We start from the raw sequence: 57,507 nt of genomic DNA, 5'->3' as shown, positions 1-57,507 counted from the left end.
CAAGGGGACCAAACTGCGCCCGTCTATCGGTTCACCGAGCATTGACAGGTCGCCGCCGGCAAGTTCGATAAACGTTGGCAAAAGATCCACGAGCGAAACAGCATTACGCGCTGTCCCGACAGCAACGCCCGGCCCGGCCATGACCATGGGCACCCGGGCTGAATGTTCAAAGAAGTTCATCTTGTACCAGAGGCCACGCTCGCCCAGCATATCGCCGTGATCAGCAGTGACTATGACAATAGTGTTGTCCAGTTCTCCAATTTCCTCGAGGGTCTGAACAAGCTCACCTATCTTGCTGTCAAAATAGCTGACGTTGGCGAGATATGCCCGGCGGGCACGGCACACTTCCTCTTCCGTCAAGGGCACATACGAGGCTTCGATCCCGTCCAGCAAACGCCGAGAAAACGGATCTTGATCCTCAAGCTTTGGCACAAACGCCGGCATGTCGATGTTATCATCGGAGTAAAGGTTCCACCATTCGGGACGCGCCACATACGGATCGTGCGGATGGATGAAACTCGCCACCATAGCAAAAGGCGCATCCAGCCCGAGCGCCTTGTCCCTTGCGGCATTGATCAGCCAGCGTTTGGCGGCAAAAGCGACCTCGTCATCAAAATCGATCTGGAATGTCGCATGCGCCAGACCGCTTTCTTTAACGGTCTGCATGTTGTGATACCACTTATCGATCCGCTCGTCAGGAGCTTCCCAATCCGGGGTCCAGGCAAAGTCCGCGGGGTAGATATCGGTGGTCACGCGATCCTCAAACCCGTGCATCTGATCGGGACCGACAAAGTGCATCTTGCCGGACAGGCACGTGCGATAGCTGAGCGATTTCAGATAATGTGCAAAAGTGGGCACTGACGCTTTGAATTCAGACGCGTTGTCATATGCCGCAATCCGGCTGATGTTCTGCCCTGACATAAAGGCAAAGCGCGACGGGGCGCAGAGCGGCGAGTTGCAGTAAGCTGCATCAAAGCGCATCCCGCGCGCAGCCAACGCGTCCAAATGCGGAGTCTTGGCGATCTTATGTCCGTATGCCCCGGTGAAATGCGGCGCCAGTTGGTCCGCCATGATCACCAGAATATTCGGCCGCGTCACGCGGCACCTTTTTCGTAGGCGTCCAGAACAAGCCCGTGGAAATGGTGAACCGCGTGTTCCGATTTGCCCGAGCCATCGGGATCATGAACAATCCGCCCTTGCGTGAACGCCGGCGTATTCATCCCGCGCTGTACACTTTCCACGAGGTTGATGTCTTCGACCTGAAGCACTTCGTCCAAGTATCGGATCGCATCTAACTCCATCTCGTCAGGCTCAGGCGTTTCAAGGAAAAAGTCGTAGGTTTCCAGTGTCCGATCCGGGTCCACGGGAATGATGTTCAACACAATCATGCTGGAGCGTCCGGGATAACGCATCAGGCACGTTGTCGGGTAAAGCCACCAAACGGCATGAGTCTTAACTGTCGCATTGGAAACGTCATAGGCGCTATTCGCGTTTTGACCCGCGTCCGCCATATGGCTGGAATAAATACCGTGGGTCGTCACCTTATAGGTGTCCATATCCACCAGATCGCAGAAGTCCTTGTGCGCGGTCGGGCAGTGATAGCACTCAAGGAAATTGTCGACGACGTTTTTCCAGTTCGACTTGATATCATAGGTCAGCCGATGGCCGAATGTCAGCTGATCCACATCAGGTGCCCAATGGCGCACCTCCGTTTCAAGGTTCCCGGATTGTTCAGCGAGGGGTCGCGCATTCGGATCGAGGTTAACGAAAACAAAGCCACAGAATTCTTCGACCTGCACTTCATCAAGGCAAATTTCACCCGGGTTGAAATCAACAAGGCTCTCAGTATGCGGCGCGCGCGCCAACTGCCCGTCCAGCTTGTAGACCCAAGCATGATAGGGACACATGATCCGCGTCGTGTTGCCTTCTCCTGACAGAAGCTCATGCGCGCGGTGCTTGCAGACATTATAAAAGGCCCGCAGAATTCCTTCCTTGCCGCGTACAATCGCAATCGGATTGCCCGCGATTTCCACGGTGCAATAAGCGCCCGGCTCGCGGGTCTTCTCAACATGACAAACCCATTGCCAAGTCCGAGCGATTACCGATTTCAGATCCGCATCGAACCACGAGTGATCCGTATAGGCCTCTGCCTTCAGGGAGTAGGAACGGGCTGGATCGCTACTGTAACCGCCAGAGATTTCAGCATCGTCGTTCATAACGTCCTCCCTTGCTTTGCAGCAGTGTAGGCAATCCAGCTGAAACGGTTTAACTAAAACCGCCGCAAGTTTAACATTTTTAGGCTTCGCTCGCCTATATTGGTCCCTTCGACTTTTTGGTCGTGTTCGCCTAGTCAAACGTCATTATGTTGGCTGGGAAGGATGCTTCAGGTTATGCCCAACTCGAAATGCGCACCCGCAGAGAACGTTTGCTCTCCGGCCATATCAACCGATGCTGCGTCCACAACTAGCGTCGCCTTTAGTCTTGGTGCGTACCTTCGCTGAAGTTCGTACCAACTTCCGCTTTGCGAACAAACCAGCATAAATTACAAAAGGATATTTACACTTAGCAAAACTGTTTCATGCAATGCGTCTCAAGGATTGGTAGGGGCGATAACATAAAGAGCCTTCAATGCTTCGCTGGGCTCGATCCCTGGCAAAGCAATGCGAAAAATCTCTTCCATTGTGCCTTGAGCGTACATCTCTGACAAAATGCGATCTATTAGCAATCGAAAATCATAGTCTCCTTTCGGTATCGCCAATCCTTGCTTTTCTATGGTTAGTATTTCTTGGGACAACTTGAATTTGCCCTTTAGTCCGGCAGCAATGTAGTTGACCAACAAAATCGACTGATCCGCAAAATACGCATCGATTTCGCCGTCTCTTAGCGCCTTGATACCGTCTGGGTGTGAACCGAACCGCACCATATTTGCTTCGATACCCTCCGCTTCAAAGGAATTGAGAACGGATGCTTCTGTTGTCGTGCTGCTTCTCATACCAATCTTCTTCCCCGCCAGCGCACTCATAGTGCCCTCGGCTTCGATTGGTAATAATATGGACGTGCCATCGACATATATTGGAAGCGAGAAATCAACAGCTTCGCGACGGGAAAGTGTTATGGTCGCAGCCCCACAGAGCATATCTATTTCTCCCGAGGCAACTTTGTCGAAACGATCCTTGGAGTCGACCGGAATGAACTGGACGTTCAATTCATTCAATTCCAGTTTCTTCGCAAGACGCTGTGCGACCTGATCGCAAATTAAGGGTGACAAGCCAAACGGCCGACCTTGGTCGTTGACGTAAGATAGTGGCGCAGCATCTATTCGAAAACCAAAGCGGATTTCGTTATTTTTTGTTATCCGTTCGATTGTCTGAGCAACCGCTCCGGTTGTGAATAGAACCATCACAATAAGTACAGAAAGCAAGCGCATGGGTTTTATTTCTTTAATCATTGTCCGTCCCACAGGAGTACAAGGCATCTCATGTCGAGAATAATACACATTGAAGCTCAAAAAAGTCAGATTATTAACGACAAGAGTTTCTGGGCGAGGGAAGAAAACCGCATCTTGGCACCGTAAGTAGCTGACTCAGTTTAGACTAGGGCATAGATTATTGGGCTGGGCTTAAGTTCGATTGTCCAGTATGGAATACATCTATTGGATGTCGCGGCATCAAACTAACACCGAACTGACTTTTTTCATGACAAAAAGTTAAAACATTCCGCTTTGGGCTCAGTGCAGCAAACAGTCACCGTATGGCACTCTATGCGTTTTGTGTGACTTACCGAATTGGGTTCAGCTGATACCATCGCTGCCGCGTTTCTGAAGGTTAGGCCCGAGTAAATAGGGCTCAAAGCGGTTATTCGCTTCCCTCGGCATGAGCGGCTGCTTTGCGGACAAAGCTGCCATTAGCTAATAAGCAGCAATGGCAACGGTTCGCGAAAGGGGGACATTTCAGCTCCACACGTAGGTCCGGACGACGGCCTGGACTTTAATCAATCACAGATTGCCCTCCGCACGTTTACCTTTTAACGCAGTTACACTAACTCGAAACACGGCCTTCTGTGCCACCGATATGACAAACGGCAGCGTCGAGGCGACATCGTACTGATAAATTGTCTTGTCAGTTTGCCAAAGTGTACTCGGGTTTCTCTCCGCCACCACTAAACAGATTCGTATTTTTGACTTTGTTTGGTAAGCGCGTACAATTGTGCCAGCTTTAGGCGCAAAATCCGCAAGTTAGGCCACCTTCACAGCGACGAAGTGAGGAACGCGGGCGGCACGGGAGGGGGATATGAAGAGAACTTTTGGTTGGCTATTTGCCTTCGTGTTGCTTACCGGCTGCTGGGAGAAGGAAGAAGATGCGACCCAAACACTTATTCGACCTGTCAGAGCCATCGAGATTTCCGACCTCTCCAGTTTGCATGACCGATATTTTGTCGGAACAGCCAGGGCTGCGCGCGAAGTCTCTTTGGCCTTTCGCGTACCGGGCAATGTTGTTGGCGTCGATGTTCAGGTTGGGGACCTTGTAACGAAGGGCGCCATTATGGCAGCCTTGGATCCAGCTCCATACCAGGCTGAAGTAGACCGGCTTACCGCCGAACTAGCAAGCGCACAGGCAACGTTTGAGAACGCCAAGTTGCAAACAGATCGGCAACGATCGCTGGTCGAAAAGGACGTTGCTGCTCAGGCTACACTCGACCGATTTATCGCTGGCGAGACATCCGCTCAGGCGGCCATCAATTCTGTTCAAGGCGCTCTGGACAGAGCCACTCTGGATTTAACCTATACGAGTTTGGCGGCACCGTTCGATGGTCGTGTTGTCGGCAAATACATTGAAGATTTCGAAGAAGTCGCCGCTCAGACTCCGGTGCTGCGCATTTTGGATGCAGAACGCATCGAAGTGGTGATTGATATCCCCGAACGATACATCGCCCTGATCCCCCACATTGAAGACATCACCGTTACTTTTGACGCACTGGGGGATGTGGTTCTACCGGCGGAAATTAGCGAGATTGGATCAGAGGCTTCGGCGACGACCCGAACCTTCCCCGTCACTTTGATTATGGATCAACCGGAAGACGCACTTGTTCTTCCGGGTATGGCTGGGCGCGTCCGTGGCCAGCCAAAGGAGGGGCACGAACCATTTGATGCGATCATGGTTCCTGCCAGCGCGGTTTTCGTGCCTGAAGGGGAAACAGATCCGCATGTCTGGGTATTCGATGCCGGCTCAGAAACCGTAACGGCAAGGAAGGTTTCGCTTGGCACGCCCCGGTCGCAAGGGGTGGCCGTTAGTGAAGGTCTGGAATTTGGTGATGTGGTCGTCACTGCCGGAGCGAACTCTTTGCGAGAAGGCCAAAAGGTTTCACGACTTTCCGAGGATACAGAGTAATGGGTCTCGCGGCGTTCTCAATCCGCAACGCCAAATTCGTTTGGTTCACGGTTGTCATGCTCACGTTGGGCGGCATTTCGGCTTTCTTTAGTCTGGGGCAGCTAGAAGACCCCGAGTTCACTATCAAGACTGCGGTTGTGACCACCCTCTATCCTGGCGCCAGCCCTGAAGAAGTTGAGCAGGAGGTCACAGAACGGATCGAGCTGAAACTTCAGGAAATAAAGGAGATTGATTACATCTCGAGCGAAAGCAAGGCGGGTGTGTCGACGATTAAAGTCGAAATTCGCCCGAACTATTGGTCGGACCAGCTGCCACAAATCTGGGACACACTACGTCGGAAAGTCAGAGACGTGGAAACAGACCTGCCCCCTGGCGCGGGTCGTCCTGCCATCAACGATGATTTCGGTGATGTCTTCGGTCTACTGCTGGCGATGACGTCCGATGGGTTCTCCGCTCAGGAGCTTGATGGGTATGCCGAAGATTTCAAGCGAGAGCTCTCGTTAATCGACGGTGTCGGCCGCGTCGATCTTTGGGGCGAACGCGACAGGGTGATTTATCTGGAAACACGGGAAGAAGCCTTGGCCGCATTGGGAGTCTCGGCTCAGACAATTCTCAACACGTTACAGACCCAGAATGCGATCGTGGATGCAGGGCGGGTAAACGTCGGTGACTACCGCATGCGCATTGCGCCCAGCGGAACTTTCACAAGCCCAACTGACATCGCAGATCTAGTCGTCCGACCGAGTGGTCTGGATCAGGCTCAAAGCGGTCAACGTCGTGGGCCAGAGTTGCTAAGGCTGGGCGACATCGTTGAGGTTAAAGAAGGCTACATTGACCCACCGATAACTATGATGCGCTATAATGGCCTTTCATCTATTGGGTTGGCCATATCCTTCCAGTCTGGGGTCAACGTTGTCAGTGTTGGTGAGGCGGTAGATGCGAGAGTATCAGAACTGATCGCAAGCCTGCCGATGGGCATCGAGGTTGAACGGGTTCATTGGCAATCCGATGACGTAAACCTTGCGGTCAGCAGTTTTCTGGTGAGCCTTGCCCAAGCCGTCGCAATTGTCTTGGTCGTTTTAACTTTGGCGATGGGTGTTCGGATGGGGATCATCATCGGCAGCGGGCTGATTCTAACAATCCTTGCCACCTTCATACCCTTGGCAGCACTGGGCATAGATCTTCAGCGCATGTCCTTGGGTGCATTGATCATTGCGCTCGGCATGATGGTAGACAACTCGATCGTCGTAGCGGACGGCGCGATGGTACGGATGTCGCAAGGAATGGACCGAGCAAAGGCTGCGATTGAAGCCGCAACGCGTCCTGCCATGTCGTTGCTTGGGGCCACGTTTGTCGCGGTCATGGCTTTCTACCCGATCTTTGCATCTGTCGAGAGCGCAGGGGAGTACTGCCGAACACTCTTCTCAGTTGTCGGGATCGCGCTGCTGGTCAGTTGGTTGCTGTCGATGACGGTTACGCCACTGCAATGCGTTGCCATGCTACCGGAGCCAAAAGGTGGAGCAAGCGAGACCTTTGACACCGGTTTCTATGCGATTTACCGCCGCTTTCTGGCTGCGGCGATCCGCGTGCGTTATCTGACGATCGGGGTGGCTTTGGGTGCTTTGGTCATTGCCGGGGTTGGTTTTGGCTCTGTCACACAGCTGTTCTTCCCGACCTCGTCGATGACCAAATACATGATCGACTATTACGCTCCCGAGGGAACTCGGATTGAAGCCGTGTCAGAAGCGATCTCACGGATCGAAGAAAAGGTTGAAATGGACGATCGTGTGACCGGCATCGCCAGCTTTATCGGAGCTGGCCCGCCCCGTTTCTACCTGCCAGTCGACCCCGAGGGAACCAACCCGTCCTACGCGCAAGTCATTGTTAATGTCGAGGATTACCGCGACATTCCCGAGATGACCAAAGAGATATCGCTTTGGATATCAGCCAACATGCCCGAGGCGACCTCTTTCACACGTCAATTCGGTGTGGGACCCAGCAACACCTGGGCATTCGAGAACCGCATCATCGGCCCATCGGATGCTGATCCTGAGACTCTGCGCGAAATTGGTGACAGAGCAGTTGCGATACTGGATCAGCATCAATGGACGAAAGTGGCGCGCACCGATTGGCGCAACCGTGTCCTGAAAACTGTCCCAGACTATGACCAGGACCGAGCACGGTGGACCGGTATCACGTATGAAGATCTTGGAAACACGACAAAACGAGCATTTGACGGGCGTTCGGTCGGCCTCTACCGCGAAGGTGACGAGTTGCTGCCAATCATCGTTCGGCCTGGCGCAGAAGATGTGGCAGCCGTCGACAACTTTGAACTGTTGCAACTTCAGTCACCGTTTTCTGTTGAGCCTGTCCCATTGGCACAGGTTGTACGCGGCGTGAATATTCAGCCCGAAGATCCAACGATCAATCGTCGCGACCGGCGCCGTGTTCTGACTGTGCAAGCCAATCCAATCGATAGCGTAACTCTGCCAAGTTATCGCGCCGCAGTTCTTGCCGAATTCGAAGCTCTGGAGGCTGACTTGCCACCGGGCTACAGCATGGAATGGGGTGGAGAGCACGAGGACACAGTGTCTGCACAAGCGTCTTTGATTCCGGGTATGATCCCCGCGTTTTCGATCATGGCACTGATTGTCGTTGGGCTATTTAACTCATACCGCAGACCGTTGGTCATTTTCCTGACAGTACCTTTTGTGCTGATAGGTATTGTTCCGAGCCTGCTCCTTACAAACACACCGTTTGGATTCGTTGCATTGCTCGGGGGCATGAGCCTGGCGGGCATGATGATCAAAAACGCAATCGTTCTGATCGATCAGATCAACGATAACTTGGCCGAAGGTCAGCCGGGCTACGACGCCGTTTTGAATGCCGGAGCCTCAAGACTGCGCCCTGTCGTACTGGCCGCCGCCACTACAGTTTTGGGTGTGATACCGCTACTGCCAGACGTGTTTTGGGTGGGTCTTGCTGTAACGATCATGGGCGGTTTGACGGTGGGTACGATGCTCACAATGATCCTGGTACCGGTCTTGTTCGCCACGCTGAGCGGCATTCGACAGTCACCGAAAGCCGTTTGACGTCATCTATAGCGGTCTTTGGATCGTTTTTTTCGAGCATGTACTTGTTGAGTGTAAACAACTCATTTGGGGGTAAAGATGGACAATACAGTACTCTACTTTCTGGTCGGCATCTTCGTGGTTGGCCTAGTCTCACTGGGATATTTTGCCAAAGGTAGCGGAGCACTGCTTGTGATCGTGATATTGGTTGGTGTGTTGTTAGCGATGATCGCATTTTTTGGGGGTTACTTTGGCGAGACACCGAAGTGAGCTTGTAGTGGCATCATTGAAGACGCCTCGCGAGTTACAGGAAACGCCAGTTGATCCGAGAAGGAGGCTCATTGGATTTGACGCTTGGTGACTACTTTGTTCAGTGCCATCTATAGGCACCATTTTCTGCGAAAACAGAGATCAGGCGCGCTTTTCGCCGATTGTGGCCACGCCCAGAACCGACAGTACTTTGGCCTCGATCTGCTCGGCATTCATACCAGCTACCGCGTACATATCCGCCGGGCTGGCCTGATCGATGAAGATGTCAGGCAGCACCATCGAACGGTATTTTAGACCCGCATCAAACACGCCTTCATCCGCCAACAATTGCGCCACGTGGCTGCCAAAGCCGCCAATCGCCCCTTCTTCAATGGTGATCAGCGCCTCGTGATTGGCGGCCAGATCCAGAATCAGGTCGCGGTCCAGCGGTTTGGCAAAACGCGCATCGGCGATCGTCGGCGTGATGCCCTTGGCGGTAAGCGCCTCGGCGGCTTTTTGAACTTCGGCCAGACGTGTGCCGAAGGACAGCAGCGCAACCCGTGCGCCGGTTTGGATGATGCGACCTTTGCCAATTTCCAGAACTTCGCCGCGTTCGGGCAGGTCCACACCTACACCTTCACCCCGCGGATAGCGGAAGGCGATGGGGCCTGCGTCATGCGCAGCGGCGGTGGCGACCATGTGCATCAGCTCGGCCTCATCGGCGGCGGCCATCACCACCATGCCCGGCAGGTTGGACAGATAAGCGATGTCGAACGAGCCCGCATGCGTCGCGCCATCGGCCCCCACAAGCCCCGCGCGGTCGATGGCGAACCGGACCGGCAGGCGTTGAATGGCCACGTCATGCACAACCTGATCATAACCGCGCTGCAGGAAAGTCGAATACATCGCGCAGAACGGCTTCATCCCGCCCGCAGCCAGCGCGGCGGCAAAGGTCACGCCGTGTTGTTCAGCAATCGCCACGTCGAAACAGCGTGAAGGGTAGCGTTCTGCAAACAGGTTCAACCCAGTGCCATCTGGCATCGCCGCAGTCACAGCCACGATCTTGTCGTCACGCCCCGCTTCCGCCACCAGCGTCTTGCCAAAGACCGAAGTATAGGAGGGCGCGTTCGACGGTGCCTTGTGTTGTTTGCCGGTCACCACGTCGAATTTCGCGGTGGCATGGCCCTTGTCGCGGGCTTGCTCGGCGGGGGCATAGCCCTTGCCCTTTTTGGTCAGGACGTGGATCAGGATCGGCCCGGTCGCCCGCGCCTTGACCGTGCGCAACACCGGCAGCAACTGGTCCATGTCATGCCCGTCGATGGGGCCGATATAGGAAAAGCCCAGTTCTTCGAAAAACGTGCCGCCCATGGCCATGCCCTTGAGCATCTCTTTGGCGCGTTTCGCCCCTTCGCGGAAGGGTTCCGGCAGAAGGGACACCGCGCCTTTGGCGGCGGCTTTCAGATCGTGGAACGGGGCTTCGGTATAAATCCGCGACAGATAGCTGGACAGCGCACCAACCGGGGGCGCAATGCTCATCTCATTATCGTTCAGGATTACGATCAGGCGTTTTTTCAGGTGGCCCGCATTGTTCATCGCCTCGAACGCCATGCCTGCGGACATCGACCCATCGCCGATCACAGCAATCGCATCGCCCAACCCTTCGGGTGTGACACCGCCCAAATCGCGCGCGACGGAAAACCCAAGCGCAGCACTGATCGAGGTACTGGAATGTGCAGCCCCGAACGGGTCATAGGGGCTTTCGCTGCGCTTTGTGAACCCGCTCAGCCCGTCTTTCATGCGCAGTGTGCGGATCCGGTCGCGCCGTTCGGTCAGGATTTTATGAGGATAGCACTGGTGCCCCACATCCCAGATGATCTTGTCGCGCGGGGTGTCAAAGACGGCGTGCAGCGCGGTGGTCAGCTCGACGACACCCAAACCTGCGCCCAAATGCCCGCCGGTGACGGAAACGGCCGAGATGGTCTCAGCCCGCAATTCATCCGCGACCTGCCGCAGCTGCGAATCCGTGAACTGCTTGAGGTCCGCAGGGCGGCTCACGAGGTCCAGCAGGGGCGTATTCGGGCGGTCAGACATATGGCGCGTTCCTGGCTTAGCTGTCCCGGGCAATAACGAAGCGTGCGGCGTCCTTCAAGGTTTCAGCAGCAGTTCCATAGCCATCCAGCGCAGCGCAGGCCTGATCCACCAACTCTGCTGCGCGGGTTTTTGCGGCGTCTAGTCCCAGCAGCGAGACAAAGGTGGCCTTGCCCGCCTTTGCATCCTTTTGCAGGCGCTTTCCAGCCTTTTCGGCATCGCCCTCAACATCCAAGATGTCATCCGCGATCTGAAAGGCAAGGCCCAGCGCGCGGGCATATTGGCGCAGCGGGTCCGCATCCGCCTGCGCCAACCGCGCGCCCGCACAGGCCGACCATTCGATCAAAGCCCCGGTTTTGCCCGCCTGCAACCGCGTGATCTGTTCCAGCGCCAGCGGAGCCTCCGCCGTTTCGGCCGCGATGTCCAGCGCCTGCCCCAGCACCATACCTTGCGCACCGCTTGCTCTCGCCAGCGTTAGGGTCAAATCAGCGCGAATTGCGGCCTCGCCAACCTGCGCGTTCCCGCAAAGCTCAAACGCCAGCGTCTGCAACGCGTCTCCGGCCAGAACGGCCGTACCCTCATCCCATTTCACATGAACCGTGGGCCGCCCCCGGCGCAGATCATCATCATCCATGCAAGGCAGATCATCATGGACCAGCGAATACGCGTGCAGCGCTTCGATAGCCGTCGCGGGCCAAATGGCTCGTTCAGTCTCAACACCATGCAACCGCGCACTTTCCAATACCAAAAATCCGCGCAGCCTTTTGCCGCCTTTGGTGGCATAGGCCATCGCCTGGGTCACATCCAGATTGTCCAGCGCCCCCAGAACCTTATCAAAATGGTTCTGAATAAGCGCGGCATCCTGCGCCAGTCTGTCTCGAAACATTTACTGACCTTCGACAGGCGTAGTCCCGGTCGGCTGACCTTCGGCATCCAGCGTGATCGCAGCCACTTTTTCCTCGGCCCGCTTCAACTCATCCTCACAGCGCTTTTTCAACGCCGACCCGCGTTCGTACAGAGCAATGGATTGGTCCAATGCAACATCTCCACGCTCAAGCTGACCAACCACGGTCTCCAGCTCTTTCATGGCCTGTTCGAATGTCATCTGGTCAACGGGTGTCTCGGTCATTGGGCTGCCTTCATCAATTCTTCCACATGGGCACGGGTGGCCTCGGCCAAGGCTTTCAGATCATACCCGCCCTCCAGAGTCGAGACGATACGACCCTCACACACCTCTGCCGCGATCTGGCACAGCTCTGACGTGAGCCAGGCAAAATCCCCGGTGGACCAGTTCAATTCGGCCAGCGGATCATCCTGATGCGCATCGAACCCGGCCGAAATAATGATCAGCTCCGGCTCAAAGGCACGCAGACGCGGGAAGGCCAACCGTTCATAGGCTGCACGCATCTCGGCCCCACCCGTACCAGGTGCCAGAGGGATATTCAGTACAGTGTCATAAGCACCGGTTTCATCGGGGCGTCCAGATCCCGGCCACAAGGGCATCTGCTGGCTGGTAATGACCAACGCGCGCTTTTCGTCCCACAGCAGATCCTGCGTGCCATTGCCGTGATGCACGTCGAAATCCACAACGGCCACGCGGCTCAGCCCGTGGTGATCCAGCGCGTGTTTCGCCGCCAGCGCCGCATTACCGAACAAGCAAAATCCCATGGCGGTGTCCGTCTCGGCATGATGCCCCGGAGGCCGCACCGCGCAAAACGCATTCGGCGCCTCACCGCCCAGCACCAAATCCACGGCCCGAACAGCCGCCCCCGCCGCGCGATACCCCGCGCTCACCGACCCCGGCGACATGAACGTATCGCCGTCGATCTGCCGAAACCCTTCCACAGGTACGCTGCGCCGAATGTCTTCAATATAGCTGTCCGGGTGAATACGCCGCAGATCATCATCTGCTGCCAAAGGCGCAGTCTTGCGATCCAAATCCAGCGGCTCCAAGGCATGCAGAATATGTTCCAACCGCGCGACCCGCTCAGGGTGGCCGTCCGGCGTCACATGTCCAAGACAATCTGCATGAGTCAAAAGCGCAGTCTTCATCAGGATCCCATCTTCATCTGGCTAAAAATATCCTCGCCGAAGGCAAAAAGTCGCCGCGCAGCGGCCCTTAGTCCGGGGCCAACATGTACCCTGCACCGCGCACAGTTTGCAAATACCGCGGCTGCTTGGGGTCCTGTTCGATCTTGCGCCGCAAACGGGTGATCTGCACGTCCACCGCGCGCTCCTGCGCCTGACCTTTGTCGCGGCCCAAATCTTCAACCAGCTTCGACCGGCTGATCGGCTCACCCGGTTGGGCCGAGAAAATCTTCATCAACTGACTTTCCGTAGCCGTCAGACGCACAGGTTCTTCGCCCTGCCACATCTCGCCCTTCTCAACATCATAGCGGATGGGTCCGAGGTTCAGGATCTTGCTAACCGTCTCTTGCGCAGGTGTCTCGGGCATCCGACGCAGGATCGCGTTGATCCGTAGCAACAATTCCTTGGGTTCGAACGGCTTGGCCAAATAGTCATCGGCCCCAGCCTCAAGCCCCGCGATCCGATGCTCGGTCTCGCCGCGCGCGGTAAGCAACAGGATTGGCGTCGAATGGGTTTCGCGCAGCGCCTTCGTTAAGCTGACACCATCCTCGCCCGGCATCATCACATCCAGCACGATCATGTCGAAATCCAACCCCGACAACACCCGCCGCGCATGGGCTGCATCACGGGCCGACGTCACCAGAAACCCGTTCCGCATCAGAAACTTCTTGAGCAGATCCCGAATACGTTCGTCATCGTCAACGATCAGCAGATGCGCGTCCATATCGCTCATGAGGTGGTATCCCGCAATTTCCTGTATGCATGACGCATATCAGCATCCATCATCGCTTCAAGCACTTTACGAAACCCTGACACGGCCTCGGGGCCCGCTTCCTTGTACGCCGCCCGCATCCGAACGCGCTGCGCCTCGGACAAGGTGGTCTCCAATTCTCGGCCCCTCTCTGTCAGAAATAGGTGCCTTTCACGTTTGTCCACGGTTCCCACCCGACTTTCGACCAACCCGTCGTCAATCAAGGTTCGCAGCACCCGGTTCAGAGACTGTTTCGTCACGCCCAATATGGCCAGCAGATTGTTCACCGTCGTTCCCGGAGCCCGGTTGATGAAGTGAATGGCCCGGTGATGAGCGCGACCATAAGCCAGTTCGGACAGAATGCGATCAGGGTCCGCTGTAAACCCGCGATACGCGAAAAACATCGCCTCAATCCCTTGCCGCAACTGCTCATCCGTCAGAAACAGCAGGCTTTCTCCGCCAAAGACCTGGGCGGGACGGGTGTCGGACATCTTGTGCCTCATTCGTTACTTGGGTCGAGTTTATGTCAGCGTTATTGACATTCCAAGGGCAGACAGGTATTGAATCGCAGTTTTTGCGCAACATTATGTCCGCTTCGGACTTAATTAACGCAACAATCGGAAATTTCAGCCCGGTTCAGGAGGTTTCGCATGTCGGGATATGATGATCGTGATGGTGTCATCTGGTTGGATGGCAAACTGGTGCCCTGGCGCGAGGCCAATGTACACATCCTGACCCATGCAATGCACTATGCGTCTTCGGTCTTTGAGGGCGAACGCGCCTATGGCGGCAAAATCTTCAAAAGCCGCGAACATTCCGAGCGTCTGATCGCTTCGGCCGAGGCTCTGGACATGCCGATGCCGTATTCGGTGGACGATATCGAGGCCGCCAAGGAAGAAACCCTGAAAGCCAGCGGACTGCAGGACGCCTATGTGCGCGTTCTGGTCTGGCGCGGCTCGGGTGAGGATATGGGCGTCGCGTCGGCCAAGAACCCGGTGCGGATGGCCGTGGCTGTCTGGCCTTGGGGCGCTTACTACGGCGACGCCAAGATGCAGGGTGCGAAGCTGGATATCGCAGAATGGAAACGCCCCAGCCCCGAAACCATCCCGGTTCACGCCAAAGCGGCGGGTCTTTACATGATCTGCACCATCTCCAAGCACAAGGCCGAGGCCAAGGGATGCTCGGATGCCTTGTTCATGGACTACAATGGCTATGTGGCCGAGGCGACCGGCGCCAATGTCTTCTTCGTCAAAGATGGTGAGGTTCACACCCCGCTAGCCGATTGCTTTTTGAACGGCATCACCCGCCAGACCGTCATTCAGATGCTGAAAGACAAAGGCATCACCGTCCACGAACGCCGCATCAAGCCCGAGGAAATGGCCGATTTCGAACAATGCTGGCTGACCGGTACAGCGGCCGAGGTCACTCCGGTCGGACAAATTGGCGATTATACGTTCGAAGTGGGCGACCTCACCCGCGAGATCGCGTCGGACTATGAGGCGTTGGTCCGCGCCTGATCCCAAACAACCAATTCTAACGAACCCCCGCGGATCCGCGGGGGTTTTCTTTTGCCAAACGTGCGGGATTTATTGCAGATCGTTCGAACCCATGGACGTATGCGCATAATCGTTTAGGTTAAGCATATGTTAGACCTGCTCAGCGATATCCTCACACGCCTGTCCCTGAAAGGCACGTTCTACTTCCGCACATCGTTCACGCCGCCCTTTGGCGTCCAGGTGCCTGCCTTCGAAAACGTGGCCCGGTTTCACTTTGTCCAGCGGGGCGAGCTGAAGGTACATGTCTCGACCACCGGCGAAACACTGCGGCTACGGCAAGGCGACCTGATCCTGATCCCGCACGGGTCCGCGCATGCTCTGCTCTGCAATGAGGTTAAACCGCTGGACGCTTTGCCTTTGGAAGAGGTGCTGGAAAAATCCGGCTACCAAGGCGACGGCGTTCTGGTCTATGGCGGCGAGGACAAAAGCCGGGATACGCAGCTGATCTGCGGGCATTTCTCGTTCACCGGCCCGCCGGGGCGGCAGGGCACGGGACATATGCTAATCGACCGGCTGCCCCCCTATATCCTGATCGAGAACTACGGCGAAGAGGCCGGAGCCTGGATCGAATCGACCCTGCGCATGATCGGGTCCGAGGTCAGCGGCGCCCGCATTGGCGGCGATCTGATTGCGCTGAAACTATCCGAAGTGCTGTTTGCCCAAGCCATCCGCGCCCATCTGGAACATCAAAGCCCCAGCGAATCTGCCTTGGCTGGGTTTGCTGATCCCCGCGTGTCACGCGCGCTGACAGCTTTCCACCAGTCTCCGGCGCAGGACTGGAGCGTCGAGTTGCTGGCCCGCGAGGCCGGGATGTCACGCACGGCCTTTGCCCAATTATTCGCCGAAAAGATGGGCACGACTCCGATGCAATACCTGACCGACTGGCGCATGCAGATCGCCTGCCACGGTCTGACCGAAAGCCGCTGGAACGTCGCGGACGCAGCCGCCGAAGTGGGCTATGCGTCCGAGGCCGCATTCTCGCGCGTGTTTAAAAAACAGGTCGGTCTGTCCCCGGCAGCTTATCGAGCCATGCACTGAAGCGACGGAATTTTGGACGATCTGCAATATCACGAGAACGATCCGGACTGATGCGTTCGGGGTTACTGATTTATCTTGGACTCATACCAAGCTAAGGAAAGGAACCTTCCATGTCTGCCCGTTTCGTGACCCGCAACATTCACGCCTATCTGGATTACCCCGTTGCCATTGCGCTGATGACCTTGCCATTCATACTGGGTCTAGGCCAATCCAACCCGCTGGCGCTGTGGCTGTCGGTCGTGACCGGCGTCGCCGCATTTGTGCTGACCGTGCTGACAGATCACCATCTGGGGATTTGGCGTGTGCTGCCCTATAAACTGCACCTGACAGTCGATCTTCTGGTCGGGCTGACCTTCCTTGCTGCGCCCAGCCTGCTTGGATTTTCCGGCCTAGATGCGGTATTCTACTGGGTGAACGGTGCGGCAGTTGTTGTGGTGATCGCACTCAGCACGCCGGAACAGGACGTCACGGCCTAAGCACCTTGTCCACAAGTGTCACAATATCATCGTGATACTTTCAAAAAACTGAGCCGCTTGTTTTACAAACAGGCGGCTCACTGCCGCTCACCAATCGCGTGGTCCCTAAGGACCACCAGACAGGAGAGCCCAAATGACCCGAATCCTACGCCCCAATCGCCGCGCCTTTCTGGCTGGCAGCACCGCCTTCGCCGCATCACTGTCCATGCCAGCCATCAGCCGCGCATCCTCGCGCCCGGTTTTCACCCACGGCGTTCAGTCGGGTGATGTTGACACCACCTCGGGTATGATCTGGACTCGCACCGATCGACCGGCTCGCGTGATGATGGAGGTCTCGACCACCGAGAGCTTTACCGATGCGCGCAAACTGACCCCTATGGATGCAATCCCCAACAGCGACTTGGCCGTCAAGCGGTTGGTCGACGGGTTGCCGTCGGATCAGGACATCTTCTATCGGTTTACCGCAGCGGATCTACACGACATTAGCGCCATATCAGAGCCTATTATTGGCCAATTTCGCACTGCACCGACCTCACGCCGGAATATCCGCTTTGCCTGGTCGGGCGATACCGCTGGGCAGGGTTGGGGCATCGACGACGAAGGGATGCGCACCTACGCCACCATGGCGCAGCACAAGCCCGATTTCTTCATCCACTCGGGCGACACGATTTATGCCGATGGTCCGATGCAGGATGAGGTCGTCAAGGGCGATCAACTGATCTGGAAAAACACAACCCTGATCGACGAGAAACGCAAAGTGGCTGAAACGCTGGACGAATTCCGTGGTCAGTGGAAATACAACATGATGGACGAGCATGTGCGCTCTATGAACGCCGTCTGCCCGACCTTCTTTCAGTGGGATGACCATGAGGTCGTGAACAACTGGTCGGATGCGAAAGACCTGATCTCGGACGACCGCTATTCTGAGAAATCGGTGCACGTGCTGCAATCCCGCGCTGCCCGTGCCTTCCACGAAATGACACCGCTGCGCATCACCCCGGCCGAGCCGGGGCGGGTGTATCGCAAGATCGCATATGGTCCAATGCTGGACGTGTTCTTTTTGGACCTACGCAGCTATCGCGGGCCGAACGGGGCCTCGATGGAGGATGAGATCACTGATCAGTCCCGCATTCTAGGGGCCGAGCAACTGGCTTGGCTGAAACGGGAACTCGCCGCGTCCGAGGCGACGTGGAAGGTTATCGCATCCGACATGCCAATCGGTCTGATCGTCTGGGACAACTGGCGGGAACAAGCCGGGGCCGAAGCCATCGCAAACGGCGATAGCGGCCCCGCCAAAGGGCGCGAGTTGGAGATTGCCGAACTGCTGCAATTTATCAAAACCGCCGGGATCACCAATACGGTCTGGTTCACCGCTGACGTTCACTATACCGCCGCGCACTATTACGACCCTAACAAAGCGCAATTCCAGGATTTTGAGCCGTTCTGGGAATTCGTCTCGGGCCCGCTGCATGCCGGAACTTTTGGGCCGAACGCCTTGGATGGGACCTTCGGCCCCGAAGTCAAATTCGTCAAAGCCCTGGCCGAGGGACAAGGTGTCAATCTACCCCCCAGCGCCGGTCTGCAGTTCTTTGGATTGGTGGATATCGACGGAGCCACCGAGCAGATGACAGTGCGTCTGATGGACCGCGCCGATACCGAGCTGTGGTCGATCACGCTGGACCCAAAGTCTCGCGCAATTTAATGGGAACAGAGCGCCCCAGACTTATGATCAGGGGCGCTCTGTCATTCCAACACTTAAAAATCCACGCCGCGCTGGGCTTTGATACCAGCTTGGAACGGGTGTTTCTCTTCCGTCATTTCGGTGACAAGATCTGCATAGTCACGCAGCGCCTGCGGCGCGTCGCGGCCCGTAAGAAACACGCTGGTTTTGTCCGAGCGTGCATTCAGCCCATCAATGACCTGCTCGACCGACAGATACTCGTACCGAAGGGCAATGTTGATCTCGTCCAAAACCACCAGGTCATAGTGCCCGCTGGCCATCAGGTCACACGCCTTGCCAAAGGCGGCGTTGGCCGCGGCGATGTCACGCTCTCGGTCCTGCGTGTCCCAGGTAAAGCCCTCGCCCATTGTGTGCCATGTGACCAGATCGCGTTCTTCAAAGAAACGCCGCTCACCCGTTTTCCACTTACCCTTGATGAACTGCACAACGGCAACTTTCTGGCCCCAGCCCAGCGCCCGAATGACCACACCAAACGCAGCCGAGGACTTACCCTTGCCCTTGCCGGTATTGATCAGGACCAACCCGCGCTCGGGGTCTACGGCCTCGGAGACTTTCTTGCGGTGCTGGGCCTGCACCTTCTGCATCTTTTCCTTGTGATCCTGCGCATCACTCATGGTGGGAACCTTTCCTTGTGTTGCGCCCAACCTAGGTGAAGTTCGCGAAAGGTAAAGATCAGCCTTTGGGATCCGTGACTGAACGCGCTTTTGCCCGCTCCAGCCCCAGTTGCCGTTCGCGCAGGATCACCACCACATTTCCTGCGATAACCAACGCTGCCCCACCCAGCATGACCAAAGTCGGCAGCTCGTCGAACCAGACATAGCCGATGACCACCGCAAACAGCATCGTGGTATAGTCATAAGGTGCCAGCATCGAGGCTTGCGCGAACTTGTAGGACGTCGTGACCAATATCTGTGCAACCCCTCCTGTCAGCCCCACAAGAGCCAATATTAGGGTCTGTTCAAGCGTGGGCGCGGTCCATCCCCAAAATGCCGTCAAGGCGGACAGCAGCGTTGCCGTGACAGAAAAGTAAAAGGCCACGGCGGCGGGGTGATCGACCTGAACCAGTTGTCGGATATGGATTTGCACGAATCCTCGCGCCATCGTGGCAACCAGAACGCATAGCGCGCCGAGGGTTGCCGTGCTTTCCATGTTGTTGCCGTCCAGCCGGGGCCAGATCATGATCAGAACGCCCAGCAGCCCAAGGCCGACAGCACCGATACGGATCATGCGAATGCGCTCACCCAGAATGACGGCCGCCAGAATCAGCGTGAAGATCGGCGTGGCGTAGCCAATGGCCGTGACCTCGGGCAGAGGCAGCAGGGCCAGCCCCGTAAAGGTCAGCCCCATGGCCGAAGTTCCCAGAACACCGCGCCAGACGTGGCCCATCGGCTTTCGGGTGATCAACCCTTGCGCCAGCTCTCCACGCCAGAGCAGCCAGCCAATGATCACAGGGATGGCAAAGAGCGAGCGGAAAAAGACCATCTCGCCCGGCGGGAACGTATCCGACAGCGCTTTGACCAATGCGGCCATGGCCGTGAACAGGAACAATGCGCCCAGCTTCAGACCCACCGCCAGGGCGGGTCGATGCGATGTTAAGGATTTTGCCATGGGCCGGACCCTGCGCCTTTAACGGGCAAAGATCAACTGGTCGCGTCGCCGTTTATCCACGTCCGCGGCAGGTCACTGCCGATTTCCTCGGCGAACTCGTGCAGAAAACGGATCATACGCGCGGTCCTTGCTTTTGCGATCTGCCGCCCGGTTTCAGTCAGCATGTCATCAGACAAGCTCAGCAGTTTCACTTTCCAATGGTCGAGCGAATAGTGCAGATCATCCAGCGCGCGATCAGCCGCAAACGGATCGGCTGCATCGTAGAGCGTGCGCCCCAATGCGCCCGAGACCGAAAAGTTCCGTGCAATCCCGATGGCGCCCAGCGCATCCAGCCTGTCGGCATCGCGCAGGATGCGTGCCTCGGGCGTCTCGGGCGGGATATTGGCCGAGAAGCTATGCGCCTCAATGGCATGTTTGGTGGCGTCAATTTGGGCGCGGCTAAAGCCGAAACTCGTCAGAATAGGCTCTGATTCCGATGCGGACTTGCGCGAGGCCAGATGGCGATCCGGGTCATCTTTTGGCAAGTTGACCAGATCGTGCAGATAGCTGGCGGCAAGCAGGACAGTCATGTCAGTCTGGTCATCGGAAATGGCCCGAGCGTTTACCCAGACACGGTCCAGATGGGCCAGATCATGGGCCGGGTCCGTTTCCATGCGTTGCGCCACGACAGCGCGCAGGCGGCTGCGCAGATCAGCCGATATGTCCACGGTTTTCTCCGATCTGACCGCGATGCAGCAGCAGGTGGTCCAGAATCACGCAGGCCATCATCGCCTCACCCACTGGGACGGCACGGATGCCAACGCAGGGGTCGTGGCGGCCTTTGGTGATGATCTCGGTTTCCTCACCCGATTTGGTGATCGTCTTGCGCGTGGTCAGGATCGACGAAGTAGGCTTTACCGCAAACCGCACCACGATGTCCTGCCCGGTCGAGATGCCGCCCAGAATACCGCCCGCGTGGTTGGAGCTGTACTGCGGGCCATTCTGACCCATGAAAATCTCATCGGCATTGGCCTCACCTGTCAGTTCAGCAGCGGCCATCCCTTCGCCGATCTCGACCCCTTTGACGGCGTTGATCGACATCATCGCGGCGGCCAGATCAGTGTCTAACTTGGCATAAATCGGCGCGCCCAGCCCGGCGGGGACGCCGCGCGCCACGACTTCGACCACAGCGCCAACCGAGTTGCCGGATTTGCGCAGGTCATCCAGATAGGCGGCCCAGTCGTCGGCGGCTTGGGCGTCAGGTGTCCAGAACGGGTTCTGTTCGATCTGCGACAAGTCGAAATTGGCGCGGTCGATTTTGTGTGGGCCGATTTGGGTCATGTAGCCTGTGATCTGCACGTTGGGCGCGATCTGCTTGATCGCTTCACGTGCCAGCCCTCCGGCCGCGACGCGCGACGCGGTTTCACGGGCCGAGCTGCGCCCACCGCCGCGATAGTCGCGGATGCCGTATTTCTGCCAGTAGGTGATATCGGCATGTCCCGGACGGAACTTGTCGATGATGTCGCCGTAGTCTTTCGAACGTTGATCGGTGTTCTCAATCATCAGCTGAACCGGGGTGCCTGTAGTCTGACCTTCGAACACGCCTGAAAGGATTTTAACCTGATCGGGCTCACGGCGCTGGGTCGTGAACTTGTTCTGCCCGGGTTTGCGCTTGTCCAGCCAGTGCTGGATCATGGCTTCGTTTATGGCGACACCCGGAGGGCAACCATCCACCGTGGCGCCCAAGGCGGGGCCATGACTTTCACCCCAAGTGGTGACGCGGAAGAGGTGTCCAAAGCTGTTCATCGACATGGGGCGTGCTCCTTTGGAAATTGTGATTAGCGGGGAGTGTCTTTGGCCTCAAGCGGATTTGCATGCGGAAAGCGGGGGAAGGGGGCGCTGCCCCCGTCGCGCGGGCGCGACTCCCCCGAGGTATTTTCGAACAGAAGAACGATCAGGCCGCTTGTACGATTGAGGCGCGGGTTTTTGTGATTGTCAGAGCCGCCTGGGCGGCCTCGCGGCCTTTTTCGACGAAATGGGCGCGGTAGATGGCGTTGTGATGGTCGGTTTCCTGATACTGGTGCGGGGTCAGCGAGACCGACAGGACCGGCACACCTGTGTCCAACCCAGCGCGCATCAAACCGTCGACCACGGCCTGTGCCACGAAATCATGCCGGTAGATGCCGCCATCCACTACAAAGGCGGCGCAGGCGACGGCCGCGTAGCGCCCGGTTTGCGCTAGATCGCGCGCCAGCAGGGGCATTTCGAACGCGCCTGGGACATCGTAGACGTCGATCTGGTCGGCTGGGATGACCTGTTGGAACCCTTCCAGCGCCTGATCGACGATATCGGAATGCCAGTTGGCTTTGACGAAAGCATAGCGGGTGTGTGTCATTTGTGATCTCCTTAGCAAAACAGACACGTCACCCAAGGCGATCACGAACAGCCGCGCCAATGGGCACGCTGCACGTTCTCTTTCATCCGGACTTTAACCGTCGGCTCTGGCCTCTCACCAGATCTGCTTGTCACCTCGTGTACTGAGGCCGCTCGCGGGCTTACGGGTCAGCGCCCGCATACCGCCGGTAGGGAATTTCACCCCGCCCTGAGAACGACGCGGACCTTGCCAAGATCGCTGCGAATCTGCAAGGCGTTCCGTTAGGAGATTTGATATGCACCCAAACCCGGCTTTCCGCTCTGAAGATCAGGCCTTAAGTGTCGAATTTGCCCGCGCGCGGGCCTTTGGCGTGTTGGCGTTGTCCACCGAAGGCGCTCCTTTGATCAGTCATGTGCCTTTCCTGCTGAGCGAAGATGGCACGTTCGCTGAATTGCATCTTGTGCGGTCGAACCCGATTGTCCGCGCGCTGACAGAACCGCGCGCGGCGAAAATCGCCGTCACCGGGCCGGACGGCTATGTCTCACCCGATTGGTACGGGGTCGAAGATCAGGTGCCGACGTGGAATTATGTTGCGGTCCATCTGACGGGAATGCTGGAACTGCGGCCGCACGATGAGTTGCAGGGCCTTTTGGACCGCCAGCCGGCCTTTTATGAGCAGCGGCTGTTGCCCAAACCACCCTGGACAACAGACAAGATGACGCCCGAGGCGCTGGACCGAATGATGCGCATGATCGTGCCCTGTCGGATACAGGTGGATGATATTCAGGGCACCTGGAAGCTGAATCAGAACAAACCCGATGCTGTGCGCTTCGCGGCGGCGGATCAGGTCGGCGGTGGGATCGGGGTGGACTTGGCAAAGCTGGCCACGCTGATGCGCGGCCAGCGCTAGGGTCAGTTGCTGAAGGTGGCCAGATAGGCGGCGATATCTTCGGCACCTTTTTTCAGCTGCACGCTCATGTTGGGGCGGGCGGTTTCGTCGTCCAGGTAGTTTTTGATGAAGCGGATCGGATCTTTTGAATAGGCGGCAATGTTGTCTTCGGTCCAGACAAGCCCCTCTTGTCCAGCGCGGATCATATCATCGGTGAACATGCCAATAGGCAGGCGTTCGCTTCCATTCAAGTAGTCAGTTTCTGTACCCGCAACGCGCCCGACCACGCCAAATAGATTCGGTCCGGTGATTCCACCTTTGACCAGAACCTCATTACCCTTGATGATCGCGTGGCACGAGGAACACCGGTTATAAAGCGCCTTTCCTTTGGCTGCGTCCCCGGCGGCGCTGACCTGCGAGGACAGCGACAGAGCGAAAACAAACGTGATCAGGGGAAATTTGGGCATGGGATGCGTCCTGCTGAGAATTGTCCTTGCCCGCGCCTTCTTGCATTCATCTTTGAAGTGCAATCGAAATCGCGTCTCACCCGGGCGTTCTGAAATATCTAATTTGAACTCATATATTTAGCTGGGTCAAATCTGGCGAAAGTTAAAATTTTCATGGCCAAAATCAGGAAAATTATGGGTGATTTCACCTGAAATCTCCGGCCAGAATACTGAGACTCATCAGGGTGACGGGCGTGCCCAAAGCAAACCGAATCACCCCAAGCAGACGTGGGCGGGCAAAGGTGGATTTTTCCGGTCAAACCGGCCCGGACCTTGAAAAAATACCCTGACGTTGTGACATGAATGCCCAGATGCGGCGTAGTGCGCGCCTATGACCGCTGGACGAACCGATTTCTCCCGGATAGATAGCCGCGATGAGACGCCGCTTTGATGCGGTGCTGATGCATGTTTGCCCGGTATCCTCCGGGCGCCGGAATCGGAGAAAACCTCGTGTCCCACGCAGAAGACCACGAAGGCACCCGCAGAGATTTCCTCTACTACGTCGCTGGCGGCGCAGGTGTCGTTGCGACGGGTGCAGCCGTATGGCCCCTGATCAACCAAATGAATCCCTCGGCAGACGTTCAGGCGCTGTCCTCGATCCGTGTGGACGTGAGCGGCGTTGAGCCGGGGACGCAGCTGACTGTGAAATGGCTGGGTAAACCCGTCTTTATCCGTCACCGCACCGGTGCCGAGATCCAAGAGGCCAAAGAGCAGGACGCCGAAGGTCTGGATGCGCTGCCCGATCCGCTGGCGCGCAACTTCAACCAACCGGCTGATGCGCCCGCGACCGACGAAAACCGCGTCATGCCCTCGCCCGAGGGCGAAGCCCCCGGTGCCTGGCTGGTTCAGATGGGCGTATGTACGCACCTGGGCTGTGTGCCGCTGGGTGATGCCGGTGACTTTGGCGGCTGGTTCTGCCCCTGCCACGGTTCGCACTACGACTTGGCTGGCCGAATCCGTAAAGGCCCCGCGCCTGAAAACCTGCCTGTTCCGCCTGCGGAATGGACAGACAACAGCACCATTAAACTCGGCTAAGGGAGACCCAGATGTCCGGAATTCCCCACGATCATTACGAGCCGAAGACAAACGGCGAGAAATGGCTGAACAGCCGCCTGCCCATCGTCGGCCTGATTTACGACACCATCATGATCCCAACCCCCAAGAACCTGAACTGGTGGTGGATCTGGGGCATCGTCCTGGCGTTCTGCCTGGCGCTGCAAATCGTCACCGGTATCGTTCTGGTGATGCACTACACCCCGCATGTTGATCTGGCCTTTGCCAGCATCGAGCACATCATGCGCAACGTGAATGGCGGCTATATGCTGCGCTACCTGCACATGAACGGCGCATCGCTGTTCTTTGTTGCGGTCTACATCCACATCTTCCGTGGCCTGTTCTACGGCTCGTACAAAGCCCCGCGTGAGATCACGTGGATCATCGGGATGCTGATTTATCTGATGATGATGGGTACTGCCTTCATGGGCTATGTTCTGCCCTGGGGTCAGATGTCCTTCTGGGGAGCGACCGTGATCACCGGACTGTTTGGCGCGATCCCTTTCGTTGGTGACGCGATCCAGACCTGGCTGCTGGGTGGACCCGCGGTGGATAACGCTACGCTGAACCGCTTCTTCTCGTTGCACTATCTGCTGCCGTTCGTGATTGCGGCGCTGGTGATCGTGCATATCTGGGCCTTCCACACCACCGGCAACAACAACCCCACGGGTGTTGAGGTTCGCCGTACGTCGAAAGCTGATGCCGAGAAAGACACTCTGCCCTTCTGGCCGTATTTCGTGATCAAGGATCTGTTCGCACTGGCCGTGATCCTGGTCGTGTTCTGGGCGGTTGTCGGCTTCATGCCGAACTATCTGGGCCACCCCGATAACTACATTGAAGCCAACCCGCTGGTCACGCCGGCACACATCGTGCCTGAATGGTACTTCCTGCCATTCTACGCGATCCTGCGTGCCTTCACCGGCGAGGTCTGGGTTGTGCAATTCGCCAGCTTCATCACCGGCGGCATCATCGACGCCAAGTTCTTTGGTGTTCTGGCGATGTTCGGTGCGATCCTGGCGATGGCGCTGGCCCCGTGGCTGGACACATCGACCGTGCGTTCGGGCAAATACCGTCCGATGTTCAAATGGTGGTTCTACCTGCTGATCGTCGACTTCTTTGCCCTGATGTGGCTGGGTGCGATGCCCGCCGAGGAGCCCTATGCGACCTTCTCGCTGATCGCGTCCGCCTACTGGTTCGCCTATTTCTTCGTGATCCTGCCGATCCTGGGTGTCATCGAAAAGCCCGATGCACAGCCGGAGACGATCGAAGAAGACTTCAACGCGCATTATGGCAAGGCTGACGCCGACGCCACGCCGGCCGAGTAAGAAGAGGGACCGGAAACATGTTCAAGAAACTTGCAATCGGTGCCGCGTTTGCCTTGGCCCTTACCCCTGCTGCGTCTTTCGCGGCAGGTGGCGGCGAGCAGCATATCGAGGATTTCCACTTCTCGTTCGAAGGGCCGTTTGGCACCTGGGATCAAAACCAGCTGCAGCGCGGTCTTCAGATCTATACCGAGGTCTGCGCGGCCTGCCACGGCCTGCAATATGTACCTCTGCGTGATCTGGAAGCGCTGGGATACTCGGAAGAAGAAGTGATCGCCTATTCGGCAGAGAACTTCGAAGTGTTCGATCCCGAGCTGGATGATTTCCGCGCGGCCATCCCGACCGACCACTTCCCGGCCAACAATGGCGTTGGTGCACCGGACCTGAGCCTGATGGCCAAAGCACGTGCCGGATTCCACGGCCCATACGGTCTGGGGATCAACCAGCTGTTCAAAGGCATGGGTGGTGCGGAATACATCGCCTCGCTGCTGGACGGTTATACCGGTGAGGAAAAAGAAGAGGCCGGCACCATTCTCTATGAGAACAAGGCTTTCCCCGGTGGATGGATTTCAATGGCACCTCCTATGTCGGATGATCAGGTTGAATTCGCCGATGGCCACCCCGCCACGGTCGAAGCCATGTCCGAGGATATTGCGGCCTTCCTGATGTGGACGGCTGAGCCCAAGATGATGGAGCGCAAGTATTCCGGTTTTGTCGGCGTGATCTTCCTGTCGGTTCTGTCGGTGCTGCTGTATCTGGTGAACAAACGCCTGTGGGCCGATGTCAAAGGTAAGCGCAAAGACTAAGGTTTTTGCATCGCTGAAATTAAAAACCTCCGCGCCGGAAGGCTGCGGGGGTTTTTTGTTGCAGGCGAGGTGAAGGGGCCAGCCCCTTCTTGGCCTACGGCCAATTCATCCCCGAGATATTTATGACCAGATGAAGGACGGATCAGGCTTTGAGTTGGCTGCTCGTGTGACCGGTTATCGTGGCGGTGACGATCTGGCCTTCGGGTTGGGGGGTGGTGAAGGTGACTTCGGTGAATTGCTCGGTACGGCCCATATGCGGGTTCTCCATCAGAATGTGATGGGTTTTACCCAGTTGGGCGGTCAGGTGTTCGGCGACCTGAACCTCTCCGGCGGCGCGCAGCCGGGCGGCGCGGGCTTTGACAATGTTGCCGTTGATTTGCTGTGGGATACGGGCGGCCGGTGTGCCTTCGCGTTTGGAATAGGGAAAGACATGCAGCCAGGTCAGGTCGCACTCCGTGACCAGTTTCAGCGAGTTTTCGAAATGGGCGTCCGTTTCGGTGGGGAAGCCTGCGATGATATCCGCGCCAAAGGTCATGTCAGGGCGCAGCTTGCGGGCCTCTTCGGTGAAGCGGATGGCGTCGTCGCGCAGGTGGCGGCGTTTCATGCGTTTCAGGATTAGATCGTCGCCATGTTGCAGCGACAGGTGCAAATGCGGCATCAGGCGCGGTTCCGTCGCGATAGCCTGCATAAGGTTTTCATCGACCTCGATCGAGTCGATCGAGCTGATCCGCAGGCGCGGCAGGTCGGGAACCAGCTTGAGGATACGCATCACCAGATCACCTAGCTTCGGCTGAGCAGGCAGGTCAGCGCCCCATGAGGTCAGGTCGACGCCGGTCAGCACGACCTCGTTATAGCCCCGGTCCACCAGCCGCTTGATTTGGTCCACCACCACGCCCGCAGGGACGCTGCGCGAGTTGCCACGCCCGTAGGGAATGATGCAGAAGGTGCAACGATGATCACAGCCGTTCTGGACCTGCACATAGGCGCGGGATCGGGTGCCGAAGCCATCGATCAGGTGACCTGCAGTCTCGGTCACGGACATGATGTCATCGACCTGTACCGCCTCGGTCTGACCGATGAAATCAGCGGCCATGCCTTTCCAGGTGTCGGGCTGCATCTTCTCGGTATTGCCGATGACCGCGTCGACCTCGTCCATTTTGGCGAAGGTTTCAGGTTCGGTCTGGGCGGCGCAGCCGGTGACGATCAGGCGCGCATCGGGGTTTTCCCGGCGCAGCTTGCGGATTTCCTGCCGGGCTTTGCGCACGGCCTCGGCCGTCACGGCGCAGGTGTTCACCACCACGGCGTTCGACAGGCCTGCCTGTTGTGACAGTTCTTTCATCGCCTCGGTCTCATAGGCGTTCAAGCGGCAGCCCAGAGTAGTGAACTTGGGCGCGCTCATCCCAGCATCCCCAGAAACTCAGGGGTCAGCGTTCCCGAGAAGACATGGGCCGTGGGGCCGGTCATCCAGACACCATCCTCGCGCCAGTCGATCCAGATCGTGCCACCGTCCAGTTCGATCTGCACCTTGCGCCTGGTCAAGCCGCGCCGTGCAGCCGCCACCGCTGTGGCACAAGAGGACGAGCCAGAGGCCAGCGTGATGCCCACGCCGCGCTCCCACACGCGCATACGGATGTGATCGGGGCCGATGATCTGCGCCACCTGAACGTTCGTGCGTTCGGGATAAAGCGGGTGATATTCGTAGCGCGATCCGAATTCTTCCAGCGGGATTGCCTCGGCATTGTCCACAAAAAAGGTGCAGTGCGGGTTGCCCATTCCGGTCGCCGAAGGCCCGCCTTCGATGGGCAGTTCCAGCGTATCAACCTCTTCGGCCAGCGGGATCTGGTGCCACTCCAGCTGGGGCGGGCCCATATTGACCGAGGTCAGCCCGTCGCCCGCGTCGCGCGCACAAAGCGTGCCGCGTTCCGTCGTCAGGGTCAGCTCGGGCTTGCCGGTTTCCTCCATCAGGAAGCGGGCGATGCAGCGCGTGGCATTGCCGCACGCGGCCGAAGTCGACCCGTCCGCGTTGTAGAACACCAGATGCGCATCCGATTCGCCGTTTTCGATGACTGCCAACTGATCAAAGCCGACGCCAAACTGACGGTGCCCGATTCCCTTTGCCAGGGCTGGTGTTAGGTCAATGCTTTGCGCACGCGCATCCACAATGACAAAGTCATTGCCCAGCCCGTGCATCTTCATGAAGGGCAAACCCGAAGTCAGTATTCGTTGCATGGCGGGCATATAACCCTGCCTTTGAAATGAATCCACCCTATCGCGCAGATTCCTGAAAAAAGGGGTTGACCCCCCAGCGTCCCCTGCCTAATTAGGCCGCCTATCGGGTCGCCGGAACGTAAGAAATTACAGGCGAAACGACGCGTGAAATAAGGACTTGCACCCGATCGGGAAAATGCCTTAGAGAGCGCCACGGATCGAAGGATCCAGACAAAAGAGTGGGCCGTTAGCTCAGTTGGTAGAGCAACTGACTTTTAATCAGTGGGTCGCAGGTTCGAATCCTGCACGGCTCACCACTTTTTTCCTTTCTACAATGTTGTGTGTGAGTGATCTCTGGTCTTCTGCCATCGGGGTTTGTCTAACAGAAACAATGTAACACGGTTTCTGGTGTTGTGTTCTACGGCCGCATGGCAATGCGCCACATGGTTTGGATCGTTTTGTCATCCAGTTTGTAAGGTTTTCAATAGTCCGGAAAGAGGCGAGGCCCATATCCGCATAGCGAACAGCTATAAGATTTTGAAAAACATCAAGTTGGGTTACTCAACCGCCACTTCCTGATCCAGAACCATATTTAGAACAAACTCTGTTGCCGGGTCTGTTAGTTCGTGATCGGCAATGGCCTTGAACTGTTGGTGCAGTGGGGTCTTTCCCCAATTTCGCGTAGCGAAAGCAATCCGAGCCGCGAGGGTACGATCTCTTTCCAGAACCGTTAATAGGATTGCGATAATCTCACCTCTGAACCTCGGCTGAGACGATCCAGCCTCTGTTAAAGCCCGGACGAACGCCCATTTGTCATCATCCGTCATTTGATTACCTTGAAGTACCAGATCAATCGATTTGATTGCCAATGCTCCATCTGCCTCTATGCCAGCAAGCGCCCATTCAAATGCGTTTAGGCCCCCGTTATTTAGTGCTTTGATGTATCGCTGACGTACGATTGAGCGGGCATGCGTGTCGCTTTGCAGGCCAAGCAGGCGTATGACGGTGGGCCTGTAGACAAAGCGATCCAGTCTATTGAGCTCTTCCAAGATCTGGTTCGTTGAAACCCTGTCTCCTATCGGGCGCACCAAGTCGTAGGGTGCTCGACCAATTTCAACCAAGGCAGTGCTGTGTAATACGTGATCAGAGTGCCACAGATAGTCAGAGAAGAACGAAATTCGGTCAGAGCTATCCGTTTCTCCATAACTCCAAAGCTGACCGACGGAGCGAAGTTTCCCGATAAACTCTTTTCGCTCTGGGGTCATCGTGAATATGCGTTTCCATCCCCTTGAAAAACTGCGCCCGGCTCTGTCTGTGCGCGTTGCTCCATATGTGAAAAGAACTGTATTCGTTGGATCAGAGCGGAATGCGCGCCTCGTTACGCTATCAACCAGAAACGGAATTTCGGGAATTTCTTTTAACCTGTCGTCCGAGCCCTTTAAGACTCGTCTAATTGAGAACTTGAATGGGTTCCCTGACGAGGGGCCAGCCAATACGATGACCTCGGCAGCAAGGACGTGATCAGCAATAGAGGCTTTTGGAAGCTCTACGCACACCGTACAAGCATGCAAAACGCGGGGAGCTGTTAGCCCAACAAAGCAGGTCAGAACGATCAAAAAGCTTCGTATACTTGAACGCATCGTGTTTTCATCTTTTTCAAAACGACAAACAACAACATCGTTTTATAGAGTTATAGAGATTTTTGTGTCCACAGGATAGTCAATGCCGGGAATAGTCTCCTCGCCAATCAACGAGAGCTAAGAAAAGGTTCGATTTCCGCACACTCCAGACTTTGTGTAACCAGTCCCGAACGTCAAAATGTGCAGACGGGTCGGAATGGGCTTCAATGCTGTTCGAATGGTCACGGTACAAAAGAACTATGATACGCTTCTACAACGCCTCGGTAGCGGATCTCAGGTCCAAATCCTCCACGGCTCACCACTTTTTCAGAACAAATTACGCAAATGATTTAAGTCAGGTAACTTTCATCCATTGCTTTAAACATCCGGTGGGCTTTCCTCGAAACTGAACCTGTCGCGGTGACCAACTAAATGGGTTGAATATCCGGACACTGACAAGGCACGGAAATAGCGCCTCGCCCATCTTTTCCAAACCGAATGTCATTTTTCAAAACGACACTAGGGCTTACTTACCGCTGATCTTGGGCTTTCTTTTTCCATTTACCCTCTTACAGTTTCCAAACATCGACACATCAAAAGAGGCCTTGGACCGTGGCACGTATCGAAAACCTCTCGGCGCGATTGTTCAATGTTCCGTTGACCGAGGTGCTGGTGGACGCAAAGCACGGCGATCACACGTTTTTCCAGCTGATCACTGTCACGATTCGAACTGATGATGGGGGCGAAGGAGTCGGTTACACCTATACCGGAGGCAAGGGCGGCCATGCCATTCTGGCAATGATTCAAAATGACTTGGCTCCTTTTCTGGTCGGACAGGACGCCGACCGGATAGAAGACCTGTATGACGCCATGCAGTGGCATGTGCACTACGTGGCGCGGGGCGGCATCGCCTCATTTGCGATTTCGGCCGTCGATATTGCGCTGTGGGATCTGCGCGGCAAACGCACCGGCGCGCCGCTTTGGCAAATGGCCGGGGGTACAGCGGACCGCTGCAAGGCTTATGCGGGTGGGATCGACCTGAACTTCTCGCTCGACAAGTTGTTGCGCCAGACCGAGGGCTATCTGTCACGCGGGTTCAACGGAGTGAAGATCAAGGTCGGCCAGCCTGATCTGGCCGATGATCTGGCTCGCGCAAAAGCTGTGCGCGAGATGTTGGGGCCAGATCGCTTCTTTATGGTCGACGCCAATTATTCGATGACAGTGGATCAGGCGATCACCGCCGCCAAGGGCTTTGCCGAGCACGATATCCTGTGGTTCGAAGAACCCACGATTCCCGATGACTACAAAGGCTATGGCCGTATCGCTGACGCCACGGGCGTTCCGTTGGCCATGGGGGAAAACCTGCACACCATCCATGAGTTCGAATACGCCTTTGACGACGCCAAACTAAGCTTCATCCAACCCGACGCGTCGAATTGCGGCGGCATCACCGGCTGGCTGCGGGTCGCGGCGCTGAGCGCCAAGCACAATATCCCGGTTTGCAGTCACGGAATGCAGGAGCTGCACGTAAGTCTTGTGTCCGCGCAACCCAACGCGGGTTGGCTTGAGGTTCATTCTTTTCCCATCGACCAGTACACGACCCGCCCTCTGGTCGTTGAAAACTGTCTGGCGGTGGCCCCGAATACGCCGGGCATCGGGGTCGAGTTTGATTGGGACAAGCTGAACGCCGAACATATGGAAGTGCCCGCGTAAGTCACGCGGGCACAGGTGCGCGCGTTACGCAAACACTTCTTTGAACCGGTCCACGCACAAACGGAACCCGTCCTCGAAATTGCCATTGCCGGGGTGATAGACACTTTCGAAGGACACCACGCCGTCATAGCCATCCGAGCGGAGAGCAGCGGCAATCGGGGCGAACAGATCGGCCAGCTGACCCTCGCCCATCCGGCGCACTTCGAGTGTTGCGCGTGGCGTGTCCACCTTGACGTCCTTGATGTGGATATGGCCCAGATAGCCACCGCGCAGCTCGTCATACCCGTCGGGATAGGCCAGTTCATGACACCAGCAGTTGTTGCCGGGGTCCCACAGGACCTTCAGCACATCTTTGGCGTCAAGATCGTCAATCAGCTTGCGCGCGGTGTAGTTCGAGTTCACCAGCGTACCGTTCCCGGTCTCGACAACCAGCGTCACGCCCTCGGCTTTAGCCAGTTCTACGGCAGGCGCGATCAGGGGCGGCATCGTATCCCAGACACCATGGGCAACGTTCCATTTCTCGGCCCCGTTTTTGCCCCACAGAATCTGTTCTTTCCTTTGGGTCATGATCCGTACCAGCGGAGAGCCGACGATATGCGCCATGTCGATCACCCGCTTCAGCGCGTCCATATGTTTGACATGCAGCTCGTCTCCGGGCTGGTTGGCGGCTGTCATACCCGCGAAAATATGGCGCGACAGGCATGAGACGGGTTTGCCCCGATCCCGCAACAGCGCATCAATCTCGGCAATCTCCTGCGGGCTGTGATCGCCCACTTCGGTATCGCCGACGAATTGAAGTTCAGCATAGTCCAGACCGAATTCATCCATGACATCGACCGCATGTTTCAGATCGCGGGAAATCCCGTCGCAAATAACTCCTAATTTCATGACGGGCCTCCTTTAGCGATGCAGTTCGGCGCCGATGATCTCTTCGATCACCTTTGTGCAGATCCAGTTGTCGCCATCTGGGTATTTCGTTTTCCCGGCGTGAAAGATCTGCATCGCAGACGCGGCGGTCTGCATCGGAACCCCAAGCTCTCCGGCCACGGCCAGCGATATGGTCAGGTCCTTGTGCATGGTGGCGATATGGCTGCCGGTGGCGACAAACTTGCGATCAATGATGTTTTCAAGCGCCGTGTTCACCACGCCGCAGCCTGCGCTGGAGGACGCGAACACGTCCAGCAGGGCCTGACCGCTGACACCAGCCTTGGCAGCAAGGGCCGCAGCCTCGAACGTGGCCGAAAAGATCGAGCCGATCAGCGATTGCAGACAGGCTTTGACGGTCTGTCCGTCGCCAGCATGTTCCCCCACCCGGTGAATGGTGCCGGAAACGGCCTGCATCACCTCGGCGTTCTGGTCCAGAACCTCGGGCGCGGCGGCCGCCATCATCGTCAACGTGCCATTCTGCGCGCCGGGAAACCCGCCCGAAACGGGTGTGTCGATCAGGTGAATGCCTGACCCTTCCATGTCCTGCGCAATGCCGCGCGCCTCGGCGGGTGTGATCGTCGCCGACAGGATCACGGTTCCGCCCTTGGTCATGTTGGCCACCAGCCCATCCTCGCCCAGAATGACCGCGCGGGCCTGATCGCCGTTCATGACCATGACAAACACGCTGGCGGCGTGACGACCCACCTGACCCACGCTGTCCTTTGCCAACCCACCCATATCGGCAAATGCGGCCATGCGTGTTTCGCTCAGGTCAAAGCCCGAGGTTTCAAAGCCATTCTTGATCAGGTTCTTGGCCAGCCCGCTGCCCATATCCCCAAGACCGATTACGCCTGCGGTTTTCATTCGGAAACCTCCCGTTTTTCAGCCCTATCGGAGCGGGCTGATGCTGTGAAAAAGATGCGGTCCTGCATCGGTTTTCGCGGGGGTTTCACGCGTCTTGCAAAAGACGTCGGGCGCGTCCCAAAGACACCCCGCTGCCCGGTTAGGTGCGATCAGTAAACGGGGATTACTGCCGTCAGGCAAGCACTTATATGCAGTGCCGATCAGGTGAAAGCTTCCATCAGACCGCGCAGTTCGGCCAAGCCGCGCATCCGGCCGATCAAAGGGTAACCCGGCGTGCTATGGCCGCCCCGGTCGCCGAGCAATTCCTGCCCATGATCAGGACGCATCGGAATTTGCCAATCGCTGCGGCCTGCTTGTTTTCTTCGTTTCTGCTCGGCCATCAATTCCCGCACGGTGCCCGCCATGTCGGTGTCGCCTTCCAGATGCGCGGCCTCGTAGAAATCGGGTTTTTCTGCGTCCGATCCTGCAATTCGTTTCGTGTTTCGCAGATGCGCGAAGTGGATTTTGCTGCCATGCCTGCGGACAAATTCCGGCCCGTCGAAACTGGCCGCCACGCCCAGCGATCCGGTACACAGCGTCGCGCCATTTGCTGGCAGGTCAACCGCGTCCAGAACGGCACCGTAGTCATCCACGCTGGACATCACGCGCGGTAGCCCGAGCAGAGAAAATGGCGGATCGTCCGGGTGACAGCACAGGCGCAGACCATGCTCCTGCGCGACCGGGGCAACCTCGGCCAAAAAGTCGACAAGGTGTGCGCGCAACCGGGTGCGGTCGATGTCGCGGTAGGTGTCCAGCAGGGCGCGGACATCCTCGACGCTCCACTGGTCATTGGCACCCGGTAGCCCGGCGGTGACATTGTGTTGCAGCCGGGATTTGGCCGTGTCGGACATTTCGGCGAACCGTTTGGAGGCCGCGTGCTGGACAAGTTCGGAATAATTCTCGGACGCGCCGGGACGTTTCAGGATGTGGATGTCGAACGTGGCAAAATCAGTCAGATCGAACAGCATGGCAGAGCCGCCATGGGGTTGCGGCGCGCGCAGGGCGGTGCGGGTCCAATCGAGGATCGGCATGAAGTTGTAGCACACCACCTCAATCCCGCGAGACGCCAGCGCGCGCAGGCTGAATTTATAGGCCTCAAGATGCGCTGCCATGTCCGTCGTCTGTGTTTTGATCGTCTCGGAAACGGGCAGGCTTTCGACGACGTCCCATTCAAAGCCAGCCTCGGCCAGCATGGCTTGCCGGTCGGCAATAGCCGGGACGTCCCAAGGCTGACCGGGCGGGATGTGGTGCAAGGCGGTGACGATGCCCTGTACGCCCACCTGATGCAGATCGGACAGGGCAATCGGGTCTTCTGGGCCAAACCAGCGCCAGCATTGTTTCATGGCAGCCATCCTTCATAAAGCGGGTGATCGGGTGTGATGGGCAGTGCCACTCGCTGCCCACTGCGTGCCGCATGGTAGATCGCGGTGACAAGACTGACCGAGGCCGCACCTTCGGCAAGCGTCAACGCCGTGTTCGGCTGCCCGCGCAGGGCTTTGCTGATTTCTGCGAAAAACCCCTCAAATCCGGCGGGTTCCGTGGGTGAGCGGCTAAGCACGGTGTCGATGTCTTTCTGCAGGGCGGGGTCGCGGGCCGTGAAGGTCCATTTCGCCTGACCTGGCGCGTAAGGTTCGGTGCCCGAGGTTGCGGTCAGGTGTTCAAACACGATCCGCAGGCGTGTTTCGTCCGTTGCCGCGCCCAGAGTGATGTTGCTGGTGCACAACGCGCCCGATGTCATGGCAAAGCAGATGGCCGCGCAGTCTTCGGTTTCGATCGGGTTGACCCGCGTTGTCACCATCGCCGAAACCGACGCAATGTCACCCGCGATATGTGTCAGCAGGTCGTGGTTGTGGATCGCATGGCCCAGCACAACCCCACCGCGCTCGCCCTCCCACGTTCCGCGCCAGCGGACAGCGTAGTAATCGGCCCCGCGCGACCAGTGCGTTTCAAGCGCGGCGGTCTGGACGGCGCCGGTCAGACCTTCGTTCTGCAAGTGGCGGAGTTGCGAAAGGGCCGGGCCCCAGCGGTATTGAAAGACCGGGAACACCTGCTTGCCCGTGTTTCGCGCTGTTTCGATGATCTGGTCCACATCCCGCATCGAGGTGGCCAGAGGTTTCTCGCACACCACGTGCTTTCCGGCCTTCAGCGCGGCCAGCGTGATCGGCACATGCAGATGCGGCGGCAGGCAGATATCAATAAGGTCGATGGAGGGATCATCCAGTGCATCCTGAATCTCGGTGAGCGCCGCGAAATCAGCATCGCCCCTGATCTGTTCAATCCGGGCTGCATCCTTATCGACAACGGCGGCCGCACGGAACCTATCGCCAAGCTGAGACAGCGCCGCCAGATGTTGCGCTCCGATACCCGCGCCGAGGATTGCGACATTGATCATGACGCCTCTGCCATTTCCTGCGCCCGCAGCGCCAGTTCCATGACCGTGAAGCAATGCGCCTGCGTCATCGCGGTTTCGGTGCGGTGTTGGATATCATGGGCCAGACGCGCGAAATACGGCAGGCCAGCGCCTAAGGCGTCGATCTTTTCACACCGCTCACCATTGACCAGAATCAGGTGATCTGTACCGGGTGCGCCGCCTACGTCCACATATTTACGCAGTTCGATATACCCCTCGGTTCCCAAGATCGTCAGCCGCCCATCACCCCAATTGGGCAGCGCATCGGGCGTGTACCAATCCACCCGGATATAGCCAGTGGCATGGGCGCTGCGCAGGCTAAGCTCTCCGAAATCCTGCAACTCGGGGTCGTCGGGATTGGCATAGTTGGCGACAAATGCGTTGGTGATCTGGGCCGTATCCGACCCAGTATAGTGCAGAAACTGATCAATCTGGTGCGAGGCGATATCAGCCAAAATCCCCCCGTACCGGTCGCGTTTGAAGAACCAGTCCGGTCGGGTGGGTTTGTTCAGGCGGTGCGGGCCCAACCCGATGGTCTGCACGACCCGCCCGATAGCCCCTGCCGAAACCAACTCGCTGGCGCGGGTGCTAACGGCGGTTTCGAACCGTTCCGAGAAATTGACCGACCAGATGCGCCCGGTCTCGGCCACGGCCCCTTTTATCTGATCCAACTGTTCGAAGGATGTACACCCGGGCTTGTCGGTCATAACATCCATGCCGTTTTGCATGGCCTTGACCGTCAGCGCCGCGCGGTCTGCCGGAACGGCCGAGACCAGGGCCAGATCGGCACCCCAGCCAAGCGCGTCCTCCAGGCGGTCAAACCGGGGGATGTCGGGGAACCGTTTCACATAACCGGGCAGAGTGACGGGGTCGCCCTCCGTCCAATAGCCGACACAGACAACCCCCGCTTTGCGCATGTTTTCAGTCATGCCATAGATATGGCGGTGATCCAGCCCAAGGGCGACGCAGGTCAGGCTCATGCGGATACTCTCGTTTTCAGGCCGGTTTCGCTGGCGATTTGCATCGCATCAATGACCGCATGGGTCAAAAGCGCGCTGCGGCCCGTGGCCATAGGCGGGCGTCCCGTACGGATAGCCTCGGCAAAATCTTCAATCACCGATTGGTGCCATTCATGGGTAAAGGCCATCGGATCGGCGCCACCCCCGGTCGTTGCCGTTTCGCCGAAGGTTGTCTGAGTTCCATCCATCGCGGTGATCGTCAACACGCCTGCGCCCAGATGCGCCTTGGCGCGGGTGCCTTGGATCGTGATGGTCTCGGCCATGCCCGGAAATGCGGCGGTGGTGGCCATCAAATTGCCGATGGCACCGCTTTCAGTTTCGAACAAAGCACCGGCCCAATCCTCGGCCTCCAGATCATGCAGAGGCGTCTGCCGCATCATGGCCTGAACCGAGGTGATCGGCCCCAGCAGCCATATGGCCAGATCCAGCGTATGGATCGCCTGCGAGATCATCACACCACCGCCATCGCGCGCATAGGTGCCGCGCCCCGGCGCGTCATAGTAGCTTTGGTCACGCCACCACGGCACACAGATATCGACCGTCGCGATTGAGCCCAGCTCGCCTGCCTCCAAGGCCGCCTTCAGCGCAGCCGAGGCCGCTCGTGCGCGGTGTTGAAACACGATGCCCAGCGGCACCCCGGCAGTTTCGCACAGTTCGACGATCCGGGTGGCGGCTTGTAAATCCCGCTCAACCGGCTTTTCCATGAGAATAGGTCTACCTGCCGCTACAAGGGTTTGCACAAGTGACAAGCGCTGGTCCGGTGGGGTGGCGATGATTGCGAAATCGACGGATGGATCATTGGCGATCTCCTGAACCGATGCATAGGCCCGCGTGCCATGCCGGTTCGCAAATTGCGCGGTTTTTCCAGGGTCGCGACCCAGAACGCCAGCCAGTTTCAGGCCGCAGTCCGATGCGGAGATCGCAGCAACATGGGTGCCCGCAACCATCCCCAAACCAATCAGCGCAATGTTCATTCTTCCCCCCGGTTCCTGGGATCAGTCTGAGGCTTTGTACCCGAAAGATGCAAGCCGTAAAAAATGTGTTAACTGTTCCTTGGGCAAAGCACGGAGGGGAAATTGACAGGCAATTTAAAGGGCATGGCAGAAGACCTGTATCTGGGCATCAAAGACCTGCCTATAGTGTCCCCGCACGGTCATTGCGACCCAAGCTGGTTCGCGCAGGATGCAGCCTTTCCCAACCCGGCCGAGCTGCTGGTGGTGCCCGATCACTATGTGTTCCGCATGCTCTATTCCCAAGGCGTTCCGCTAGAGCAACTGGGGGTGGGCCCTGCGGGACGCGATGCGGATCCGCGTCAGGTGTTTCGCACCTTCGCCGCCCATTGGGTCCTGTTTCTGGGCACGCCGTCGCGGATCTGGATCAGCTATGTTCTGCGCGAAACTCTGGGGATTTCTCAAGATCTGTCGCCGGACACCGCCGATGCGATCTATGATCAGATTGCCGACCGTCTGGTGCAGCCCGCGTTCCGGCCAAGGGCGCTCTTCCAACGGTTCGGGATCGAGGTTCTAGCCACCACGGACTCGGTTCTGGATGATCTGGCTCATCACAAGGCGATCCGCGACAGCGGTTGGAGCGGGCGCGTTGTTCCAACTTTCCGCCCCGACGGGGTTCTGGATGGAGCGGACCCGGATTTCGTCCAGAACCTGACTGCACTGGGTGCGATGACCGGTTGTGATGTCGGTAGCTTCAGCGGTTATATTGAAGCCCTGCGCCAGCGGCGTGCCACGTTCATCGAACTGGGTTGCACGGCCACCGACCACGGGATCGAGAAAGTGCAGACCGAATGGCTGGACGATCCCTACCCGATCTATCAACGGTTGCGGCAGGGCGCAGGCAGCGCTGAGGATGCACGGCGGTTCTATGGTCATATGCTGATCGAAATGGCGCAGATGTCGGTCGAGGATGGGCTGACCATGCAAATCCACGCGGGCAGCAGACGCAACACCAACCGCGCTGTGATGCAGGGCTTCGGGCGTGACAAAGGGGCAGACATTCCCATCGCGATGGATTGGGTGCATGGACTGGACGCGCTGCTGAACCGTGTTGGCAATTCGCCAAAGCTCCGCATAATCCTGTTCACACTGGACGAAGGCACCTATGCCCGAGAGCTCGCCCCGATGGCGGGTCACTGGCCCTGTCTGCGCATTGGCCCGCCGTGGTGGTTCCATGACAGCCCTGCGGGGATCGCGCGCTATTTCGATCAGGTGGTGGAAACGGCAGGTTACTTCAATTTGGCCGGGTTCAACGACGACACCCGCGCCTTTCTGTCGATCCCGGCGCGCCACGACATGTGGCGGCGCGGCGTGGCGCTGCATCTGTCCCAGCAAATCGAGCGTGGATATTTCGGGATGGTCGACGCCAAACGGCTGGCGCAACTTTTGACCACTGATCTCGCGCGGCAGGTCTACGGGCTGGAGCTATAGTATGGGGCTGATACTGCATTTCGGCCTCGGCAACTTCGCTCGTGCGCATTTGCTGGACTACACCGATCAGGCGCAGGGCTGGGATTTGGTCGGAGTCAGCTTGCGGTCTACAGCGATCCGGGACGGGTTGGCGCAGCAAGGGTTTGACTATGACCTGTGCGTGCAGGGTCAAGGTGTCCGGCGCATCCGGGTTCTGCGCGATGTTCTGACCCTACCCGATGACCGAGACGCGATTTTCCAGGCCATGGCTGAGGCAGATATCATCTCGGCCACAGTGACCGAGAAGGGCTATCATCTGGACAGCGCAGGTCGGTTGCAGTTGGACGATCCGGCCATCGCCTCTGATCTTACAGGGCAAGGCCCGTCGACCCTGATCGGATTTCTGGCCTTCGGGCTTGCGGGGCGCAATAGCCCGGTATCGGTGCTGAGTTGTGACAATCGGGTGGGCAACGGCGACGCCCTGAAAACGGCCGTTGCTGATTTCGCCGCGGCCGCAGGGCTGGATCTGAACTGGGACAGGCTGAGCTTTCCAAACGCGATGGTTGACCGGATCACTCCGGCGACCACGGATGCGGTGCGCGCCATCAGCGGCGATCCCATGGCCGTCCCGACCGAAGCGTTCTCGGAATGGGTGATCGAAGACAACTTCGCAGGCCCGCGCCCCGACTGGCCGGGCGTGCAATTCGTCAAGGACGTCGCTCCGCACGAATTGCGCAAATTGCGAATGCTGAACGGTGCGCATTCGCTGCTGGCCTACGCGGGGTTGGGACGTGAGCTAACCTATGTGCATGAGGCGATCCGCGACCCTGTTCTGCGTCCGCTTGTACAGGATTTGATGGCCGATGCCGGAAGAACGCTGCCAGACGAGGTACAGGATCAGGTCCCAAACTATGCCGCCGCCTTGATTGCCCGGTTCGAGAACCCCGAACTCGCCCACCGATTGGATCAGATCGCCATGGATGGCAGCCAGAAACTGCCTTACAGGTTCATCCCCACCCTGCGCGAGACCGGATCAAAAGCGGTTGCCGAAGGGGTGCGGGCGTGGATTGCCTATTGTGTGTCAGAGACCGCCAAAGGACGCGCGTTGAACGATCCCTTGGCAGCAGACATCGCGCGGGCGACCCAGCAGGATGAGCCGGACAAAGCGCTGTTGCAGATCATAGGGGCGCAAGATGTGTTGGCTGCGGTGCGGGGATAAGGGCCGCTATCGCTTCTCCCGTTTCCAGATGATCAGCCCGGCGCCCATGATCAGCGCAGCCCCCGTCAGCGTGCTGGCGTCCGGCACGGTTTCGAAGAACAGATAACCCCAGATCGCCATGTAGATCAGGAAGGAATAGGTAAAGGGCATTAACTGGTTGGCGGTGCCAAAGCGATGCGCGTTTGTCAGCAATTGGTGGCCGCCCCATCCGAAGACGCCCAGTCCGATCAGCACGATCATGCTCCACAGGTTTTCGGGCTGCATCCAGAACCACACCGCAAAGGGCAACAGGACAACTGTTCCGGTGAGGCCCAGATAGAACTGCATCGTATCAACCGACACGACCCCGGACAGCCGCCGGGTCATGATCGAATACAGCGCCAGGGCCGTCGCGTTGTAGACGATCAGTAACATGGTGGGGTGGAACACCGCGCCAAAAGGGCGGACGATCACCAATACGCCAACAAAGCCCAGAAGGATGGCAAACCACCGCCACGGCCCTACGGTTTCCTTCAGGACAAAGACCGACAGGAAACACACAATCACCGGGCTTGAGAACATGATCGCAGACACCGCTGTCAGCGGCAGGAACCGAAGGGCGTAGAAGTTGAACACCGTGGCCGAAATCAGCAGCAGAGCCCGGCTGATCAGTTGCCACGGATGATCGGTATGAAACCGGCTGGGCTGGAAGCCCCCCTTTGCGATGACACCCAGCGAGATCACAAAATGGCCCGCATAGCGCATGAACGCCAGTTGAAAGGCCGGAAATCCGGCGACGGCCAGCCATTTCGCCCCCAAATCGACAAAGGAAAACAGCAGCCACGCCAGAAGCATCAACACGATGCCCAGACGCGGCAAATCTGCGGTCGATCGGGCGGCGACGGCCATCGCCTAGGGTTTGAACCGGTTGACGTAATAGTCGACCATCTGGCTGACCATATCGTCCGCCTGACCAGTGTCGCGCGCATCGTTCAACGCGGCCAAGGTGCCCTGTGACATCACACTACTGACACCCGCATCGCGCGCCATTTGGTCGTAATACCCGATATCCTTAGCAGCGTTCTTAATCGCAAAGGCCAGTTGGTTCGGGTCCTGATTAACGCCGTAGGCGGTGACGAAATCCATCATCCCCGAATGCAGTGGCCCCGCAGCCATCACATCGTACAACTGCTTGCGATCCACCCCAGCCACATCGGCCATGGCGAAAGCCTCGGCCATGGCATTGGCCACGGTCATGCCGAAGAAGTTGTTGATCAGCTTGATCGTGTGCCCCGAGCCGACGGCTCCAAGGTGGAACACGTTCTCACCCAGATCTTCGAGCACAGGTTTTGCGGTGTCGAAAGCGGCCTGATCCCCCGAAGCCATGATGTTCAGCTTGCCCTCCAGCGCGTGTGAGGGCGTGCGCCCCAGCGGTGCGTCCAGATAGCTGCCCCCGGCGGCAGAGACCTCATCCGCGAGGGTCCGCGTGCTGCCGGGCAGCGAGGTGCCAAAGTCCACCACAATGCCGCCGGGCTTCAAACCCGCAATCACGCCGTTTTCCCCGCGCATCCGCGCCTCGACCTGATCCGAAGTGCCCATGCACAGCATCACGATGTCACTGGCAGCAGCCAGATCTTTTGCGTTTTGTGCCTCAACCGCGCCGCGGGCGATCGCAGCATCCAGATGGGTGCGATCGCGGTTGCCCAGAACCGTGACCGCATAGCCCATGGCCAGCAACCGGTTGACCATGGCCCCGCCCATCAGCCCGAGGCCAATAAATCCAACAGAAGGTTTGCTCATGCGAATTCCTTTCCATCAATTCGTCTTAAGTGTCTCTGCGCCCATCCTTTGCGAGCGCGTGTTCAGGCCCGCACCGGCAAGCCCGCACTCTGTTTCGCCAACGCCTCTTCAATCCGGGTGGCGACAGCAAGGGTACGCGCGGCGTCGGCCACATCAATCAGCGGAGCGACCCCGTCCATCACGTCGAGAAAATGATCCAACTGCGCGTCCAGCGGCACGCAGCTTTGGGCCGGTTTGTCGAACTCCACGCGCTCTGACGGGGTGCCCCAATCCTTGCCCTGCCACAGAGTCAGCGACGGGAAACTGATGGCCCCTCTTGTGCCGGTGATCCACATCATGTCCTGATGGGTGGTGCCGATATTGGGATTCTCGCCGATCCCGGCCTCAAACCCCCAGGGGCTGGGCGCGGTATCGGCGAAGCTGATGGTTCCCGTCGCCCCGTTTTCAAACGCAAGCGCCACCGCGCCGCTTTCAATCCTGTCCGTCCCGCGCAGTGAAGCGCCTCGCAAGGCGGCAATCTCGCTAATCTCGCCGATGACAAAGCGTAAAACGTCGATGTCGTGGACAAGATTGATCATCACCGGGCTGCCGCCCGAGGTGCGCCAGTTCTGTTCGAAATAAGCGTCCGGCTTTCGCATCGCCCATAAAAGCGAGACATTGATGACCCGCCCGATGACGCCCTCGGCGATCTTGGCCTTAAGATGTTGAAGGACTTGGTGATAGCGGCGATGGTGGCCGACCAGACTGCGGACCTGAGCCTGTTCAAGGGCACGGGCCAGCGCCTGCGCCTCGGCCACGGTGCCGGCAACGGGTTTTTCGATTAGCATATGCCATCCGCGTGCTGCCGCCGCCATGCCATGCGCGGCGTGCAGATGCGTTGGGGTGGCGATGATGACGCCGTCCACATCGTCCTGAATGTCATCCATACTGGCGAACCGGGTTGCGTCCACACGGATCGACATGTCCGGGTCAGCAAGCCCCACAAGATGACAGCCCGGATGTTGCTTAACGGCTTGGATATGGCGAATGCCGATCAGCCCGCCGCCAACGACGAGGATACGTTTCACTGCGCTGCTCCTGTTGCGCACGGCGTGGAGCCGTTATCTGCCAGAACAGATGTCATGTCCGGTTTCCCTCATGCGCAGAACGGAGAGGTCGAGTCCCACCGATGAATGTCGATATGCGGCTGGGTGGCCAGACGCGCGCGGGCGGCCTCCCAGTTCGAGCGACAGACACGCCAGTCGTGCAATTCGCGGTCAGGGTTGACGCGGGATCGGGCCACGAAATCCGGGAAATGCCCGCGCCCTGTGGGTTGCCCCGTCGCGCTGTAGCGTATGTCGAAGGACCAGCGGAATTGATCCGTGGTGTTGACCAGCGAGGCATGCGGGGTCAGAGGGTGAAACAGGACGATGCCTCCGGCTGTGACCGGCAGGGGGACAGCGGTCGTCTCATCCACAAACCCGTCCGCGATCCCGGTCTGGGTGCGCGCGCAATGGGGCAGGATGTCCTGATCCGGGGCTTTGGCCTGCACTTGCAAACAGCCGTTTTCGACCGTCGCATCGTTCACCGCGATCCAAACAGTGACCATGTCGGTCTGGTCCGCATCCTCCAGCGCAACAGCCCGGTCCTGATGCCAGTCCGTTGCAGTAATATGCGCGCGGATTTCATCATTTGCCAGCTTCCGCGCCGGAGGTTTCAGGCGCACGTGCTGAATGGGGTTGCTGGTCAGTTCCGAGCCGATCAGTTGCTCGACCACGTCCAAAAGCGGCTTGGCGGTCATCATCTCGAACACGGCGGGTCCGATGTGAAAAGGCGTATCGGCCATGATCCGGTCGCCGGGCAGAGAAATATCCATGGGCTGGAAATAGTCGCACCGGGCCTCGTAAGCGGCCAGCAGCTTGCCCCAGAAATCCAGACCCTCGGGGCTGGGCACCAGACCTTGCGCGAACCAGTCCGCATAAAGCCCATCCAGCAGGGTCGAGTATTCGTCGACCACCCGGTTCAGAATGTCAGGCGGAATAACGTCTGGCACGACCAGATAGCCATCGGTTTCAAAACGTGAGATTTGCTCTTGCGTCAGCATGGGTCGATCCTCACAACAGGATTGCGATGATATTGGGCCAGATCAGCAGCACCGAAAGCGCCAGAATCTGGATGCCGATAAAGGGCAGGAAGCCGCGGAAGATATCAGTCAGGCTGATATGCGGCGGGGCCACCGATTTCAGATAGAACGCGGCCGGTCCAAAGGGCGGCGACAGGAAGCTGACCTGCATGTTCATACAGAACACCACGCCGAACCAGATCGCTACGTGATTTGGCTGCAGCTGGCCGATCAGGCCGATCTCTTCGATGGGCAGGCGCAGCACGATGGGCAGGAAGACCGGGATGATCAGCAAGACGATCCCGACCCAATCCATGAACGCGCCCATGAACAGCAGGATCAGCATCATCACCAGAATGACCAGCATCGGTGGCAATTCCTGACCCACGATCAGATCAGCCACATATTGCGGTCCGCCCGCGATGGTATAGGCCCCCGCCAGCGATGCGGCACCAATCGTGACCCAGATGATCGTACCGGTGGATTTCAGAGTGCGCATAAGACTGTCCCAGACCAGCTCGAACGAGCCTTCTCCGCGCAGGATGGCGATGATCAGAACAGCGAACGCGCCCATTCCGGCAGCCTCGGTGATACCGGTGATGCCGCCGTAGATCGAACCCAGAACCACGCCGATCACAACCATCGGTGCGACCAGCCCTTTGCCCATATGCCAGCCAACGCGCGCGCGCTCTTTGCCGAAGACGAAGAAGATCAGCAGCAGCGCAACAATGGTTATGCCTGCGAACCAGGGCAGGTAATCCGCCGTCCCGAACCGCGCGGGCTCACCCTGACTGGCGGCATTCGATCCTGACAGTTCGAAGAACGCGGCCCGGATGAACAGAACGGTGGAAAATCCGGCAACGACGATACACATGAACGCGGCGAACAGCTTGCGCTTTTCGGTCGGCTCGGGGTCGTTCGGGTCGGGTTCAGGCAAGGGGGCATCATCGGGTTTCAGCCGGGTGCGGATGATGATGTAGAGGATGATCATCGACGCCAGCATGAAGCCGGGGATGAAGGACGCGGTGAACAGCGACTTGATCGAGGTTTCGGTGATCAGACCATAGATGATCAACACGATTGACGGCGGGATCATCGTCCCCAACGAGCCCGACGCACAGATCACACCGATGGCGAGGTTCTGGTTATACCCCAGCCGCAACATCTGCGGCAGGGCGATCAGGCCCAGCAGAACGACCTCACCCCCGATAATCCCCGACATCGCCGCCATGATCACCGCCATGATCGAGGTGACGATAGCAATCCCGCCCCGCGTCCGCGACAACCAGATATTGAGCGAGGAATACATGTCCTTGGCGATCCCCGAGCGTTCCAGCAGAGAGGCCATGAAGATGAACAAGGGCACGGATATGAGTACGTAATCCGTTAAGAGCCCGTATATTTTCTGTGCCAGAATATAGAGCGGCCCCGTCCCCGGCCTGCCGGTCAGCAGCCCGTCGCCAAAGGAAAATGGGTTGAGCAGCAGGTTGGGCTCGAATTTCAGCACCAATACAAGAACCGCCAGCGAGGCCGAGGCCAGACCCAGCGGCATCCCGATGGCCAGCAAGACGATAAGTGCGACCATCAGGATCAGTGAGATTGTTCCAATATCCATCAGTCTTGCCCCACTGCTTTTTTCAGCATTTCAATCTCTTCTTCATCAGGTTCGTCAGTGTGAATCTCGGGTTCCTTGTTCCAATCCGAGATCAGGTTCACGACCGCCTGAAACGCCACCAGCGTAATGACGATCAGCACCATCGGTTGCAGGGTCGCCGGGATCGGCGGGTTAAAGGCCGAGCCGAACAGCTCCCATTTATACAACTTGTTGACGAAGACCTGTTTGTAGCTGCCATAGACAAGGAAGAAGGCGAAGAGGACGATCAGAACGGTCGAGATCGTGTCGAACACCCGTTGCAGCCATCGTGGCACGGCGTCGTATAGCAGGAAAATGCGGATGTGGCTGCGCTGCTGCATCCCGTAGTAGCCAGACATCAGGAAGACGAAGCTGGCGAACCACAGGGTCATCTCGTTGGCCCATTCGGTGGGTTTTTCCAGAATGTAACGCAGGAAGACCTCGTAAAGCATCACAATGGTCATGATGGCGATCATCATCATGGTGACGCGCCCGATGAACAGGGCAAATCGGTCGATGGCGCTGAGCCCGCCATACTCCATTGCAGCCGGGCGCACGGTTCGGGCACCGATCACCGCAAGTATCGGAGTCAGGATCAGCGCGAGCATGTCAAAAATGTCGATATGTCCGCCGAAGATGCCAGCGGCATTTGGCGTGATGTCGGCGCGCAGGTAAATCTCCTGCACCTGGGATTTGAGGGATTCCGAAGTGTAGGGCAGCCAATCCAGCAGAAAGGCAGGCAGGTGCCAGACCAGCCAACTGGCCGTTCCGACAAAGGCCAAGGGTATCAGCCATTCAATAATTCCACCCGTGGATTTCTGCATTTCCTGCCCCCTGTCGTTATGTTCTGGCCCGGAAGTGATCTATGAAGTCGCGGTCGGGCTCGACGCCGATGCCCGGCCCGGTCGGAACCGCGACACGGCCTGCGTTAGCTTTGACCTGACCCTGAATGTCCAAAGGAACGGTCAGCAGATCGTCCCGGAATTTGTTGTCCGTGGTGTCAAACTCCAGCATCGGCTCCCACGGGTGCAGGCCGCCCGGCATCGGAGGCATTGCCGCCAGCAGATGCAGGTTTGTGGAAACGGCAATTGCGCTGCCCCAGACGTGATTGACGACCGGAGTGAAATGGGCGTGGCACAAGGCCAGAATCCGCAGATACTCGGATACGCCACCCAAGGCGCAAACCTCGGGCTGGGCGATATCCAAGCCACGGCTTTCCAGCAGAGTGCGCCACGACCACCGATTGAACACCGCCTCGCCCCCAGCGATGTTGGTTTTCAGCCCTTTGCGCAACTCGCGGTATCCGTCGGTATCCTCGGGCGCGACAGGCTCTTCAAACCAATAGGCTCCAAGCTCGTCCAGAGCGCGTCCCACATAGAACGCATCCGACGTGGTATAGGCGTGGTTGGCATCGACCATGAACCGGAAATCGTCGCCGACACCGCGCCGCACGGCCTGACATAGCTTGACGTCTGGTTCGGGGCCAAAGCCGGTTTTCATCTTGGTGGCGACAAAGCCCATCTCTTTGATCGCGGCGGCCTCGTCCGTAAAGCGGCGCGCCAGATCATCGACGGGTTCATCGCGCAGCATCATACCGTAGCCATAACAGGGGACCGAGCTGCGATGCGCACCACCAATCAGCTTGTGCAGCGGCAGGCCCGCCACTTTGCCAGCGATATCCCAAAGAGCGATATCCACACCCGAAAGGGCCTGAAGGGGCATGCCACCCTGCCCATGATCTCGCAGAAGGTTGTAGACCTTGTGCCAGATCACGTCGCGGTCCATCGGATCCGATCCCAGCACCATGGGCTGGATCACCTGTTCGACAATGGTTTTGTTGGCAAGAGCGACCGTACCGGGGCCGAAACACTCACCCCATCCGGTAACGCCTTCGTCGGTCTGAACTTCGACCAGATGCGCGCTGCGCTTGTCGTAATATTGCTGCGAATAGCCCAAAACCTCGGGCATGTCGTAGCGCAGGACGTGACTAATGATCTTGGTGATTTTCATTCGACATACGTCCCTGAGAAAGGTCCGGAAAGGCCACGGATCGCAGCCTTTCCGAAGGATCGTCTCAGCATGACGCCGATTATTTCATCGCACCCATGTCTTTCAGGAACGCAATGTGGCTTTCCAACAGCGCCTTGGCTTCGGGCGTGGTGGCGAACTCGGTCCAGCCAACCTGAACGGCATCGCGGTAAGCGGCCAGATCTTCCGGGGTCCATTCATACAGCTGGATACCCTGGGCGCGCAGGTCTTTAGCGGTTTGCGCGTTCTGCACCTCGTTGATCGTGGCGTTGTGCAGGGCCAGGCTGTCCATCGCGACCTCGATGATCTTGCGATGATGCGCGGGCATGGATTCCCAGACATCCTTGCGGCAGGCCAGGTGATCCGCTGGCATCGAGTGGAAGCCCGGGAAGTTGGTGTGACCCGCGATCTCATACAGACCCAGACCCACGTTGTTGGTCAGGTTCGCCGCGTCGGCACCGTCGATGATGCCGGTTTCCAGCGCCGTGAAGATCTCGTTAAAGTCCATCACGATGGGCGAGGCACCCAGCTCGGCGAACACTTTCGTGGCCAGACCCGGAGGCGAACGGAATTTCCAATCCTTGAAGTCTTCGACCGTTGCGATCGGTTTGGTCGAGGACAGCGATTCCGGTCCCGGAATCCACCAGCCGACGAATTCCATGTCATAGCCGTTATACAGCTCATTCAGCGCATCGCGGCCACCGCCATGCAGCAGCCATGCCATCTGCTGATAGGGGTTCTGATAGCCACCCAGCAGATCGCCTGCGAATTGGAATGCGGGGTTCTTACCGGTCTGATAGCCGCCGCCCGTCATATCGCAATCCAGAATGCCCGTTGCGGCGGCGTCGAATGTCTCGACCGATTTGACGACGGACGAGGAATAGAACATCTCGACCTCGATCTCACCGTTGGACATTTCGGTGATGTCCTCGATGAACTTGGCCGCCATCTTGCCCGACAGCTGTTCCGGCGAGAAATGGGTTTGAATGCGCAGTTTTGTGGTTTCGGCAGCGGCGAATGTCGCGGCCATGGTCGTGGCTACGGCCACAGCGGCCGCGGTCGTCAATAATTTCATATTGTCCTCCCAGACGTTGAGCGTGGCGTGCTGAAGGTTTCTAAGCCCTCTCTTGAACGACGCTGCCTGACGTTAGGACGCCGAATCGCATGCGACAAGTAAAATGTGAAATTGAGCGTAATTTCGAGATTATTGCTCAAAAACGAAATTAGGGATAGGAAGAGCGAAGGGTAACGTTCAGGACAACTCTTTCGATGACCGCTGAAGTCGATATTTATCAAGATCTTAAGATGCGGCTGATCTCGAACGGATTCGAACACGGGGCCAAGCTTCGGGCGGAAGACTTGCGGAAAGAATACAAGTGCTCAGCCAGTTCGGTACGTGAAGCCCTGTTCCGGCTTGCCGCTGTGGGCCTTGCAGATTTTCAGGAACAACGCGGGTTCCGCGTGCCGCAACGCGCGCCCCAGAAGTTGACCGAACTGACCCATGTCCGCATTCTGCTGGAAGCAGAGGGAACCGCATTGTCGATCCAAAACGGCGGCGTCGATTGGGAGGCACGCCTAACCGCAGCTCATCACAAACTAAGTCACATCGAAAGGCGCATCCGCGACAAAGACGATCCGAGTGACCTGATCGATATCTGGTTCGCCGCCGAGAAAGAGTTTCATGAAACTCTGATTTCAGCCTGCGGATCAGAGACGCTGAAACAAATGCATGGACGCGTCTATGCGCAATTCCGGCAACAATTGATGGTCGCGGATCGCCGGTTCGAATTCATTTCGATGAATATCGAACATCACGCCAATATTCTTGAGGCTGCGCTTTCAGGCGACCCGAAGCTGACCCAACAGAAAATACACGACCACCTGAAACGGCACCTGACCGGCGAAACGCTGGACGCTTAGAAATTCAGGTCATCTTCCAGATAAATTCGGATGATCTCTTCAAAACTGGATTCGGCCCTGAAACCAAGATTCAGCGCGCGGTCGGTTTGAAAATCGCGTGGCCAGTTCTTGACAATGGCTTCGATGGCCGGGTCCGGCACGTGTTTGATCCTGTCCACGGCCTCCTGCCCTGCCACATTGCGCAGCGCCTCGATCTGTTCGGCGACCGTGCAACTGATGCCGGGCATATTCAGCGCATGGCGGCCCTGCAAAAGTCGGATTTCCAGATCGGCAGCATGGGTCAGGAACTGGGCCGCTGACCGAGGGCTGGCGTGCCAGTGGCGAACGGTATCGGCGACCGGCAGGATCGCCTCGGCACCGTTCAGCGGCTCACGGATAATGCCCGAGAAGAACGATGAGGCCGCAGCATTGGCCTTGCCGGGGCGCACGCACAGGGTCGGCAGGCGCAGCGACAGGCCGTCGATATAACCTTTGCGGCTGAAATCCGTAATCAACAACTCGGACGCCGCTTTCTGCGCGCCATAGCTGGTCAAAGGTGCCGACAGGAATTCGTCGTCGATCTTGTCCGGGAAGGGCGCCCCAAATACGGCGATGGAAGAGGCAAATACAAACCTGGGCCGGTATTCCCCTTCAGATGCGTCATGTTCAACTTTCAGAGCGTTCAGTAGCGCCCATGTGGCCATCAGATTGACATCCCAACCCAAGGCGAAATCCGTTTCCGCCTGACCTGACACAATAGCTGCGAGGTGAAACACCAAATCAGGCCGACGGGCCGCCAAATCCTGTGCTGTGCCCATCGCAGCAATATCGCCTGCTATCTGCGTGCCAACGACCCCGTTGGGCGGAAAGGATTGATCGAACAGCGTAAGTTCGACGTCAGAGCCAAAAACCTGCTCGGTCCGGATGCGCTGCGCCAGTTTCTGGCCCAACATTCCGCCGCCACCTATGATCAGTATCTTTTTCACGTGATACCCCCCCGTTCCGTTGCTTTAGTTTCTTAGACAAAGCCACGTGATCCAATGCGGCCTCATCCTTTTCTTCAATCAAGTTGTCAAAACAGCCGCACGGTGATCAGAGCACGCGACGATTTTTGCACTTTTCCCGGTGACGGTCTGGGCCGCCGAATCTACCAGAAACAATTAGTTTTCCTCCAAGGGCCGCACCATTCCGGTCAGCTGTTCCAGATTGCCTGACGAATAGAGCCCAGCACCCTGACCCCAAGCTGGGACGCGATTGATCCTTGCTTCATTCGCCAGTTCCTTTTGGAGCGCCTGCCCGGCGCTCTATTGTCACATTTCCCGGCGCGGCAAATGATAGCGCTAATAATTCTTACTTTGAGGTCTTTTTGGCACTATTAAGATTGAAAATCCACTTTCGATTCGTCTTCATAATCTCGAAATCATGGAAAGTTTCGAAAAGGGTTCAAATCAAACCAACCCGATAGTGCTAGCTGCGAAAGCGCTGGCACCGGGCACGCAATTCGGTTTGCGGTATTTTGCGCGCAGAAATCGCAATGACCACAAACCAAACCGATCTAAAGGACAGGGAATTCGGCCGATGACAAAAAAGATAAACAAAGAAGACCTGCGATCGCGCAAATGGTTCATGAACTCCGAAAACCTCGAGATGACAGCGCTGTATCTTGAGCGGTACCTGAATTACGGCCTAACGCGGGAAGAGCTTCAATCCGGCAAGCCCATCATCGGGATCGCCCAGACCGGCAGTGACCTGAGCCCCTGTAACCGCCATCACATTGAGCTGTCTAAACGTGTCCGCGACGGCATCATTGCGGCCGGCGGCACCTGCATCGAAATCCCTGTTCACCCGATTCAAGAAACGGGCAAGCGGCCCACGGCCTCGCTGGATCGCAATCTCGCCTATCTGTCGCTGGTCGAGAGCCTCTATGGCTACCCGCTGGATGGAGTGGTTCTGAATATCGGCTGTGACAAGACCACCCCGGCGCTGTTGATGGCGGCCGCAACGGTGAACATTCCCGCCATCGCCCTGTCGGTCGGCCCGATGCTGAACGGTTGGTGGAAGGGCAAGCGCGCCGGATCCGGCACCGTGATCTGGTCCGCGCGCGAAGACTTGGCGGCGGGCAATATCGACACCGATGAGTTCATGGATATCGCCGCCGCCGCCGCCCCGTCCGTTGGCTATTGCAACACCATGGGCACCGCGACGACGATGAACTCATTGGCCGAGGCGCTGGGGATGCAATTGCCCGGATCAGCAGCCATCCCGGCCCCTTATCGTGAACGTGGCCAGATCAGCTATGAAACCGGGCGTCGGATCGTCGAAATGGTATGGGAGGATCTACGCCCCAGCGATGTCATGACCCGCGAAGCCTTTGAAAACGCCATCGTCGTGAACTCGGCCATCGGCGGCTCGACTAACGCTCCGATCCACCTGAACGCGGTTGCCCGCCATTTGGGTGTGCCGCTGGACAATGACGACTGGCAGAATTTGGGCCATGACGTGCCTCTGCTGGTCAACCTTCAGCCAGCAGGTGAGTATCTGGGCGAAGACTACCAACATGCGGGCGGTGTTCCCGCCGTCATTGGTGAATTGATCGCCGCCGACATGCTGCCGCACCCCAATGCGGTGACGGCCAATGGCAAGACGATGGGCGAAAACTGCGAGGCACGCCGGTCGTTGAACGATGACGTCATCAAGCCGGTCAGCGCTCCGATCAAGGAACAGGCCGGGTTCATCAACCTGTCGGGCAATTTGTTCGAGAGTGCGATCATGAAGACCTCGGTCATTTCGCCCGCCTTTCACAAGGCGTATCTGTCGAACCCCGACGACCCCAACGCGTTCGAAGGGCGCGCGGTCGTCTTTGATGGCCCCGAGGATTTCCACCACCGCATTGACGATCCATCCGAGAATATCGATGCCAATTGTATCCTGATCATGCGCGGGGCTGGCCCCAAGGGATATCCGGGCGCGGCCGAGGTGGTGAACATGCGACCGCCGTCCTACCTGTTGAAGCAGGGTATCGAAGCGCTTCCTTGCATCGGTGACGGGCGGCAATCGGGCACTTCGGGTAGCCCCTCGATCCTGAACGCGGCGCCCGAAGCGGCGGCAGGTGGGGGCTTGGCTCTGGTCCAGAACGGCGACCGTGTGCGCATTAACTTGGGCAAAGGCACGGCCGACATGCTGGTGCCGCTGGACGAGCTGCACGAACGCGCCCGCGCGCTAGAGGCCAATGGCGGCTATGAAATGCCACCCCATCAGTCACCGTGGCAGGAAATCTTCCGCGAAAAAGTGGATCAACTGGATCGGGGGATGATCCTGAAAGGGGCCGAAAACTACCGCGATATCGCCCGCAAATTCACCCCGCGCGACAATCACTGACACCTCTCGGCGGGGCGCAAACCCCGCCCATTTACAGATAAAAAGGTGCGCCACGATGCCCGACCTCCTGCAAATCGGAAATATCACCGAGCGGATGCAATCCCGCCTGTCTCCGGCCTTCAACATTCATCAGTTGGATCAATACGAAGCCGCAGTCATCACACATGTCATCACAAACGGGCATGCCGGCATCCCGACCGATCTGATGACGTCTTTGCCAAACCTCAAGGCGATCAGCGTCTATGGCGTCGGCTACGACGCGGTTGATGCCAAGGCTGCCGCGCAGCTGGGTATTGTCGTAACCCACACCCCCAATGTGCTGAATGACGAGGTCGCCACAACCGCCGTTCTGCTGATGCTGTCCTGCTACCGCGAGCTAGTGCGCGACGATGCCTATGTCCGGTCTGGTCGGTGGGAGGCTGAAGGCAACGCGCCCCTGACCCGTTCGGCTGATCGTCAAAAGATCGGTATTCTGGGCCTGGGCCGCATCGGTCAGGCGATTGCGGACAAGCTGGCCCCTTGGTCGCCCGAAATCTCTTACCATTCACGCAGCCAAAAGGATGTACCTTATCAGTATTTCGGCTCCTTGGTGGATATGGCCGCGCATGTGGACGTTTTGATCTGCATCACGCCGGGTGGGCCCGCGACGAACAAGTTGGTCAATGCCGAGGTGCTGAAAGCCTTGGGCCCGGCAGGCACGCTGATTAACGTCAGCCGAGGCTCGGTTGTGGACGAAACGGCCCTGATCGAGGCGCTGCAACAGGGCGATCTGGGCTGGGCCGGGTTGGACGTGTTCGAAAAAGAGCCACACGTGCCGCAAGCGCTACGCGATCTGCCGAATGTCGTATTGCTGCCACACGCCGGAAGCGCGACGGTTGAAACCCGCGCCGCCATGGGCGACCTGACGGTCGACAATTTGCTGCAACACTTGCAGGATGGATCGGTATTGACGCCCGTTCCGGAATGCAAGGACCTATAGCGGGCCACTCTGGCGCATGATCGAATTCGTCATTGCGGTGTTCTTTCTGTTGATCACGCCCGGTCCGGGCGTGCTGACAACGGCGGGGATCGGGTCGGCTTTTGGGTTTCGCGCGGGCTTTGCGTTTGTCGCCGGGTTGATGCTGGGCGGGTTCATCAACATGCTGCTGGTGATCTCGGGCGTTGCCGCTGTGGCCTTGGCTGTGCCCTTCCTGAGGACAGTGTTGCTGATCGCGTCGGTGAGCTATCTGGTGTTTCTGGCATGGCGCATCGCAAGTGCCGGATCGCGTGTGGGATTTGCGCCTGCTGCGACGCCGCTTGGGTTTCTGAACGGGCTGACGCTGCAATTCATCAACCCTAAAGCCTATGTCGTCAGCACTGCGCTGTTTTCCGGGTTCGCCTTTTTGCCCGACGCCCCGATCTGGGAGGCAGTGATCAAGATCATCCTATTCAACCTGATCTGGGTGCCCGTGCACCTGATCTGGCTCAGCGCCGGGGCGAAACTTGGCAGTTTGGATATCAGCGAGACGTGGCACCGTCGGATAAACCTGGCAATGGCGGCCTCGTTGCTGGCGGTGGTTGGGATCGCCCTGGTTTCGGCCGTCTGAATGCGACCGGTGTCTTGGGATACGCCATGCAAATGCGGCCTGCGGGAACCCGCTTTGGCCAAATTTACTTGGTTGAAGGAATGATATTTGGTCAAGTGATCCGAGACAGAACAGGATGACAATGCGAAACGAAACTCTCGACATACGCGGTGACTATGAAAAGAACGGATATGTTTCGCCGCTGGATATTCTGACCCCAAGCGAAGCGCAAAGGTTGCGCGACGACTTCGAAAGGGCCGAAGACGCAGTTTCGGGCGACAGCCAGCGACTGAAACTGCTGTATTCCTATCCCGATCGGCTGATACCCTCTTTTGATGCGTTATTGCGCCATCCTAATGTGATTGCTGCAGTCTCGCCTGTTCTGGGCCCCGATCTCATGGTCTGGAGCGGCGCCCTATTCGTTAAAGAAGCGCGGTCGCCCAAAATTGTCTCGTGGCATCAGGACCTGACATATTGGGGTTTGGACGATGCGCAGGAAGTCACATGTTGGGTGGCTCTCTCAGAGGCGTCCGAGCAAAGCGGCTGTATGCGGTTTGTTCCCGGCAGCCACCAGAACCGTATCGTCCCACATGTGGACACTTTCGATGAGAACAACCTGCTGTCGCGCGGACAGGAGATAGCGGTGAATGTCGACGAGGCTGACACGGTTGCCGCCGCGTTGCACGCTGGTCAGGCCTCGATCCACCACGGCCATCTGTTTCACGCTTCGGGCCCCAACCAAACCAATGATCGCCGGATCGGCGCCGCCCTTCGGTTCATCAAACCGTCGATGAAACACAAGAATGGCGCGCGTACTCTGGTCGCGCTGGTTTCAGGCCAGGATGAATTCGGACATTTCGAAATTGCGCCCGCTCCACGGGGGTTTCTGCATGAAGACGATTTTGCCTTATGCCGGCAGGATGCCGACAGAAAGAAGGAAATCCTGTTTGAAGGCGCCTAAAACCGGGCAGGGAGCCCACCGTTTTCGCTGGGGTGAATCTGACAAGGCGCAAATTGTGAGGGGGAAAATAAAATGACAAAACCAAATGTTGGCAAACAGGTTACTGCGACCAGTTTTGCGCATGTGGATGGCGGTACACGGGCGATTGGCACAGCAACCGATCGTTGGACAATGTTGTTTGTCTATCGCGGTCGGCATTGTCCTCGCTGCAAACGCTATTTGAACAAGTTAAATGCACGGCTGGCCGATTGGACCGATCGGATGAATGTCATTGTGGTCTCGGCCGATTCTCTGGACAAGGCTTTGGCAGACCGCGATGAGTTCGGATGGAATTTCGATCTATGTTATGGGCTTACAGTCCCGCAAATGCGCGATCTGGGCCTGTATGTCTCTGAACCCCTGTCCGAGGCGGAAACCTCGGATATGTTTGCCGAGCCTGGGACATTCGCAATCCGACCAGATGGCAGTTTGATGCTTGTAGACATCTCAAACGGTCCGGCAGCACGCCCCGATCTGGAGGAACTATTGGACGGAATGATCTTCAACATCGTTAATGACCGTCCCGTCAGAGGCACCGCGTAACCGCGATCTCAAGTGACCCATCAGGGTGGTCAAATTCTCTTTTTTTGTCCTCGCGACCACTGGCCCAGTCCGTCAAGTCTGTCCATGGCTCTTCCCGCGGGGGTGATGTGAACGCGCCGCTCTCCGAGCCTGCGTTTTCACCGGTGCGACTACACCCGAAC

At 57.8% G+C, this 57,507-nt stretch carries 53 protein-coding genes, 1 tRNA gene and 1 riboswitch (1 of these 55 only partly in view); of the genes, 21 read left to right on the top strand and 33 right to left on the bottom strand.

What is annotated here, in order from left to right; all coding sequences use genetic code 11:
• The 3 genes from betC to GOV79_RS20700 all read right to left on the bottom strand — a co-directional run.
• Positions 1-1,098: the 5' portion of a choline-sulfatase gene (gene betC / locus GOV79_RS20710; protein ID WP_170791582.1), read on the bottom strand. Its footprint begins 435 nt before the window's first position; only the first 1,098 of its 1,533 coding nucleotides appear in the window; it begins with the start codon at positions 1,096-1,098; the stop codon falls past the left edge of the window.
• Positions 1,095-2,216, bottom strand: coding sequence for an aromatic ring-hydroxylating oxygenase subunit alpha (locus GOV79_RS20705; RefSeq protein ID WP_170770738.1), 1,122 nt, complete (start codon positions 2,214-2,216; stop codon positions 1,095-1,097). Before GOV79_RS20705 ends, betC begins: the two co-directional genes overlap by 4 nt.
• A gap of 374 nt (positions 2,217-2,590) precedes the next feature.
• A complete protein-coding gene (locus GOV79_RS20700) occupies positions 2,591-3,448 on the bottom strand; it encodes an amino acid ABC transporter substrate-binding protein (RefSeq protein WP_170791581.1) in 858 nt (285 codons plus the stop codon).
• An 841-nt stretch (positions 3,449-4,289) separates the two neighbouring features.
• Here GOV79_RS20700 and GOV79_RS20695 point away from each other — a divergent pair.
• The 3 genes from GOV79_RS20695 (at position 4,290) to GOV79_RS20685 (ending at position 8,728) form a co-directional block, all read left to right on the top strand.
• Complete coding sequence (locus tag GOV79_RS20695; protein ID WP_170791580.1) at positions 4,290-5,387, top strand: efflux RND transporter periplasmic adaptor subunit; 1,098 nt, start codon at positions 4,290-4,292, stop codon at positions 5,385-5,387.
• Entirely contained in the window at positions 5,387-8,479 is a 3,093-nt protein-coding gene (locus GOV79_RS20690) for an efflux RND transporter permease subunit (protein WP_170791579.1), read from the top strand. The genes GOV79_RS20695 and GOV79_RS20690 overlap by 1 nt, the downstream gene beginning before the upstream one ends.
• Before the next feature lie 78 nt (positions 8,480-8,557).
• Positions 8,558-8,728, top strand: a complete 171-nt coding sequence (locus tag GOV79_RS20685; RefSeq protein ID WP_170425586.1) for a hypothetical protein — start codon at positions 8,558-8,560, stop codon at positions 8,726-8,728.
• A gap of 141 nt (positions 8,729-8,869) precedes the next feature.
• Here the strand turns inward: GOV79_RS20685 and dxs are convergent, their stop codons facing one another.
• The 6 genes from dxs to GOV79_RS20655 form a co-directional block, all read right to left on the bottom strand.
• A complete protein-coding gene (gene dxs / locus GOV79_RS20680; RefSeq protein ID WP_170791578.1) occupies positions 8,870-10,798 on the bottom strand; it encodes a 1-deoxy-D-xylulose-5-phosphate synthase in 1,929 nt (642 codons plus the stop codon).
• A 16-nt stretch (positions 10,799-10,814) separates the two neighbouring features.
• Positions 10,815-11,681, bottom strand: coding sequence for a polyprenyl synthetase family protein (locus GOV79_RS20675; RefSeq protein WP_170791577.1), 867 nt, complete (start codon positions 11,679-11,681; stop codon positions 10,815-10,817).
• Positions 11,682-11,924 (bottom strand): exodeoxyribonuclease VII small subunit, encoded by a 243-nt coding sequence (locus GOV79_RS20670; protein ID WP_170791576.1) that lies wholly within the window; start codon positions 11,922-11,924, stop codon positions 11,682-11,684.
• Positions 11,921-12,847 (bottom strand): histone deacetylase family protein, encoded by a 927-nt coding sequence (locus GOV79_RS20665; protein WP_170791575.1) that lies wholly within the window; start codon positions 12,845-12,847, stop codon positions 11,921-11,923. The genes GOV79_RS20670 and GOV79_RS20665 overlap by 4 nt, the downstream gene beginning before the upstream one ends.
• A gap of 67 nt (positions 12,848-12,914) precedes the next feature.
• Positions 12,915-13,616: a response regulator gene (locus GOV79_RS20660; protein ID WP_170770751.1), complete on the bottom strand. Its 702-nt coding sequence runs from the start codon at positions 13,614-13,616 to the stop codon at positions 12,915-12,917.
• On the bottom strand, positions 13,613-14,125 hold the full coding sequence (locus GOV79_RS20655; RefSeq protein ID WP_170770752.1) for a MarR family winged helix-turn-helix transcriptional regulator: 513 nt from the start codon (positions 14,123-14,125) through the stop codon (positions 13,613-13,615). Before GOV79_RS20655 ends, GOV79_RS20660 begins: the two co-directional genes overlap by 4 nt.
• A gap of 159 nt (positions 14,126-14,284) precedes the next feature.
• On the opposite strand from GOV79_RS20655, the gene GOV79_RS20650 reads away from it, so the two are divergent.
• The 4 genes from GOV79_RS20650 to GOV79_RS20635 all read left to right on the top strand — a co-directional run bounded on the left by GOV79_RS20650 (position 14,285) and on the right by GOV79_RS20635 (position 18,406).
• Entirely contained in the window at positions 14,285-15,151 is an 867-nt protein-coding gene (locus GOV79_RS20650; RefSeq protein ID WP_170791574.1) for a branched-chain amino acid aminotransferase, read from the top strand.
• Between the two features lie 126 nt (positions 15,152-15,277).
• Positions 15,278-16,228 (top strand): AraC family transcriptional regulator, encoded by a 951-nt coding sequence (locus GOV79_RS20645; RefSeq protein WP_170785404.1) that lies wholly within the window; start codon positions 15,278-15,280, stop codon positions 16,226-16,228.
• Positions 16,229-16,338: 110 nt separating this feature from the next.
• Positions 16,339-16,704, top strand: a complete 366-nt coding sequence (locus GOV79_RS20640; RefSeq protein ID WP_170791573.1) for an SPW repeat domain-containing protein — start codon at positions 16,339-16,341, stop codon at positions 16,702-16,704.
• A gap of 133 nt (positions 16,705-16,837) precedes the next feature.
• Entirely contained in the window at positions 16,838-18,406 is a 1,569-nt protein-coding gene (locus tag GOV79_RS20635; RefSeq protein ID WP_170791572.1) for an alkaline phosphatase D family protein, read from the top strand.
• A gap of 53 nt (positions 18,407-18,459) precedes the next feature.
• Here GOV79_RS20635 and cobO read toward each other — a convergent pair whose 3' ends face one another.
• The 5 genes from cobO to GOV79_RS20610 all read right to left on the bottom strand — a co-directional run bounded on the left by cobO (position 18,460) and on the right by GOV79_RS20610 (position 22,427).
• The gene (gene cobO / locus GOV79_RS20630) at positions 18,460-19,059 is read right to left on the bottom strand and encodes a cob(I)yrinic acid a,c-diamide adenosyltransferase (RefSeq protein ID WP_170770762.1); all 600 of its coding nucleotides are present in this window, start codon (positions 19,057-19,059) and stop codon (positions 18,460-18,462) included.
• Between the two features lie 58 nt (positions 19,060-19,117).
• Entirely contained in the window at positions 19,118-20,053 is a 936-nt protein-coding gene (locus tag GOV79_RS20625) for a DMT family transporter (RefSeq protein ID WP_170791571.1), read from the bottom strand.
• Between the two features lie 32 nt (positions 20,054-20,085).
• Positions 20,086-20,760, bottom strand: coding sequence for an HD domain-containing protein (locus GOV79_RS20620; protein ID WP_331252776.1), 675 nt, complete (start codon positions 20,758-20,760; stop codon positions 20,086-20,088).
• Positions 20,744-21,844 (bottom strand): chorismate synthase, encoded by a 1,101-nt coding sequence (aroC, locus tag GOV79_RS20615; RefSeq protein ID WP_170791569.1) that lies wholly within the window; start codon positions 21,842-21,844, stop codon positions 20,744-20,746. The genes GOV79_RS20620 and aroC overlap by 17 nt, the downstream gene beginning before the upstream one ends.
• Before the next feature lie 142 nt (positions 21,845-21,986).
• Positions 21,987-22,427 carry a 6,7-dimethyl-8-ribityllumazine synthase gene (locus GOV79_RS20610; protein WP_170791567.1) on the bottom strand — a complete coding sequence of 147 codons (441 nt, stop codon included), beginning with the start codon at positions 22,425-22,427 and terminating at the stop codon, positions 21,987-21,989.
• Positions 22,428-22,497: 70 nt separating this feature from the next.
• A riboswitch (FMN riboswitch) is annotated at positions 22,498-22,646 on the bottom strand.
• A 55-nt stretch (positions 22,647-22,701) separates the two neighbouring features.
• On the opposite strand from GOV79_RS20610, the gene GOV79_RS20605 reads away from it, so the two are divergent.
• On the top strand, positions 22,702-23,316 hold the full coding sequence (locus tag GOV79_RS20605) for an FMN-binding negative transcriptional regulator (protein WP_170791565.1): 615 nt from the start codon (positions 22,702-22,704) through the stop codon (positions 23,314-23,316).
• Between the two features lie 2 nt (positions 23,317-23,318).
• Here the strand turns inward: GOV79_RS20605 and GOV79_RS20600 are convergent, their stop codons facing one another.
• Complete coding sequence (locus tag GOV79_RS20600; protein WP_170791563.1) at positions 23,319-23,762, bottom strand: c-type cytochrome; 444 nt, start codon at positions 23,760-23,762, stop codon at positions 23,319-23,321.
• A 489-nt stretch (positions 23,763-24,251) separates the two neighbouring features.
• On the opposite strand from GOV79_RS20600, the gene petA reads away from it, so the two are divergent.
• From petA to GOV79_RS20585, 3 genes are read left to right on the top strand one after another with little or no spacing between them, the layout of a single operon-like run.
• Positions 24,252-24,836 carry a ubiquinol-cytochrome c reductase iron-sulfur subunit gene (gene petA / locus GOV79_RS20595; RefSeq protein ID WP_170785419.1) on the top strand — a complete coding sequence of 195 codons (585 nt, stop codon included), beginning with the start codon at positions 24,252-24,254 and terminating at the stop codon, positions 24,834-24,836.
• Between the two features lie 11 nt (positions 24,837-24,847).
• The gene (petB, locus tag GOV79_RS20590) at positions 24,848-26,179 is read left to right on the top strand and encodes a cytochrome b (protein WP_170770774.1); all 1,332 of its coding nucleotides are present in this window, start codon (positions 24,848-24,850) and stop codon (positions 26,177-26,179) included.
• Between the two features lie 17 nt (positions 26,180-26,196).
• Complete coding sequence (locus GOV79_RS20585; RefSeq protein WP_170791562.1) at positions 26,197-26,982, top strand: cytochrome c1; 786 nt, start codon at positions 26,197-26,199, stop codon at positions 26,980-26,982.
• 142 nt (positions 26,983-27,124) lie between these two features.
• Here the strand turns inward: GOV79_RS20585 and mtaB are convergent, their stop codons facing one another.
• Both mtaB and dapF read right to left on the bottom strand, forming a co-directional pair.
• Positions 27,125-28,381 (bottom strand): tRNA (N(6)-L-threonylcarbamoyladenosine(37)-C(2))-methylthiotransferase MtaB, encoded by a 1,257-nt coding sequence (mtaB, locus tag GOV79_RS20580; RefSeq protein ID WP_170791560.1) that lies wholly within the window; start codon positions 28,379-28,381, stop codon positions 27,125-27,127.
• Positions 28,378-29,220 (bottom strand): diaminopimelate epimerase, encoded by an 843-nt coding sequence (gene dapF, locus GOV79_RS20575; protein WP_170791558.1) that lies wholly within the window; start codon positions 29,218-29,220, stop codon positions 28,378-28,380. The genes mtaB and dapF overlap by 4 nt, the downstream gene beginning before the upstream one ends.
• A 211-nt stretch (positions 29,221-29,431) precedes the next feature.
• Here dapF and GOV79_RS20570 point away from each other — a divergent pair.
• Positions 29,432-29,507: transfer RNA gene (locus GOV79_RS20570), tRNA-Lys, on the top strand.
• Positions 29,508-29,747: 240 nt separating this feature from the next.
• Here GOV79_RS20570 and GOV79_RS20565 read toward each other — a convergent pair.
• Positions 29,748-30,806, bottom strand: a complete 1,059-nt coding sequence (locus GOV79_RS20565; RefSeq protein ID WP_170791556.1) for a hypothetical protein — start codon at positions 30,804-30,806, stop codon at positions 29,748-29,750.
• Between the two features lie 615 nt (positions 30,807-31,421).
• On the opposite strand from GOV79_RS20565, the gene GOV79_RS20560 reads away from it, so the two are divergent.
• The gene (locus GOV79_RS20560) at positions 31,422-32,522 is read left to right on the top strand and encodes a mandelate racemase/muconate lactonizing enzyme family protein (RefSeq protein ID WP_170791554.1); all 1,101 of its coding nucleotides are present in this window, start codon (positions 31,422-31,424) and stop codon (positions 32,520-32,522) included.
• A 24-nt stretch (positions 32,523-32,546) separates the two neighbouring features.
• On the opposite strand, the gene GOV79_RS20555 is transcribed toward GOV79_RS20560, so the two are convergent.
• From GOV79_RS20555 to GOV79_RS20530, 6 genes are all read right to left on the bottom strand, one after another.
• Positions 32,547-33,410 (bottom strand): sugar phosphate isomerase/epimerase family protein, encoded by an 864-nt coding sequence (locus tag GOV79_RS20555; RefSeq protein WP_170770787.1) that lies wholly within the window; start codon positions 33,408-33,410, stop codon positions 32,547-32,549.
• A gap of 12 nt (positions 33,411-33,422) precedes the next feature.
• The gene (locus GOV79_RS20550) at positions 33,423-34,313 is read right to left on the bottom strand and encodes an NAD(P)-dependent oxidoreductase (RefSeq protein WP_170791552.1); all 891 of its coding nucleotides are present in this window, start codon (positions 34,311-34,313) and stop codon (positions 33,423-33,425) included.
• A gap of 200 nt (positions 34,314-34,513) precedes the next feature.
• Positions 34,514-35,695, bottom strand: a complete 1,182-nt coding sequence (uxuA, locus tag GOV79_RS20545) for a mannonate dehydratase (protein WP_170791550.1) — start codon at positions 35,693-35,695, stop codon at positions 34,514-34,516.
• Positions 35,692-36,744, bottom strand: coding sequence for a Gfo/Idh/MocA family protein (locus tag GOV79_RS20540; RefSeq protein WP_170791548.1), 1,053 nt, complete (start codon positions 36,742-36,744; stop codon positions 35,692-35,694). The genes uxuA and GOV79_RS20540 overlap by 4 nt, the downstream gene beginning before the upstream one ends.
• Positions 36,741-37,742, bottom strand: coding sequence for a Gfo/Idh/MocA family protein (locus GOV79_RS20535; protein ID WP_170791546.1), 1,002 nt, complete (start codon positions 37,740-37,742; stop codon positions 36,741-36,743). Before GOV79_RS20535 ends, GOV79_RS20540 begins: the two co-directional genes overlap by 4 nt.
• Complete coding sequence (locus GOV79_RS20530) at positions 37,739-38,755, bottom strand: Gfo/Idh/MocA family protein (protein WP_170791544.1); 1,017 nt, start codon at positions 38,753-38,755, stop codon at positions 37,739-37,741. Before GOV79_RS20530 ends, GOV79_RS20535 begins: the two co-directional genes overlap by 4 nt.
• A gap of 102 nt (positions 38,756-38,857) precedes the next feature.
• Between GOV79_RS20530 and uxaC the strand changes: the two genes are divergently transcribed.
• Complete coding sequence (gene uxaC, locus GOV79_RS20525) at positions 38,858-40,222, top strand: glucuronate isomerase (protein ID WP_237218077.1); 1,365 nt, start codon at positions 38,858-38,860, stop codon at positions 40,220-40,222.
• 1 nt (position 40,223) lies between these two features.
• Positions 40,224-41,420 (top strand): mannitol dehydrogenase family protein, encoded by a 1,197-nt coding sequence (locus tag GOV79_RS20520; RefSeq protein ID WP_170791542.1) that lies wholly within the window; start codon positions 40,224-40,226, stop codon positions 41,418-41,420.
• Positions 41,421-41,426: 6 nt separating this feature from the next.
• On the opposite strand, the gene GOV79_RS20515 is transcribed toward GOV79_RS20520, so the two are convergent.
• The 8 genes from GOV79_RS20515 to GOV79_RS20480 all read right to left on the bottom strand — a co-directional run bounded on the left by GOV79_RS20515 (position 41,427) and on the right by GOV79_RS20480 (position 50,036).
• A complete protein-coding gene (locus GOV79_RS20515; protein WP_170791540.1) occupies positions 41,427-42,308 on the bottom strand; it encodes a DMT family transporter in 882 nt (293 codons plus the stop codon).
• A gap of 3 nt (positions 42,309-42,311) precedes the next feature.
• Positions 42,312-43,199, bottom strand: coding sequence for an NAD(P)-dependent oxidoreductase (locus GOV79_RS20510; protein ID WP_170791538.1), 888 nt, complete (start codon positions 43,197-43,199; stop codon positions 42,312-42,314).
• 62 nt (positions 43,200-43,261) lie between these two features.
• Positions 43,262-44,266, bottom strand: coding sequence for a Gfo/Idh/MocA family protein (locus GOV79_RS20505; protein WP_170791536.1), 1,005 nt, complete (start codon positions 44,264-44,266; stop codon positions 43,262-43,264).
• Positions 44,267-44,334: 68 nt separating this feature from the next.
• On the bottom strand, positions 44,335-45,282 hold the full coding sequence (locus tag GOV79_RS20500; protein WP_170791534.1) for a phytanoyl-CoA dioxygenase family protein: 948 nt from the start codon (positions 45,280-45,282) through the stop codon (positions 44,335-44,337).
• A gap of 10 nt (positions 45,283-45,292) precedes the next feature.
• Complete coding sequence (locus GOV79_RS20495) at positions 45,293-46,915, bottom strand: TRAP transporter large permease (RefSeq protein WP_170791532.1); 1,623 nt, start codon at positions 46,913-46,915, stop codon at positions 45,293-45,295.
• A complete protein-coding gene (locus tag GOV79_RS20490; RefSeq protein ID WP_237215826.1) occupies positions 46,915-47,757 on the bottom strand; it encodes a TRAP transporter small permease subunit in 843 nt (280 codons plus the stop codon). The genes GOV79_RS20495 and GOV79_RS20490 overlap by 1 nt, the downstream gene beginning before the upstream one ends.
• A gap of 16 nt (positions 47,758-47,773) precedes the next feature.
• Complete coding sequence (locus tag GOV79_RS20485) at positions 47,774-48,943, bottom strand: mandelate racemase/muconate lactonizing enzyme family protein (RefSeq protein ID WP_170791530.1); 1,170 nt, start codon at positions 48,941-48,943, stop codon at positions 47,774-47,776.
• A 79-nt stretch (positions 48,944-49,022) separates the two neighbouring features.
• On the bottom strand, positions 49,023-50,036 hold the full coding sequence (locus tag GOV79_RS20480) for a TRAP transporter substrate-binding protein (RefSeq protein WP_170770814.1): 1,014 nt from the start codon (positions 50,034-50,036) through the stop codon (positions 49,023-49,025).
• Between the two features lie 194 nt (positions 50,037-50,230).
• Between GOV79_RS20480 and GOV79_RS20475 the strand changes: the two genes are divergently transcribed.
• Positions 50,231-50,881, top strand: coding sequence for a GntR family transcriptional regulator (locus tag GOV79_RS20475; protein ID WP_170791528.1), 651 nt, complete (start codon positions 50,231-50,233; stop codon positions 50,879-50,881).
• Here GOV79_RS20475 and denD read toward each other — a convergent pair.
• On the bottom strand, positions 50,878-51,846 hold the full coding sequence (denD, locus tag GOV79_RS20470) for a D-erythronate dehydrogenase (RefSeq protein WP_170791526.1): 969 nt from the start codon (positions 51,844-51,846) through the stop codon (positions 50,878-50,880). The genes GOV79_RS20475 and denD overlap by 4 nt on opposite strands.
• Positions 51,847-52,438: 592 nt before the next feature.
• Between denD and GOV79_RS20465 the strand changes: the two genes are divergently transcribed.
• The 5 genes from GOV79_RS20465 (at position 52,439) to GOV79_RS20445 (ending at position 57,346) form a co-directional block, all read left to right on the top strand.
• On the top strand, positions 52,439-54,238 hold the full coding sequence (locus tag GOV79_RS20465) for an IlvD/Edd family dehydratase (RefSeq protein ID WP_170791525.1): 1,800 nt from the start codon (positions 52,439-52,441) through the stop codon (positions 54,236-54,238).
• 55 nt (positions 54,239-54,293) lie between these two features.
• Positions 54,294-55,217: a 2-hydroxyacid dehydrogenase gene (locus GOV79_RS20460; protein ID WP_170791523.1), complete on the top strand. Its 924-nt coding sequence runs from the start codon at positions 54,294-54,296 to the stop codon at positions 55,215-55,217.
• Positions 55,218-55,233: 16 nt separating this feature from the next.
• The gene (locus GOV79_RS20455) at positions 55,234-55,824 is read left to right on the top strand and encodes a LysE family translocator (protein ID WP_170791521.1); all 591 of its coding nucleotides are present in this window, start codon (positions 55,234-55,236) and stop codon (positions 55,822-55,824) included.
• A 121-nt stretch (positions 55,825-55,945) separates the two neighbouring features.
• Positions 55,946-56,764, top strand: coding sequence for a phytanoyl-CoA dioxygenase family protein (locus GOV79_RS20450; protein WP_237218076.1), 819 nt, complete (start codon positions 55,946-55,948; stop codon positions 56,762-56,764).
• Positions 56,765-56,836: 72 nt separating this feature from the next.
• On the top strand, positions 56,837-57,346 hold the full coding sequence (locus GOV79_RS20445) for a redoxin domain-containing protein (RefSeq protein WP_170791517.1): 510 nt from the start codon (positions 56,837-56,839) through the stop codon (positions 57,344-57,346).
• Positions 57,347-57,507: the final 161 nt, after the last annotated feature.

It is taken from the genome of Ruegeria lacuscaerulensis (assembly GCF_013034745.1).
GTDB lineage: Bacteria > Pseudomonadota > Alphaproteobacteria > Rhodobacterales > Rhodobacteraceae > Ruegeria > Ruegeria lacuscaerulensis_B.
The sequence above is the reverse complement of the archived record's forward strand: the minus strand, read 5'-3'. Positions and strand labels throughout refer to the sequence as shown.

Coding starts and splice junctions, on each gene's coding strand:
- GOV79_RS20670 (WP_170791576.1), bottom strand. CDS start 11,924: ATGACCGAGACACCCGTTGACCAGATGACATTCGAACAGGCCATGAAA.
- GOV79_RS20460 (WP_170791523.1), top strand. CDS start 54,294: ATGCCCGACCTCCTGCAAATCGGAAATATCACCGAGCGGATGCAATCC.
- GOV79_RS20690 (WP_170791579.1), top strand. CDS start 5,387: ATGGGTCTCGCGGCGTTCTCAATCCGCAACGCCAAATTCGTTTGGTTC.
- GOV79_RS20645 (WP_170785404.1), top strand. CDS start 15,278: ATGTTAGACCTGCTCAGCGATATCCTCACACGCCTGTCCCTGAAAGGC.
- GOV79_RS20520 (WP_170791542.1), top strand. CDS start 40,224: ATGGGGCTGATACTGCATTTCGGCCTCGGCAACTTCGCTCGTGCGCAT.
- GOV79_RS20685 (WP_170425586.1), top strand. CDS start 8,558: ATGGACAATACAGTACTCTACTTTCTGGTCGGCATCTTCGTGGTTGGC.
- GOV79_RS20660 (WP_170770751.1), bottom strand. CDS start 13,616: ATGAGCGATATGGACGCGCATCTGCTGATCGTTGACGATGACGAACGT.
- GOV79_RS20475 (WP_170791528.1), top strand. CDS start 50,231: ATGACCGCTGAAGTCGATATTTATCAAGATCTTAAGATGCGGCTGATC.
- GOV79_RS20655 (WP_170770752.1), bottom strand. CDS start 14,125: ATGTCCGACACCCGTCCCGCCCAGGTCTTTGGCGGAGAAAGCCTGCTG.
- GOV79_RS20695 (WP_170791580.1), top strand. CDS start 4,290: ATGAAGAGAACTTTTGGTTGGCTATTTGCCTTCGTGTTGCTTACCGGC.
- GOV79_RS20700 (WP_170791581.1), bottom strand. CDS start 3,448: ATGATTAAAGAAATAAAACCCATGCGCTTGCTTTCTGTACTTATTGTG.
- GOV79_RS20650 (WP_170791574.1), top strand. CDS start 14,285: ATGTCGGGATATGATGATCGTGATGGTGTCATCTGGTTGGATGGCAAA.
- GOV79_RS20515 (WP_170791540.1), bottom strand. CDS start 42,308: ATGGCCGTCGCCGCCCGATCGACCGCAGATTTGCCGCGTCTGGGCATC.
- GOV79_RS20455 (WP_170791521.1), top strand. CDS start 55,234: ATGATCGAATTCGTCATTGCGGTGTTCTTTCTGTTGATCACGCCCGGT.
- GOV79_RS20605 (WP_170791565.1), top strand. CDS start 22,702: ATGCACCCAAACCCGGCTTTCCGCTCTGAAGATCAGGCCTTAAGTGTC.
- GOV79_RS20495 (WP_170791532.1), bottom strand. CDS start 46,915: ATGGATATTGGAACAATCTCACTGATCCTGATGGTCGCACTTATCGTC.
- cobO (WP_170770762.1), bottom strand. CDS start 19,059: ATGAGTGATGCGCAGGATCACAAGGAAAAGATGCAGAAGGTGCAGGCC.
- GOV79_RS20530 (WP_170791544.1), bottom strand. CDS start 38,755: ATGAACATTGCGCTGATTGGTTTGGGGATGGTTGCGGGCACCCATGTT.
- GOV79_RS20665 (WP_170791575.1), bottom strand. CDS start 12,847: ATGAAGACTGCGCTTTTGACTCATGCAGATTGTCTTGGACATGTGACG.
- GOV79_RS20635 (WP_170791572.1), top strand. CDS start 16,838: ATGACCCGAATCCTACGCCCCAATCGCCGCGCCTTTCTGGCTGGCAGC.
- dxs (WP_170791578.1), bottom strand. CDS start 10,798: ATGTCTGACCGCCCGAATACGCCCCTGCTGGACCTCGTGAGCCGCCCT.
- petB (WP_170770774.1), top strand. CDS start 24,848: ATGTCCGGAATTCCCCACGATCATTACGAGCCGAAGACAAACGGCGAG.
- GOV79_RS20640 (WP_170791573.1), top strand. CDS start 16,339: ATGTCTGCCCGTTTCGTGACCCGCAACATTCACGCCTATCTGGATTAC.
- GOV79_RS20600 (WP_170791563.1), bottom strand. CDS start 23,762: ATGCCCAAATTTCCCCTGATCACGTTTGTTTTCGCTCTGTCGCTGTCC.
- GOV79_RS20535 (WP_170791546.1), bottom strand. CDS start 37,742: ATGAGCCTGACCTGCGTCGCCCTTGGGCTGGATCACCGCCATATCTAT.
- GOV79_RS20490 (WP_237215826.1), bottom strand. CDS start 47,757: ATGCAGAAATCCACGGGTGGAATTATTGAATGGCTGATACCCTTGGCC.
- GOV79_RS20450 (WP_237218076.1), top strand. CDS start 55,946: ATGCGAAACGAAACTCTCGACATACGCGGTGACTATGAAAAGAACGGA.
- GOV79_RS20675 (WP_170791577.1), bottom strand. CDS start 11,681: ATGTTTCGAGACAGACTGGCGCAGGATGCCGCGCTTATTCAGAACCAT.
- uxuA (WP_170791550.1), bottom strand. CDS start 35,695: ATGAAACAATGCTGGCGCTGGTTTGGCCCAGAAGACCCGATTGCCCTG.
- GOV79_RS20485 (WP_170791530.1), bottom strand. CDS start 48,943: ATGAAAATCACCAAGATCATTAGTCACGTCCTGCGCTACGACATGCCC.
- GOV79_RS20540 (WP_170791548.1), bottom strand. CDS start 36,744: ATGATCAATGTCGCAATCCTCGGCGCGGGTATCGGAGCGCAACATCTG.
- GOV79_RS20555 (WP_170770787.1), bottom strand. CDS start 33,410: ATGAAATTAGGAGTTATTTGCGACGGGATTTCCCGCGATCTGAAACAT.
- GOV79_RS20465 (WP_170791525.1), top strand. CDS start 52,439: ATGACAAAAAAGATAAACAAAGAAGACCTGCGATCGCGCAAATGGTTC.
- GOV79_RS20510 (WP_170791538.1), bottom strand. CDS start 43,199: ATGAGCAAACCTTCTGTTGGATTTATTGGCCTCGGGCTGATGGGCGGG.
- GOV79_RS20500 (WP_170791534.1), bottom strand. CDS start 45,282: ATGCTGACGCAAGAGCAAATCTCACGTTTTGAAACCGATGGCTATCTG.
- GOV79_RS20550 (WP_170791552.1), bottom strand. CDS start 34,313: ATGAAAACCGCAGGCGTAATCGGTCTTGGGGATATGGGCAGCGGGCTG.
- aroC (WP_170791569.1), bottom strand. CDS start 21,844: ATGTCGATGAACAGCTTTGGACACCTCTTCCGCGTCACCACTTGGGGT.
- mtaB (WP_170791560.1), bottom strand. CDS start 28,381: ATGAGCGCGCCCAAGTTCACTACTCTGGGCTGCCGCTTGAACGCCTAT.
- GOV79_RS20625 (WP_170791571.1), bottom strand. CDS start 20,053: ATGGCAAAATCCTTAACATCGCATCGACCCGCCCTGGCGGTGGGTCTG.
- GOV79_RS20610 (WP_170791567.1), bottom strand. CDS start 22,427: ATGACACACACCCGCTATGCTTTCGTCAAAGCCAACTGGCATTCCGAT.
- GOV79_RS20705 (WP_170770738.1), bottom strand. CDS start 2,216: ATGAACGACGATGCTGAAATCTCTGGCGGTTACAGTAGCGATCCAGCC.
- dapF (WP_170791558.1), bottom strand. CDS start 29,220: ATGCCCGCCATGCAACGAATACTGACTTCGGGTTTGCCCTTCATGAAG.
- GOV79_RS20585 (WP_170791562.1), top strand. CDS start 26,197: ATGTTCAAGAAACTTGCAATCGGTGCCGCGTTTGCCTTGGCCCTTACC.
- GOV79_RS20480 (WP_170770814.1), bottom strand. CDS start 50,036: ATGAAATTATTGACGACCGCGGCCGCTGTGGCCGTAGCCACGACCATG.
- GOV79_RS20445 (WP_170791517.1), top strand. CDS start 56,837: ATGACAAAACCAAATGTTGGCAAACAGGTTACTGCGACCAGTTTTGCG.